Source organism: Arthrospiribacter ruber (assembly GCF_019343195.1).
Taxonomy (GTDB): domain Bacteria; phylum Bacteroidota; class Bacteroidia; order Cytophagales; family Cyclobacteriaceae; genus Arthrospiribacter; species Arthrospiribacter ruber.
In genome coordinates this window covers 288,358-346,028 of record NZ_RPHB01000005.1, presented here as the reverse complement: position 1 = coordinate 346,028, position 57,671 = coordinate 288,358, and the positions used below count along the sequence as shown (strand labels likewise).

Annotated in this window: 46 protein-coding genes and 1 tRNA gene (2 of these 47 only partly in view); 16 read left to right on the top strand and 31 right to left on the bottom strand. The window is 39.8% G+C overall.

Features of this window, described 5'->3' with window-relative positions:
- From EGN73_RS12225 to EGN73_RS12205, 5 genes are all read right to left on the bottom strand, one after another.
- A protein-coding gene (locus EGN73_RS12225; RefSeq protein WP_219290086.1) for an ATP-binding protein crosses the window boundary here: on the bottom strand, window positions 1–1,676 show its 5' portion. The gene continues 325 nt to the left of window position 1, outside the view; the window shows 1,676 of its 2,001 coding nt (coding positions 1–1,676); its start codon is at window positions 1,674–1,676; the stop codon falls past the left edge of the window.
- 9 nt (window positions 1,677–1,685) lie between these two features.
- Complete coding sequence (locus EGN73_RS12220) at window positions 1,686–5,363, bottom strand: PAS domain-containing protein (protein ID WP_219290084.1); 3,678 nt, start codon at window positions 5,361–5,363, stop codon at window positions 1,686–1,688.
- A gap of 110 nt (window positions 5,364–5,473) precedes the next feature.
- Window positions 5,474–6,556: a Gfo/Idh/MocA family protein gene (locus EGN73_RS12215; RefSeq protein WP_219290082.1), complete on the bottom strand. Its 1,083-nt coding sequence runs from the start codon at window positions 6,554–6,556 to the stop codon at window positions 5,474–5,476.
- Window positions 6,553–10,899, bottom strand: coding sequence for a PAS domain-containing protein (locus tag EGN73_RS12210; RefSeq protein WP_219290080.1), 4,347 nt, complete (start codon window positions 10,897–10,899; stop codon window positions 6,553–6,555). The genes EGN73_RS12215 and EGN73_RS12210 overlap by 4 nt, the downstream gene beginning before the upstream one ends.
- A 58-nt stretch (window positions 10,900–10,957) precedes the next feature.
- Window positions 10,958–11,536 (bottom strand): peptidylprolyl isomerase, encoded by a 579-nt coding sequence (locus EGN73_RS12205; RefSeq protein ID WP_219290078.1) that lies wholly within the window; start codon window positions 11,534–11,536, stop codon window positions 10,958–10,960.
- A 365-nt stretch (window positions 11,537–11,901) separates the two neighbouring features.
- On the opposite strand from EGN73_RS12205, the gene EGN73_RS12200 reads away from it, so the two are divergent.
- Window positions 11,902–13,107, top strand: a complete 1,206-nt coding sequence (locus EGN73_RS12200; RefSeq protein WP_219290076.1) for a GAF domain-containing sensor histidine kinase — start codon at window positions 11,902–11,904, stop codon at window positions 13,105–13,107.
- A 1-nt stretch (window position 13,108) separates the two neighbouring features.
- Here EGN73_RS12200 and EGN73_RS12195 read toward each other — a convergent pair whose 3' ends face one another.
- From EGN73_RS12195 to EGN73_RS12180, 4 genes are all read right to left on the bottom strand, one after another.
- The gene (locus tag EGN73_RS12195) at window positions 13,109–14,254 is read right to left on the bottom strand and encodes a 1-acyl-sn-glycerol-3-phosphate acyltransferase (RefSeq protein WP_219290074.1); all 1,146 of its coding nucleotides are present in this window, start codon (window positions 14,252–14,254) and stop codon (window positions 13,109–13,111) included.
- Between the two features lie 144 nt (window positions 14,255–14,398).
- Entirely contained in the window at window positions 14,399–19,138 is a 4,740-nt protein-coding gene (locus tag EGN73_RS12190; protein WP_246611563.1) for a chitobiase/beta-hexosaminidase C-terminal domain-containing protein, read from the bottom strand.
- Between the two features lie 417 nt (window positions 19,139–19,555).
- Entirely contained in the window at window positions 19,556–20,071 is a 516-nt protein-coding gene (locus tag EGN73_RS12185) for a YdeI/OmpD-associated family protein (protein ID WP_219290070.1), read from the bottom strand.
- Window positions 20,072–20,143: 72 nt separating this feature from the next.
- Entirely contained in the window at window positions 20,144–20,323 is a 180-nt protein-coding gene (locus EGN73_RS12180; protein WP_219290066.1) for a histone H1, read from the bottom strand.
- 239 nt (window positions 20,324–20,562) lie between these two features.
- Here EGN73_RS12180 and EGN73_RS12175 point away from each other — a divergent pair, with 239 nt between their 5' ends.
- Window positions 20,563–22,125 carry a calcineurin-like phosphoesterase C-terminal domain-containing protein gene (locus EGN73_RS12175; protein ID WP_219290064.1) on the top strand — a complete coding sequence of 521 codons (1,563 nt, stop codon included), beginning with the start codon at window positions 20,563–20,565 and terminating at the stop codon, window positions 22,123–22,125.
- 477 nt (window positions 22,126–22,602) lie between these two features.
- On the opposite strand, the gene EGN73_RS12170 is transcribed toward EGN73_RS12175, so the two are convergent.
- Both EGN73_RS12170 and trhA read right to left on the bottom strand, forming a co-directional pair.
- Window positions 22,603–22,675: transfer RNA gene (locus tag EGN73_RS12170), tRNA-Gln, on the bottom strand.
- Window positions 22,676–22,805: 130 nt separating this feature from the next.
- Window positions 22,806–23,444, bottom strand: a complete 639-nt coding sequence (gene trhA / locus EGN73_RS12165; protein ID WP_219290063.1) for a PAQR family membrane homeostasis protein TrhA — start codon at window positions 23,442–23,444, stop codon at window positions 22,806–22,808.
- 225 nt (window positions 23,445–23,669) lie between these two features.
- Here trhA and EGN73_RS12160 point away from each other — a divergent pair, with 225 nt between their 5' ends.
- On the top strand, window positions 23,670–23,918 hold the full coding sequence (locus EGN73_RS12160; RefSeq protein WP_219290062.1) for a hypothetical protein: 249 nt from the start codon (window positions 23,670–23,672) through the stop codon (window positions 23,916–23,918).
- Between the two features lie 63 nt (window positions 23,919–23,981).
- Here the strand turns inward: EGN73_RS12160 and rplI are convergent, their stop codons facing one another.
- The 4 genes from rplI to EGN73_RS12140 form a co-directional block, all read right to left on the bottom strand.
- Entirely contained in the window at window positions 23,982–24,425 is a 444-nt protein-coding gene (gene rplI, locus EGN73_RS12155; protein ID WP_219290060.1) for a 50S ribosomal protein L9, read from the bottom strand.
- 42 nt (window positions 24,426–24,467) lie between these two features.
- On the bottom strand, window positions 24,468–24,719 hold the full coding sequence (rpsR, locus tag EGN73_RS12150) for a 30S ribosomal protein S18 (RefSeq protein WP_009035688.1): 252 nt from the start codon (window positions 24,717–24,719) through the stop codon (window positions 24,468–24,470).
- Window positions 24,719–25,087: a 30S ribosomal protein S6 gene (gene rpsF / locus EGN73_RS12145; RefSeq protein WP_219290058.1), complete on the bottom strand. Its 369-nt coding sequence runs from the start codon at window positions 25,085–25,087 to the stop codon at window positions 24,719–24,721. The genes rpsR and rpsF overlap by 1 nt, the downstream gene beginning before the upstream one ends.
- A gap of 137 nt (window positions 25,088–25,224) precedes the next feature.
- A complete protein-coding gene (locus EGN73_RS12140) occupies window positions 25,225–26,142 on the bottom strand; it encodes a hypothetical protein (protein WP_219290056.1) in 918 nt (305 codons plus the stop codon).
- A gap of 33 nt (window positions 26,143–26,175) precedes the next feature.
- On the opposite strand from EGN73_RS12140, the gene EGN73_RS12135 reads away from it, so the two are divergent.
- The gene (locus tag EGN73_RS12135) at window positions 26,176–26,763 is read left to right on the top strand and encodes a methyltransferase domain-containing protein (protein ID WP_219290054.1); all 588 of its coding nucleotides are present in this window, start codon (window positions 26,176–26,178) and stop codon (window positions 26,761–26,763) included.
- 6 nt (window positions 26,764–26,769) lie between these two features.
- Here EGN73_RS12135 and EGN73_RS12130 read toward each other — a convergent pair whose 3' ends face one another.
- On the bottom strand, window positions 26,770–27,543 hold the full coding sequence (locus EGN73_RS12130) for an O-methyltransferase (protein WP_246611562.1): 774 nt from the start codon (window positions 27,541–27,543) through the stop codon (window positions 26,770–26,772).
- 1 nt (window position 27,544) lies between these two features.
- On the bottom strand, window positions 27,545–27,931 hold the full coding sequence (gene apaG, locus EGN73_RS12125) for a Co2+/Mg2+ efflux protein ApaG (protein ID WP_219290047.1): 387 nt from the start codon (window positions 27,929–27,931) through the stop codon (window positions 27,545–27,547).
- 77 nt (window positions 27,932–28,008) lie between these two features.
- On the opposite strand from apaG, the gene ung reads away from it, so the two are divergent.
- Entirely contained in the window at window positions 28,009–28,671 is a 663-nt protein-coding gene (gene ung / locus EGN73_RS12120; protein WP_219290043.1) for a uracil-DNA glycosylase, read from the top strand.
- A gap of 298 nt (window positions 28,672–28,969) precedes the next feature.
- On the opposite strand, the gene lepB is transcribed toward ung, so the two are convergent.
- From lepB to pyrG, 8 genes are all read right to left on the bottom strand, one after another.
- Window positions 28,970–30,046: a signal peptidase I gene (gene lepB / locus EGN73_RS12115; protein ID WP_219290040.1), complete on the bottom strand. Its 1,077-nt coding sequence runs from the start codon at window positions 30,044–30,046 to the stop codon at window positions 28,970–28,972.
- 14 nt (window positions 30,047–30,060) lie between these two features.
- Window positions 30,061–30,783, bottom strand: a complete 723-nt coding sequence (gene dapB / locus EGN73_RS12110; protein ID WP_219290037.1) for a 4-hydroxy-tetrahydrodipicolinate reductase — start codon at window positions 30,781–30,783, stop codon at window positions 30,061–30,063.
- Window position 30,784: 1 nt separating this feature from the next.
- The gene (locus EGN73_RS12105; protein WP_343207106.1) at window positions 30,785–31,405 is read right to left on the bottom strand and encodes a DUF5683 domain-containing protein; all 621 of its coding nucleotides are present in this window, start codon (window positions 31,403–31,405) and stop codon (window positions 30,785–30,787) included.
- A gap of 3 nt (window positions 31,406–31,408) precedes the next feature.
- Window positions 31,409–32,326, bottom strand: coding sequence for a ParB/RepB/Spo0J family partition protein (locus EGN73_RS12100; RefSeq protein WP_219290035.1), 918 nt, complete (start codon window positions 32,324–32,326; stop codon window positions 31,409–31,411).
- A gap of 6 nt (window positions 32,327–32,332) precedes the next feature.
- Window positions 32,333–33,118 (bottom strand): ParA family protein, encoded by a 786-nt coding sequence (locus tag EGN73_RS12095; protein ID WP_219290032.1) that lies wholly within the window; start codon window positions 33,116–33,118, stop codon window positions 32,333–32,335.
- 9 nt (window positions 33,119–33,127) lie between these two features.
- Window positions 33,128–33,811: a metal-dependent hydrolase gene (locus EGN73_RS12090; RefSeq protein WP_219290029.1), complete on the bottom strand. Its 684-nt coding sequence runs from the start codon at window positions 33,809–33,811 to the stop codon at window positions 33,128–33,130.
- 151 nt (window positions 33,812–33,962) lie between these two features.
- Window positions 33,963–35,765, bottom strand: a complete 1,803-nt coding sequence (gene yidC / locus EGN73_RS12085; protein ID WP_219290026.1) for a membrane protein insertase YidC — start codon at window positions 35,763–35,765, stop codon at window positions 33,963–33,965.
- 111 nt (window positions 35,766–35,876) lie between these two features.
- A complete protein-coding gene (gene pyrG, locus EGN73_RS12080; protein ID WP_219290023.1) occupies window positions 35,877–37,496 on the bottom strand; it encodes a CTP synthase in 1,620 nt (539 codons plus the stop codon).
- A gap of 244 nt (window positions 37,497–37,740) precedes the next feature.
- On the opposite strand from pyrG, the gene EGN73_RS12075 reads away from it, so the two are divergent.
- The 3 genes from EGN73_RS12075 to EGN73_RS12065 are packed head-to-tail and all read left to right on the top strand — an operon-like array spanning window position 37,741 to window position 40,375.
- On the top strand, window positions 37,741–38,232 hold the full coding sequence (locus EGN73_RS12075) for a hypothetical protein (RefSeq protein WP_246611561.1): 492 nt from the start codon (window positions 37,741–37,743) through the stop codon (window positions 38,230–38,232).
- A complete protein-coding gene (locus EGN73_RS12070) occupies window positions 38,229–39,644 on the top strand; it encodes a CCA tRNA nucleotidyltransferase (protein WP_219290020.1) in 1,416 nt (471 codons plus the stop codon). Before EGN73_RS12075 ends, EGN73_RS12070 begins: the two co-directional genes overlap by 4 nt.
- Window positions 39,645–39,652: 8 nt before the next feature.
- Window positions 39,653–40,375 carry a tetratricopeptide repeat protein gene (locus tag EGN73_RS12065; RefSeq protein WP_219290017.1) on the top strand — a complete coding sequence of 241 codons (723 nt, stop codon included), beginning with the start codon at window positions 39,653–39,655 and terminating at the stop codon, window positions 40,373–40,375.
- Window positions 40,376–40,502: 127 nt separating this feature from the next.
- Here the strand turns inward: EGN73_RS12065 and EGN73_RS12060 are convergent, their stop codons facing one another.
- Complete coding sequence (locus tag EGN73_RS12060) at window positions 40,503–40,952, bottom strand: GNAT family N-acetyltransferase (protein WP_219290014.1); 450 nt, start codon at window positions 40,950–40,952, stop codon at window positions 40,503–40,505.
- 68 nt (window positions 40,953–41,020) lie between these two features.
- Window positions 41,021–41,260, bottom strand: a complete 240-nt coding sequence (locus EGN73_RS12055; protein WP_219290011.1) for a hypothetical protein — start codon at window positions 41,258–41,260, stop codon at window positions 41,021–41,023.
- 371 nt (window positions 41,261–41,631) lie between these two features.
- Here EGN73_RS12055 and EGN73_RS12050 point away from each other — a divergent pair, with 371 nt between their 5' ends.
- Together EGN73_RS12050 and tamL are read left to right on the top strand one after the other, a co-directional pair.
- On the top strand, window positions 41,632–46,677 hold the full coding sequence (locus EGN73_RS12050) for a translocation/assembly module TamB domain-containing protein (RefSeq protein WP_219290008.1): 5,046 nt from the start codon (window positions 41,632–41,634) through the stop codon (window positions 46,675–46,677).
- Window positions 46,674–48,962 (top strand): translocation and assembly module lipoprotein TamL, encoded by a 2,289-nt coding sequence (gene tamL, locus EGN73_RS12045; RefSeq protein WP_219290006.1) that lies wholly within the window; start codon window positions 46,674–46,676, stop codon window positions 48,960–48,962. Before EGN73_RS12050 ends, tamL begins: the two co-directional genes overlap by 4 nt.
- Before the next feature lie 212 nt (window positions 48,963–49,174).
- On the opposite strand, the gene EGN73_RS12040 is transcribed toward tamL, so the two are convergent.
- Window positions 49,175–49,366 carry a CsbD family protein gene (locus EGN73_RS12040; RefSeq protein ID WP_219290004.1) on the bottom strand — a complete coding sequence of 64 codons (192 nt, stop codon included), beginning with the start codon at window positions 49,364–49,366 and terminating at the stop codon, window positions 49,175–49,177.
- Between the two features lie 451 nt (window positions 49,367–49,817).
- Between EGN73_RS12040 and EGN73_RS12035 the strand changes: the two genes are divergently transcribed.
- The 3 genes from EGN73_RS12035 to EGN73_RS12025 all read left to right on the top strand — a co-directional run bounded on the left by EGN73_RS12035 (window position 49,818) and on the right by EGN73_RS12025 (window position 52,709).
- Entirely contained in the window at window positions 49,818–50,774 is a 957-nt protein-coding gene (locus EGN73_RS12035; RefSeq protein ID WP_219290002.1) for a YihY/virulence factor BrkB family protein, read from the top strand.
- 75 nt (window positions 50,775–50,849) lie between these two features.
- The gene (locus EGN73_RS12030) at window positions 50,850–51,782 is read left to right on the top strand and encodes a mechanosensitive ion channel family protein (RefSeq protein WP_219290000.1); all 933 of its coding nucleotides are present in this window, start codon (window positions 50,850–50,852) and stop codon (window positions 51,780–51,782) included.
- Between the two features lie 405 nt (window positions 51,783–52,187).
- Window positions 52,188–52,709 carry a hypothetical protein gene (locus EGN73_RS12025; RefSeq protein WP_219289999.1) on the top strand — a complete coding sequence of 174 codons (522 nt, stop codon included), beginning with the start codon at window positions 52,188–52,190 and terminating at the stop codon, window positions 52,707–52,709.
- A gap of 98 nt (window positions 52,710–52,807) precedes the next feature.
- On the opposite strand, the gene EGN73_RS12020 is transcribed toward EGN73_RS12025, so the two are convergent.
- The 3 genes from EGN73_RS12020 to EGN73_RS12010 form a co-directional block, all read right to left on the bottom strand.
- Entirely contained in the window at window positions 52,808–54,250 is a 1,443-nt protein-coding gene (locus EGN73_RS12020) for a hybrid sensor histidine kinase/response regulator (protein ID WP_219289997.1), read from the bottom strand.
- Window positions 54,251–54,274: 24 nt separating this feature from the next.
- Entirely contained in the window at window positions 54,275–54,718 is a 444-nt protein-coding gene (locus EGN73_RS12015; RefSeq protein WP_219289995.1) for a response regulator, read from the bottom strand.
- Between the two features lie 216 nt (window positions 54,719–54,934).
- A complete protein-coding gene (locus EGN73_RS12010; RefSeq protein ID WP_219289993.1) occupies window positions 54,935–56,350 on the bottom strand; it encodes a sensor histidine kinase in 1,416 nt (471 codons plus the stop codon).
- A 186-nt stretch (window positions 56,351–56,536) separates the two neighbouring features.
- Between EGN73_RS12010 and EGN73_RS12005 the strand changes: the two genes are divergently transcribed.
- The 3 genes from EGN73_RS12005 to EGN73_RS11995 form a co-directional block, all read left to right on the top strand.
- On the top strand, window positions 56,537–56,689 hold the full coding sequence (locus EGN73_RS12005) for a lmo0937 family membrane protein (protein ID WP_219289990.1): 153 nt from the start codon (window positions 56,537–56,539) through the stop codon (window positions 56,687–56,689).
- 174 nt (window positions 56,690–56,863) lie between these two features.
- Window positions 56,864–57,214 carry a response regulator gene (locus EGN73_RS12000; protein ID WP_219289988.1) on the top strand — a complete coding sequence of 117 codons (351 nt, stop codon included), beginning with the start codon at window positions 56,864–56,866 and terminating at the stop codon, window positions 57,212–57,214.
- Window positions 57,215–57,230: 16 nt separating this feature from the next.
- A protein-coding gene (locus EGN73_RS11995) for a sigma-54-dependent transcriptional regulator (RefSeq protein ID WP_219289985.1) crosses the window boundary here: on the top strand, window positions 57,231–57,671 show its 5' portion. 996 nt of this gene lie beyond the right edge of the window; only the first 441 of its 1,437 coding nucleotides appear in the window; the start codon lies at window positions 57,231–57,233; its stop codon lies off the right edge, out of view.

Genomic DNA, 57,671 nt, shown 5'->3' with positions numbered 1-57,671 from the left:
AATAATTGTCTCATGGGTGCCTTTGAAGCAATGATTTCGGGAAGTTGGCCATAGATCAATTTTGCATTTTTTTCCAATATCACATTGCGGTGGAGCATTTTGATGTCAGCCAACACTTCCATTAGACACACTTTTTCCTTCTGGCCTACATTTCCTGCCATGCTGTATTCCAAGAGGTCCAGAATGATCTGTCTCATCCGTACCGCGCCTTCACTGGCAAAGTGAATGTATTGCTGCCCTTTTTCATCCAGGAGATTTCCGTATTTTTTTTCCAATAATTTCAAAAAGCTGCTGATCATTCTCAGAGGCTCCTGAAGGTCGTGCGAGACCGTATAGGCAAATTTCTCCAGCTCTTCGTTGGATAATTCCAGTTCCCTGGCTCGGGATTGTAGTTCCTCACTGAGTTTGATCAGTTCACTTTCAGAAGCTTTGATTTTTGTAAGATCCTGTGTGGCTCCTATTACCCTAACAGGTTGGTCATCTTTGTCCCTGATGATGATGCCTTTGTCTATGACATATGCGTATGTTCCATCACTTTTAAGAAATCTGAATTCCTGCTCCCAATAGTCGGATTCAGATTCAAAAATCCTCTTCAGATTAGCATTGACAGCTTTTAAATCCTCTGGATGTATATGTGCATCCCAGAAATTATTGTTACTGTTCAGTTCTGACCTTTTATATCCAAATAGTTTTTCAAAATTCTTGGACCTATAGACTTTGTCTTCTTTGAGGTTCCAATCCCAAATGGCATCTGAAGTAGCTCTTGTGGCATACTTAAAACGCTCATTGCTTAAACTTAGCTTTCTGGACTGTTTGTTGACTTTTTTCTCCAATATTGCGGGGATATTGGCTAAGTACCAGGCCACAATTCCCAAACCCATCGATAGGAGAACGCGCAAAACAATGGCGAGTGATTTTGTGCTCCAAGCAGAAGATTTTCTGAGCTGCACGGTCAGTTTCCAGTCTCCCCAGTCTATAAACTCAGTCTCTATAATCCTGCTTAAATTTGCACGGTCCTCTTCTGGAAGAAAATTCTCCTCTTCGCCGGTTTCAGGATTTAATTTTGACAACTGCACATAAAATTTCTCTTTGATTTCATCCTCAAGGCCTATGAGTAATTGGAAAGTCTCCAGATATATGATCACCGCTGAAAACCCCCAAAAATCTTCATTCTTGAATATGGGTAACCGACCGACTATACCTACACCACCTTGCCTAAGTTCAAAAGGTCCTGCAAAAAATACCTCTTTCTGGTCTCTTGCCCGAATTGCCTCACGGCTTCTTGAAGGGTCGTTTAAAATATCATATCCCAATACAATCTCGTTGCCTTCCAAGGGGTAGACTTTGATTATTTCACCACCACGGAGTAGCTGAATCACATCCAGATTGGGGTTGTTTTCAAGAATTTCCTTTGCTACTTCATCAAAATCTTCGGTTCCATAGCGGCTTTCAATGTAAGACAAAGTCTGAGCAGCAGAAATGGCTGAGGTGAGGCTATTGACGATTCTTTTTGAGATAAGATTGGTCTGTTCGGAAGTAACTTGCTCTTCACTGTACCGGATCAGTTGGACTTCTTTAAAAGTTAAAAACTGAGTAATGAACAAAGAAGTCAAAAAAGCTAAAACTCCGGTGATTTTGGGGTTTTGGTAAAAAATCCTGAAGTAAGACTTATCCATATAAGGTCTTTAATTCTTTTTAGGGAGAGAGAAATGAAAGGAACTTCCTTTACCAACCTGTGATTTAACCCAAATTTCACCTCCCAGATTGTCCACTATTTTTTTGCAAATGGCTAGGCCTATACCTGTACCTGAATATTTTTCTTTGCCATGTAACCTCTGAAAGATAATGAAAATTTTATTGTGATATTCTTCCGGGATTCCCAATCCATTGTCTTTTATGATAAAATGCCAATACTTTAATTCCTCCATGACGCTTACCTCTATTTCGGGGTCTACGTCTTCTCTTCTGTATTTGAGGGCATTGGAAATGATATTTTGCAAAATTTGCCTTAAATATGCTTTTTGGATTTTTATTTTGGGTAAATTATTCCAGGTCAACCTGGCGTTGTTTTCTTCTATATTGGTCTGTAAAAGCGATTGTAATTCTTCAAGTATTAAATTGACATCAACTTCTTCGCTCGGAATCTGTATCCTTCCCACCCTTGAATACTCCAGTAAGTCAAGGATGATGGTTTTGAGCCTCAATGCACCGTCCACAGCAAAATGGATATACTGTCTTCCCTTTTCGTCTAGCTGTGGGGTGTATTTTTTTTCAATCAATGTTAGGAAGCTGGTGATCATCCTCAATGGCTCTTGAAGGTCATGAGAAGCAACATAAGCAAACTGCTCCAGTTCTTTATTGGACATGGCCAGTTCCTGATTGCTTCTTTTTAGCTCATAGTTGAGGGATTGTAGAGAATCCAGGTTTTCTTTTCTTTCTATGGCCACTTCAAAATTGGAAACCAGAGTTTTTAAAAAAGAAACCTCTTCTTCAGTCCAGACCCTTTCCTTCTTGCATTCATCCAAACCGATATAACCATAAAATTCATTTTTGATATAAATCGGAAGTTGGATGATGGATTTGATTCTTTGTTCGGACAATATTTTTTTGAGTGCTCCCTGACATTTTGAAGTGATGGCAGTAAAAGCTTCTTTTTTGTAGGCTCTTTCCAAAAATTCCGGATACTCGTCCAAGGGGATTTTTTGATACTCTGGATTGGAGATTTCAGAACTTACAGTTGGGTCGTTCCACTCCATTACTTGCCTTGTCAATAAGCGGTCAGTGTCCAGTTCTTTATAATTTTTAAAGAAATATACCCGATCTACATTTACCGAGTGCCCTATCAACTCCAGGCAATCTTCTAGTGCTTTTTCCCAATCAGGATTGAAGAGCAACAATTTAACCACGGCGGCAATGGTTTCCAACAGCTTAGTTTTGTAAATCAGGGATTTTTCGTAGTCCTTATTTTCGGTAATATCCCTGGAAATGCCTACCAGTCCCAGTACCTTTCCTTCTGAATCCATTAAGGGAAGCTTTGAGGTATTTAAGACTTTAGGCTGTCCCAGATAATCGAGAATAGGCTCTTCCCGATTGAGTACCGGTACAAGGTGTTCCATTACTTTCTTATCATCTTCATGATAAAGTTCAGCCAATTCTTTAGGAAATAAGTCAAAGCCTGACTTGCCAATAGTTTCTTCTTCGGAATCTTTGCCCAATAGTCTCACATTGGCCTTATTGTTGATAATGTGTCTATAGTTAGTGTCTTTTACATAAATGTAATCAGGAATATTGTCAATCAAGGTCCTTAGCAGGTTTCTTTCCTGGGCGATTCTCTCTTCATTTTTTTTCTGTTCGGTGATGTCCTGCAGGGCTCCTACCATTCTTGTAGGGTTGCCCTTTTCATCTCTGAGTATTATGGTTTTTTCTTTGACAAAGGCATATTGTCCACAGTACTTTTTAAACCTATATTCTGCTTCCCACTTTCCTGTGTTTTTATCTTCGCGGGCTTTGAGAATACTGTTGACTATTTCTTCTCTGTCATCAGGATGGATGGCCATTTCCCAAGTGTCTTGGGTCACATAATTTGTTTCTAAGGGATAGCCAAAAAGGGTTCGGTAGCCATCTCCCCAAAAGATCGTTTCGGACTCCATGTTCCAATCCCAAATAGCATCGGATACAGCTTCTGTGGCATACAAAAAACGTTCGTTGCTTTTTTCAAGTGCCTTTTCGGCCAAAAAACGCTCCGTCTCATCAATTACTGTGGATATCATAAGCCCTTGGTCATATACAGGAATATTTTTTGCAGATATAATTCTGATTTTTCCATCCTTGGTGGTTACCTGTATTCCTTTCCAATTCATTTTTTCAGGTATACCACTGGCAATATCTCCTGTAATCATTTTCTGTACTTCTCTTCTATATTCAGGATCAGGGTAGACTTTTTCAAAAAATGATGGGATATCGGTGAGTTCTTCTTTTGGCCAACCATAGATCTCCGCAAATTTCCTGTTCATTAAAGTGACCTTACCTGTTACAATGTCATTGACTGCAATTCCAATTGGCAGGTTTTCTACCGTGGTCTGGATAAAATGGTTTCTGCTCCGAAATTTTTCGTTTGCTGCCTTGATATGGGTTACATTTTGCAATGCTCCCACCATTCGGAGGATTTTACCTTTTTCATTTCTAATACCAAAGCCTTTATCTATGACATGGGCATAGGTGCCATCGGCTTTCAGAAACCTGTATTCTCCCTCCCAAAACTCATTTTTGCTTTTGAAAAATTCTGCTAAGCTTGATTCAATCCTTGGGCTATCCTCCGGATGGATAAATCCTCCAAAATCTCCTAACCCTGCAGAATTGCTGGAATAGGAATACCCAAACTGTGTTTTAAGCCCTTCTCCCCAAAAAATGGAGTTTTGCTCCAGGTCCCAATCGTAAATAATTTCCGAAGTGGCTTTACTGACCAGGTGGTAACGCTTCAGTAATTCTTTCATCCCTTGTTTGAGAATTTCTTCTTCGGTGATGTCCTGTATTGTCCCTTGATATTTATTCTGTTTGCATTCCGGATCAAATTGTAATGATGCCCTTTCATGGATCCATTTGATTTCATCATTGCCGCTGATGATGCGGTATTTAAAGTCTGCCTGAATTTTACCTTCTATCGCTTTACCTATTATTTTATTGAAGTATTCTTTGTCTTCAGGAAAAATAGTATGCTGCAGATTTTCAGGAGTCATTTCAAATTGTTCCCGGTCAATATCCCAAATCCTGTAGACTTCATCCGACCAGAAAATCTCTTTGGTCTCAGGAAAAAACTCAAAATAACCCACTCTGGCAATCCGTTGTGCCTCTGTCAATTTACTTTCTATTTCCAATTGTCTTTGGAAATAGTTTTTTGTGTTGGTGATGTCTTCTGTCGTTACAAGAACTTCCTTTAGACTTTCCTCAAAACCTGGCACTACCTTCCATCTCAAAGAGATATGCCTTTCTTTCCCATCCACTGTTTTCATCTTGGATTCCGTTTCCAAAAGTGTGATGCCCTGGGCAACACATAGGATTTCTTTGATCAGTGCGGACTTGGTCTCAGGCAAAAAGAGGTCTAGGAATTTAGACTTCAGTTCTTCTTTGCTGTTTGCAGCATGTAGTTTCAGGCAGGCTTCATTAAAATCAATAATCTTGATCCTTTTGCTACATTCATCAATAATTTCCGGATGGGTATTGAGCTTGTTGAGAATGGTTTTTTCGGACTTTCCATAAAGCTTGATTTCCTTAAGGTATTGCTTTACCTCTGAAAAATCCTCTTCCCAAATAGGGATTGGAGTGACTTCAAAAATGGCCTTATATTTCGAATCTTCAGAAAGCATACCTAAGACAATTGGGCTATTGAATTAATATTATCAGCAAACAGATGCTTCAAAGTAACTATAAAGCGTAAATAATACTAATTCTGAACTGTCCGAAAATAAGAGGATTTTCAAAGTGGGACAATTTTCCCGCTTTTTACGGACTCATCACAGGCAAAAGCTATTTTCAGGCTGTTGACAGCGTCGGAAAGATGGTCTGTAAGGTCAATGTTTTCTTGTATCGCTTTCAGGAAATAGCCCTGCTCTCTGTTGCACAGCTCTTGGTGATCTGGCTCATCCTTCATGTCTATCCATTCGTCTTCTTTGATAAACATATTGCCGCTGTCAATGGCAGCATGATGGATTTTGATGCTTTCTGTTTTGGTATGAGAATCTACATCATCAGACTTCCCGGTTCCTCCGGCATTTTTGGCTACAATAGATACAGCTCCTTTTGGCCCAAATACATCTTTTATAAAGAATGCATTGTCGCTGATCATTGGTCCCCAACCCGCTTCATACCATCCTACTGATCCATCTTCAAATCGGATCTGAAGTTGCCCATAGTTGTAGTTGTTTTCTGAAATTTCGTCACTCAACCTGGCGCCAATGGCCGACACAGTGAGGGGCTTAGATCTGGTCATCTGGCACATGACATCGATGTAGTGCACGCCGCAGTCTACAATGGGGCTGAGGCTTTGCATCATGTTTTTATGGACATCCCACATATATCCCTTGCTTTGCTGATTGAGGTTCATGCGCATGACCAGTGGTTTGCCGAGTTTTTGGGCTTCTTCTATAAAGCGCTCCCAAGATGGATGATGCCGAAGTATATAACCTACGACTACTTTCTTATCGGCCTTTTTGGCTGCTTCCACAATTTTCTCTGAACCTGATACGGTATCTGCCAAAGGTTTTTCTATAAAAACATGACAGCCTGCCTCCAATGCCATCAATGCATATTTTTCATGGGTATCAGGATAGGTGGAAATACAGACTGCATCTGGTTTGGATACCTGAAGTGCCTGCTCATAATCATCAAAAAGAGTATAGGAGTCCGAAAGCTTTCTGTTGAGCTTTGTCTTGCTGTCTCCCCGTGATACCAAACCCACAATTTCAAATTCAGACATTTGGTGATAAGCTTGGGCATGGGATGCTCCCATATTGCCACAACCTACTACCAGTATTCTGATGGGAAAATTTTTCTTACTCATACCTGTTCAGATAAATTATCAATTTCTTTATCAATAATCAGAACCAACTCAGTCCATTCCTTATCAAGGTTTTCCCAGAGCTTTGTTAGCTCTTGGATTTCTGCTTTCGAGGAGGTCAATTCAATGGTTTCTGTGATAGCAGCCAAAAGGTCAAAACCCATGGATTGGGACGCTCCTCTAATATAGTGGGCATTGGCTTTGATGCCTTCCCTGTCTTCCTGATCCAGCATGCTTTTTATCTCCTGTATTTTTTCAGAAAGGTCCCTGGATGTGATCAGCAATTCCTTCAATAGAGGAAGATGATTGTCAATCAACTGCATCAGTTTGGGTTTATTGAAACTTACTAGTACGGAGCTTTCCGATGATATAAGAGTGGAAGTTTGCTTTTGCAATAGGTGTTTTTCCAAAGTATTTTTCAAGGATTCCGGCTGGATGGGCTTTGTGAGAAAATCATCCATTCCTGCTTCGTAGCATTTCATTTGCTCTTCCTTAAGTGCTCCTGCGGTCAATGCCACGATGGGTACTTTTTTGACAGATTGGGATTCCAATACCCGAATGGCTTTAGTGGCTGTAAGTCCATCCATTTCGGGCATCTGAACATCCATAAATATGAGATCCACTTCATGAAGCCGGTAATTCTCTACTGCTATTTTTCCGTTGGCACATTCTAAGACCTTCACATTTTTGAGAAGGTTGTTGAGAAGTGTCTTAAGCAAAAGCATGTTCATACTGATGTCTTCAGCCACCAATATGGTGAATTGCCCCTCCAGCTTACCGGATGCATCCGCCTCAATTTCAGACTTGATTACTTCCCTGATGTTTGATTTGGATAAAAGGTTTATCAAGTTCTTATAGTGGATGGGCTTCTGGATGAACTTGTTGATTTGCAGCCTGTCTATGGACTTTCTGAGATGTTCACTATCTGAAAAATATCCCATGATCATTATTGGGAGTGTATCAGGTGTAAGGCTGAGTTCCTGTCTTATTTTCTCTATAACTTGTACGCCATCGACATATGGCATATGGTAATCGACCAGTGCAAGATCATAATCTTTGTTTTGGGATAAAAAGTGATATGCTTCCAGTCCATTTGCTGCGGTATCACAAGTGAAGCCAAAATGTCCAAAATATTTTTTGGCAATGGTTCTGACAGATTCATGGTCATCTACCAAAAGTATTTTTATGTCTTTATCCCTTAGTTCGGTAAATGCCGTAAAAGGCTTTTTTACCTCTGCATCTATAGTAAAATAAAAGGCTGAACCATGACCTGGTTTACTATCTACACCTATGTTTCCGCCCATCTTTTCAGCCAAAAGATTAGAGATGGTGAGGCCCAGTCCGGTGCCTCCAAATTTTCTGGTAGTCGAGCTGTCAGCCTGTGAGAAAGCCTGAAAAAGCTTTTTCTGCACTTCCTCTGGAATTCCAATTCCAGTATCGATTACAGTAAATTCAAGTTTATAGGGTCCGTCTACTTCAACCACTTCCCTTACCTGAAGTATGACATGGCCTTTTTCGGTGAATTTGATGGCATTGTTGAGTAAGTTGATCAGGATCTGCTTGAGTCTGTGGGGGTCGATTAAGACCGACTCAGGAAGAGTAGGGGGCAGGTCCAGTATGATCTCCAGATTTTTTTGTCCTGCCGGAAATTTGATGATATCCAAAGTTTCATAGAGTATTTCCTCCAAGTTGGTTTCAATAGGGTCAAGGTCCAATTTCCCTGCTTCTATCTTGGAAAAATCGAGGATGTCGTTGATAAGGTTGAGCAATGACTTTCCGGCTGTATGGGCATTGTCGGCATATTGCTGCTGCACACCTGATAGGTCTGTTTTGAGCAACAGGTCCGTAAAACCTATTACTCCATTGAGAGGAGTTCTGATTTCATGACTCATATTGGCCAAAAATTCTGATTTGGATTTACTGGCTGCATTTGCGCGGTTGGTTTCTGCGATCAGCTGTTTTTCAAAATCTTTGTCTTTGGTGATGTCCATCATTTTGACGTCCAGTCGGATGGGTGTGGCTTGTGCATCATAGATGATTTTGCCTGTATGATACACCCATCTGGTAGTTCCTTTTGAAGTGATGATTCTATGTTCTTTTTCATAAAAATCCCCATCTTCCAATTCTTCTGTAATTTCTTCAATGATATGTGCGTCTTCAGGATGTACGAAAGATTTCCAGAAATCCGGATCCTGCATGCTGGCTTTGAGTTTAATTTCAAAAAAATGTTCTACAGAAGGGGTGATAAAAAGCATTTTGTGCAGGGGAAGCTTGATTGCCCATACCACGTCTTCCATCTCTGAAAGAATACTTTCCAATTGTTGCTTGGTTCTGACCAATTCGGCTGTTTTTTTTCTGATGTCATTGACATCCTGAAGGGTTCCGTACAGTCTGATGCAGCTGCCCATTTTGAATTGTGCTTTGCCGATAAGTCTCACCCATTTCTCTTTACCTTTTGCATCTGTGATAAGCAAGTCCAGGTCAAGAGGTTTATCTTTTTTGATCAGTAAATCAAAACCTTCGGAAGCTTTGTTTCTGTTGAAGCCTTTTTTGAAAAAACTCAGGCTGTTTTCTACCTTAAGTTCAAAGTTTTCATCCACCTCGTGAATCTCTTTCATTACCTTGGACCAATGGATCTTTTTTTCTATGAGATCTACTTCCCAAGCACCTACCCGTGCAGTTTTGCTTGCTTGTTCGAGAATTTCCTTGGTATTTTCCAGCTCCAGCTGAATATTTTTTCTTTGTGTGACATCTGTGACTCTTCCCGCTACCCTGATTTCGGAGTTTAAGCCTGACGTTACTGGAAATGCCTTTTCGTTTAGCCATCTGGTTTTTCCATTGATTACAGTGCGGAACTCAATGTTATAGGCTTCTCCTTCATGCAGTTTTTTTGCAGCTTCTTGGCATTTTGCTCTATCTTCCTCGTGTACGTATGTTTCGTTGAAATTGAGCCCCTCAAAAAAGAAGTCCAGATTGACGCCTATTACTTTTTCGGAATTAGGGCTAAAGTATTCGTAATTCTCTTTGGAGACGTTGTAGACATAATAGGCATCGTCTATGCTTTGAGCAATAAGCTGAAGCCTTTCTTCTGTGGCACTCAATGCCTTTTCCATTCGGATTTTGTCCGAAATGTCCACCGAATTGGTGACGACAATGTCCTTGGTACCGCCAAAGTCTGCTACCGAGTTGTCATAAGCCCAATACTTATTGATTCCATTCTTGGATCTGAGCCGCAGGATACCTTTATGCCTTCCGCGTTTTTTGATTTCCTCCATGTACTGTTCGATCATGGGATAATCATACTCATTCAGAAATTCCCTTATATTTTTTCCTATGACTTCATCCAATCCATACCCCAAAGATTCCGAGGCAGCACCATTGATTTTGATGATTTTTCCGCTGAAATCATGTATACAGATCAGTCCTTGGCTGTTGTCAAAAATATTTTTGAACAGTACTTCTTCATTCTTTCGGAAGCTGATATCCAGCAAAATTCCGTCGATGTAAGATTCTCTGGTCAGCTCACTTTTATAAGCTTTCCCTCTTTCATCAATCCATTTTACAAAACCGGAACTGTGTAAGATCCTATACTGGATTTCCCATTGTCCATTTTCCTGTATGGCTTTTTCTTTTGCTTCCCGGACTTTTTTCTGATCATCAGGGTGTATGATGTCTTTGAAGGACTTTTCCGGATTATGGAGGAAATCCCCGATTTCGTATCCGGTTATTTTTTCAAAGCCTTTTGTCAGAAATACCAAAGTTTGGTTGCCATCATTTTTGGCCCTGTAGGGGCTTCCATGGGTGTTTTCTATCAAAGATTGGTAATATGTCTGGTTTTGCCTTAGTTCGAAATTTCTTTTTCTCAATTCAATCAGTCTCATTACTTGGTTACTGAGGGATTTGAGGGCCTTTTTTTGTTCTGAGCGGAGTGTTTTTTCCTCATCATCGGCCACACAAAGGGTCCCTAGAATCCTCCCGGTGTCCGACACTAGGGGGTATGAGGCGTAAAATGTGATGTTTGGGTCACCTTGGACATTGGGATAGTCGCAGAATCTTGCATCAAGATGGGAATTGGGAACCTCAAAAAAGTCATTTCCGGAATGAATCGCTACAGCGCAAAAGGATTCTTCCAAAGGAGTTTCCCGTACTTCAAAGCCAACTTTGGACTTGAACCATTGTCTGTTTTTATCAACCAAAGTGATGGTGGCATATTTGGTTTCACAGATTTTGGCCGCCATTTCCGTAATGAAATCAAAATCTTCTTCCTCTTCCGTATCCAAAATACGGTAGGCGTAAAGTTCTGACAGCCTTAATTCTTCCTCTTGTGGTATAATGGGTTTATTCATTTGTGGTACTGAGAATTTGAATTTAACCAATTCTGACCAATTACTTAAGACCTAAATCCTATTCTTTGTTCTTCAACTGGATAATTTCCTTTTGATTGAGGTAAATGATGCTGATAAGGAGTGTTATGTCCTGATTGGGTTGATCGTTTTGATCACGGCCTACATTTACTATCTTATCGACTACTTCCATTCCACTTATTACCTGTCCAAATACCGTATAATCCCCATCTAGCCGATGAAGACCTTCTTTGTTTTGGACAATATAAAACTGACATCTTGCAGAATTCTTATCAGGGTTGCCATCTCTTCCCGCACCGACGGCACCGTATATATGCCTAAGTCTTGGATGAAATTCAGGTTCGAGGAGGTATTCCGGGTCATTGAATCCTTCAGGAGTGTCAGGGCATCCTCCTTGTGCGACGAAGTTTGGGATGACCCTATTAAAGGTGAGAGAGTCCCAATATCCGCTTTCGGCGAGTTGTATAAAACTGGCTTTGTGTTTTGGGGTTTCTTCATGAAAGGAGATGTAAATATCGCCAAGATTAGTGCTGATAAGGGCGACGGGTATTTTTTCTCTTGCTTGCGAGACCGGATAAAAAATCTGCAATAAAGTGAGTATGATCAAAAGTTTTTTCATGAGGAAAGAATTTGGCTGAATTTATAAAAAAATTCTGACAGCAGTGATTATAATTAGAAGATATCAATTGATTCTCGAGGCCCAATGATTTCAAATGGTTTCGTTCACCTCCCTTTAAACCAACTTTAGGAAATAATTTGTCCGTCCTATATCAGGTTCTTTTTGATTGGTACTCCATCTGAATCTAAATTTCTTTATACTTGGAGCAAAAGTTAAAACAATTATGCCGTGCAAATCTAAACTTTTGAAAAGTGAATCTAAGTAAGGATGGATTCTAAACAGTATTTCATTTTCTATTAAGGCTAAATTTGTTTTCCCCTCCACTAAATCTTATTTTTGACTATAACCCCGACATATATATATATATGAGTATTCCTATTCCCTCCAATGAATTTGACAGGGTCATACGCCTGAGTGAGTATGACCTGGACTATACTGACTTGGAATCCCAATTTAAGGATTTGGCTAAATTAGCCGCCAAAGTAGCCGGAACGGAAATTTCGCTGGTCAACCTGATTGACAGTTTTTCTCAATGGTCAGTTTCCACCCACGGGTTGCCCACCATGCAAATGCCACGGGAAGATGCTGTTTGCAGCTACACCATCATGGGGGAGGAGGCTTTTGAAGTCAAAGACCTGACAAAAGACGAAAGGTTCAACAATAAATTTTATGTCAAGGATGATCCAAACCTTACCTATTATTGGGGCATCCCCTTAAAGGATGAAAGAGGATTTAACCTCGGTGCACTTTGTGTGATGGACAAAAATTTCAAAGAATTGAGTCCGGAAAAAACTGATCTGCTCAAGATAATAGCTGATGAGATTGTCAATAGGCTGAAGATTCTTTTGTCAATCCAACAACTAAAATCCAAGATGTCCGACATGAAACAAAACAACAAGCGGGTGGCCCATGATATTCGTGGACCACTGGGTGGGATTATAGGTCTGGCGCAGGTGATTAAAGAGCAAGGAAAGGACAATAGCCTGGATGAAGTATTGGAATTTATACAATTGATTCAAAAAAGCGGTAAGTCATTACTTGAACTGGCAGATGATATTCTTTCGGAAAATTTTCAGGAAACACAAAAGCCCCAAATAAATCCGCATACCGAGTTGAACCTGGAATTGCTCAAAGAGAAGCTTTTGGATATGTATGGAGTACAAGCAAAACAAAAAGGGGTAGGACTTACCATAGACATAGAAGGCAAAGATTTGGAATTGCCATTTAACAAAAACAAGTTGGTTCAGGTCATAGGAAATCTTATTTCAAATGCTATCAAATTCACCTCATCATCCGGAAAAGTTGAACTTAAAATGCAATTGCTAAATAAAGAGAATGAGCAAAACACCTTAGAAGTACAGGTCAAAGACAATGGAGTAGGACTTAGTCCTGAAAAGATTGATGAAATCCTCCAAGGTGGTGCCAAATCCCTCAAAGGTACAGGTGGAGAAACCGGTTATGGGTTTGGCTTGGCTCTCGTCAGGCATCTGGTAATCGGTATGTCCGGTACAATGGAAATCAAGTCTGTACCAGGAGAGTATAGTCTTTTTACGATCAAGTTACCTGTATGATCTAGCTTTGTATTTCTTCCAGAAGCCTTTTCTGGTTGCTTACAGGGTTTGCATACATGGCAAGGAAGCTTTTGACAGCAAGGGGGTTGTTTTGGTCTACCCCTCTTCTAAACCTTGCTTCAAACAGCTTTCTTTCTTCTTCTGTATATTCTGAAGCATATTGTTCCGTCCCGGTAAGCATGTCATGGGCAATGTATTTGGTAGGCCAAAGCTTATAGCCCAAGATGATCTGATCATCTATCAGGTCAGTCAAAGCCTGCAACTGTTTTACCTGTCCCTGGGTATTCTCTTTTATGCCGTCAATTTTATCATTGAGACAGTCACCTACGTGGATGTGGATCCTTTTTTTCTGACCCATGATCCCGCTCAGTAGGGTTCTGAAATCTTCATTTTCACCTTTGACATATACTTCTTGGTTGGCCTTGGCCAGAAGCTCTGGCATTTTGAGCACGTCGGTAGGGTCGTATTCGTATGAAATGCTGATTGGCACTACGTTCAGTCTTTTAAAATAATCCAAAAAATGTTCTCCCTGATCTGAAGCCATACTGATCATTTTGAGGACTCCTTTGTGGGTCATATCATTGCCATCTTTGGTCCTGCCTTCTCTTTGGGCTATCCAAACCGACCGGTTTTCTCGCAGCAGCGAATGCCGGATAAAAGCAGAAACAGTCCTGGAGCTTTCCAATAGTTCTCTGGCGGGAAGTCCACGTTTGATGGTGAAGTTTCTTGTTAGTCTTGAAAGGTGTTTCAGAAAAGGTTTTTTGACCAAATTGTCACCAATGGCAGAAGTAGTCATAAAGTAGCCATGCTCATACAGACAAGCATTGAGCAAAGAAGTATCCAGAATAATGTCCCTGTGGTTGGAGATAAAGAGGTAGGAAGTGCTTTTATCGAGTTTTTCAAAACCGGAGGTAGACAGACCTGCCGAGCTTTTTTCCAGTACTTTTCTTACCCCGGGATATATGAAATTGATCTGAAAATCTCTTATGGAATGACAACGCAACATGAGGTCTTTCCAATGGCTGTCTTCCTGCTCAGGAAAGGTAAAGTTCATCATTGCCTTCAACATAGGATGATCTATGATTTCCCTGATGGCTTGATTTACTTCAATGTCGTAATATGGTCTGATTTCTTCGAATGGAGACATTCCCATGTGATTGATGAAATACAAAGAAAGTAAATTTTAAGTAAAGCACCTGTCAATATATGGCAATAATAAACTTTAGATGTTTTGGGAAAAACAAAAAAAGCTGCCCCTAAGGAGCAGCTTTTAAGATTTATTATAACTGTATTATCTGATTATCAGTCTTTCCACCTGTCTTTGTCCCAATTGATTGGTAATTACGATCAGGTAAGTTCCCTTGGATAGGTTGGATACATCAAATTCAGCAAAACCATTTGAAGTCAGATCTGATGCGATCAAGGCACCAGCTGAAGTTCTAAGCTCTACGTTGTGCAAGCCTTCTGCATTTCTCAAGCTGATGGTCACCTGTCTGTCAGCAGGGTTAGGGAATACCCTCACGTTGACATTTGTAGGTCTGATCGGGAACCTGATGGTTTCAGATGACCTTTCACATCCTGATTCATCTTGGATGACTACCCTGTAATTGCCAGATCCGGCTGTTCTGACGGCATTTGAAGAGCCCGTTTGGATAATGTTCTCATCTTTGAACCAAGTGAACGTATATGGACCTTCAATCGTAGTCAGCATTCCCCTTTCAAATAGGATAAATGGCTCAGGAAGCTCTCTATTGGTTACTGTAAAGACATCTGTCAAGTTGAAGCAAATATCACTTTCAGCCAAAGCCCTGAACTGTGTAGTTGCAGTTAACCCGCTCACCTCAAGTACGGACAATCCTTCGCTGCCCTCTACCATTTCCCAAGTCTGACCATCCAAAGATGATTCCCAGAACACCACTTGGGTAAAGTTGCCACCAAGCAGCTGAAGTTCAGTGCTGCCAGAACCTAAGCAAAGCTCATTTTCCCCAATAATCATAGGTATGTCAATGTCACACCTTAAAGTAAACCTGGTTTTGACAGGGATGTGGTCGGATGTGGTGTTGAGGTAGTTTTGTACTAAGTCAAAAGGAGCTACCAGTCTTTCAGAATTGACTATCCAATTGTCCCTAAGTTCATCAGAAATGATGACATGGTCGATTACATTTTCAAATGAAGGGAAGGACCTTAGACCAGCATTGCTCAGAGACAAGGTCACAGGAATGTAGTTTTCAGGATCATTGATGTAAGAGATAAATGATGTCTCAGAGGTATTTACTGTAGGAGCGGTTTGGTCGGCTACAGTTTCATCCAGATCGTCATTGTAATCCCCAAGAATGATCAACGGCACATTTGGATAATACATGTCCAAAGAGTCTTTCAATACATCCACGTCATACCTTCGCATAGCATATCTAGGATTTCCGGCACTTTCGCCCCCACCATTGGATCTTGCATGCACATTGATCAGATTGAATTTCTGCTTTTTGCCATCTATATTGGCGTTCACTTCCAAAAGGAAAGGAAGTCTTCCGCTTGCCCAGAACCTGTCAGGAGGTGATGGATAACCTACCAGATCAGATGGCTGAACCCCTTCCAATAACACTCTAGTGTTAATAGGTTCTACAGTAGATTTTTTGTAAAGGAAGACAAGTTTTTGAGCTGTTTCAAAATTGTCCGGGCCAAGTGATACAGCAGGAGAGACGATACCTTCGTAATCTTCCAAGGCTTCGATCAACTCATCAAGTTTTTCAATACCTGTAATCTCCTGGAATGCATAAACATCTGCATCTAGGTCTTCAATGATGGTTTTTACATTCTGAAGCTGAAGATCCAGATTGCTTGGCCCATTGCTTGGAGAGCCAAACCACTCTATATTCCAGTTGACCACATCAAAAGTTTTATCTTTGGAAACAGTCGCTCCGGTCAGATAACCTCTTTTTACATTTATATCTCCGGATTCAAATGTGATAGGACCGCTAAATGCACCTTCAGAAGTAGGGGCAAAGCGAACTGTAACCGTTTTGGTTCCTGTCAATTCTTCGACAGAGTAATTGAGGCTTGGGCTGAAATCTACCCCGTTTTTAGAAAACTCAAAACCGCCAACCGGACCATTGTTAATTGTCAAGGGTGCAATTGGATTGCTTAGGTTGAAATTGAATGACCTTGTTTCAGAAGAAACGGTTCCTGCAGGGATGATTCCAAAGTGGAAGTAGTCCACATTACCGATGTTGTTGGAGAAGAATGGAGCTGCCGGTACATCTGAACTTCTTAATTCAAAATCATCCAATGTCCACCTGGCCGCACCTTCTTCGGGTGAAGAATTATAGACAAATGCCAATCTTATTTTTTGATCCAGGTATTCAGTCAAATCCAACTCACCGGAGAAGGTCCATACATCGCCGTTGGCAAACCTGTCTTCCAATTCTGTCCAGTTGGCCAAATTAGGATCACCTTCTACATAATCCGTGGAGATCATCAACTTCAACCTTGGGCCGGTAAATGCCACCCTGCTGTAGAAAGAAAGTAAAGGAATGTTGAAGCCTGTAAGATCAAATTCAGGTGTGATCAACCAATCTTCATTCAGCCTGGCACTTCCTGCGGCAAAGCCATTGATCTGCATTCCAAAAGGCGCAGAGGCAGTAGGAGTGGTGCCTGCTCTTCCGAAGTTGGTACACAACCAATCCTGATCGCCTAATACACTGACAGTGGACCAAGAACCTCCAATGGGGCCAAGGTTGGCCTGACAAATATTGTTGAAGTCTTCAAAGATATTGAAAGGATCGAATACTGATCCGCTTACGCTTACCGATACCGGGAGCGTTCCGGAAGTTGTATTTGTGATACTAGCATTGAAAGTTCCTACATTGGAGTTATTCAATTGAACAAATACTGTCTGAGCAACACTAAGTTCCTCTTCTGTGAATACAATAGACTCCGAGAAGATATTCCCGTCCTTAGAGACCTGATAAGGAGCTGGTGCAGATACCGTGACATCTCCTTCAAGGTTTTCAGCAGAAATTTCATAGGAAATAACAGAAGTAGTACCTGCCAAACTGACCGCACCAAAGTTCAATTCGCTTGGGCTAACTTCAATTCTTGGGATAATTACACCATCGGCATCTTTGACGATTCCTGTGAACGTCACAGGAATTGCTCCAGGGAAGAAATTCGTAACTCTAGATGTTCCTCCTGAAGAAATTGTCCCGCCATTGGCAGACACATCACTTGTAGCAATGATCCTGAATTCAACATCTCCTGAAAGGTTTTGTAATGTTGATAGATCGATGATTTGATTCACAAAAGAACCTGTATGTTGCCATTCTGCCAATCTAGTAGTAAAACCATCACCCGAATATACCAAAGCTAAATCTCTAGGACCAGTATTTGATGAGGTGCTTCCTATCTGTAATGCTGTCATATCAACCAGCTTATCAGCTGACACATTGAAGCCAAAAGTAAAATAGCGGTCATCTCCTGCATTCCATCCATTTGAGTTGATAGAGTTGTTGCCCCCTGTAGCATTTATTCCAGCTCCTCTAGTAAAATCTCTTGCAACTACGCCTTGCACTAAGGCATTTCCAGTTGTTGATACTTGATCCCCAGGAGCGCCTGTGAAGTCCCAATTAACAAATTCAATAGGCTCTAATACCTCAGGAATAGTAATGTTCAAATTAGCGATACCGATTTGTCTACTTCCACCCCCAGCATTGAATCCCCTATCAGAAGACCATTCAATAGTGACCAATTCTCCTGGGAGGATATTCAGTCCAGAAAGTAGTGCAGATTTATTTTCATCTTCTCCTGAAGAAGTGCTGTAGCTCAGTTCTGAAACAGTAGTTCCGTTTACCGTTACCGTCCATTCTGGGAATCTTGTTTGATCAACCCTACTGACTCTTCCTAAGTAAGAAATCTCCAAATCAGAAATAGGGAATCCAGTTGTGTTTTCTAATGTCAAAGTAGCGGTAAGCAGCCCGGAAGTTCCAGTATGTTGGTATCCTAGCACATCTCCTCCTCTAAAACCTCCAGCAGTACCGGAACCAAAAAGTCCATTGTAATTCAGTGCGCCAGCTGAGAAAGTCCATTCACCCTCTGAACCAAATGTAGTTACAGGACTGCTTAAGCTTACAAAGTTTTCAAAGTTTTGTACATAAGGAATGCCGGTAGCAGGAGTTGCAGGAACATTAATGATAAAGTCAGCAGTAGCCACAGCACTGATTCCCAAACCATCCGCCAAAGCGATGGCCGAAAGTGTAGCACTTTCTTCTATGACTATTGGACCTGTATAAGTTAAGCTTCCTAAATTAGGCTCGGAACTATCAAGTGTATAATAAATAGAGGCATTATCTGAAGAAGAGGAAAGTGTTACTGTGACAGCTTCATCGAAAGTACCACCATTAGGATCGATAATCGGAGTTGCGGTCGGATCAAGAATTTCCCCTATAGGCTCACCTTCGATAAAAATTTCATCAATTCTATTAGTTCCACCACTACCTATGGCCGCATCATTTACAGATATATCTGAAGTATTCAGCCATCGGATTAAAAGTAAAGGTTTGTTGCTCGCCTCAGATGGAAGGGCTATTTTATTCAAAACCCCAGTAGTTAAGTTGTTAGCAACGGTGATTGAAGCACCAGGTATATCTGTCCAAACTAAACCATCCAAGCTATACTGTGCTTTAAAGTCTCTAGGACCTGTACCAGAACTTTGTTGTTTGGAAGAAAGGGTCAAGTTTGAAAAACCAGTCGAATTCACAGGTACAACCCAGAATCTTTCTCCTTCGTTAATCCAGCCACTAGATGTAATCGCCCTACCTGGAGATCCAGCGACATAACCTGTGATGTTGGCATTGGTCAAGGTGATTTCCTGAATCCCAACATTAAGGAAATTACCTTGGTCTGCGAAAGGAGATTCTGCTCCTGTCACTGTACCGAATGTCCAGCCTGCAACTACTTCTGTTTGAGCATGTATAGAGATACTGCTCAAAATCATGAATAGTGCAAGCAAAATTGATTTGCGTAAATTGTGTTTCATGTAAGTTTAAAATGAATGGTGTGAACAACTATTTTTAATTTTCATAAAATGCTTCTAAAAATAGTATATACGACACAATAAATTCAGAATATTCTTGTTACTGAATTGTTAAAAAATCTCCCATTTGAAATTTTGTTGGGAATTTTATCAAAAAAATGAACTAAAATTGTGATTTTCATTTACCTTTAATACACAAAAATTACTGGTTTTTAGTACGTTTATACCTTTTTCATGTTTTTGTATAGGTACAAGAGTTTGGAGAAATTAAAAGAAAAGTGGTTTGTATTCGTAGAAAAATTTTGGATTCCTTTAGTAAAGACGACAAGTAGATTTTTTTACAGTTGGATTAATTGTGAAAACAAAACCATTAAAAACCTGAATTTTGGTAATTTATCTTAAACCAAACGAAATTGATATCTACTTGCCGAGGTTATTGAAATACTTTATTTTTTCGTTGAGCTTTTTGAAATCCAGATTTCCGCGGCTTTCTTTTAAGTGGGCCAGGATGGCCAAAGATTTATTGATTCTCGAATCAGGGTTTTTTACTTTGCCTACTAGGTAAATCAGGCTTCTTTGTTTACCTTTTGTAAGGGAATTAAAGTATTCTGCGCCTTCCTGATCCTGATCCAACATTGTTTGAAACTCCTCCGGTACTTCATGCCCAAATTCAGACCTGTCTTTTTCCAGGGTGACTCTAATTTTGTCCCTTTCGGAGATGCTTAATTTTTCACATTGCTTTTTGTTCAAAAGAAAAAACCAATATTCTTTTGTTTTCATCAATGCAGCATGTTGGTACTCAGACCCAGCAATGCTGAAGAGTATCCTTCTATTGGTACCTTCTATCAATTGTGAGGCAATGTCATCAGGGACTGGTACATGGTAATGCCAGAGTGCGGAATTGAAGTTTTCTAAAGTTGTTTCAAACTGATGCATACATGGAATAATAAAAAAGACCACGCATTCAAAAATAGCATGGTCTTTTTCTCGATACCTGTTGTGAAAAGTTTACTTTTTTGAATTTTTGATTTCCGTTACCTCATTTCTTATGTCCTGAGCCATTTTTTTGAGGTTGTTCATGCCGTTTCTTACTCTTGTTCCGGCGGCTTTATTTCCCTGATCATAGAATTTTTTAAAATCTGCCTCAAGTGCATTGACCTGTGCCATCACTTCATCGAATTTGCTCATAAATAATAAGTTTTGGGTTAAAATTTAAAATAACTAATTCAAGATATACATAAATACCAATTTGAAGAATGGGTAAGGTGATATTTTTAAAAAATCTTACTAAATCTTGCCTGAAATAGGTTAAACTCTTGAATAATAATTAATATATGGCTGTAAAGGAGATTCTTAATGCAAGTTTAACTTTGTCGTAACCTGTTTGAAAAATGGGTCATCTATTTTTAAAGAAAAAACTTTCAGACATGAGAAAATTATCAGCTTTTATGCTTTCGTTTTTCCTTTTGTTCACTTTACAGGCACAAACCGTCACTGGTGTGGTGTATGAAGACAGTAACAAAAACGGAAAAAGGGAAAGAAGAGAAAAGGGTATTGCGGATGTTGCAGTGTCCAACGGAAATGAGGTAGTGCTGACTGATGCAAATGGACGCTATGAATTGCCTGTTTCAGATGATCAGGTGATTTTTGTAATTAAGCCAGCCGATTATGGGCTTCCAGTAGATGAGAATAACCTACCTCAGTTTTTCTACATTCACAAACCGAAAGGCTCACCTACCACATATAAGTTTAAAGGAGTGGAGCCCACCGGAGAATTGCCCAAATCTGTTGACTTTGGTCTTTTGCCTGGTGAGAAAAAAGAAAAATTTACGGCATTGGTGTTTGGGGATCCCCAGCCTTACTCCTTAGAGCAGCTAGATTTTTTTGACAGGGGAGTGGTAAAAGAGGTCGAAGGAATAGACGGGATAGATTTCGGTATTTCGCTTGGTGATATAGTAGGTGACAATCCAGACCTTTTTACACCGTATTCTAAGGTAATAAGTAAGGTGGGCGTTCCATGGTTTTCTGTCATGGGCAATCATGACATGAATTTTGACGCCCAAAGTGATGCGCTTTCGGATGAAAGTTTTACAGCACATTTTGGCCCAGCTACTTATGCTTTCAACCATGGTAATGTTCATTTTATCGTTTTGGAAAACATCCTTTATCCTGACCCAAGAAAGCAGACACAGTATTGGGGAGGATTCAGGGAAGATCAGCTCAGTTTTATTGAAAATAACCTTAAGACAGTTCCCAAGAACAAACTGATCGTATTGTTTATGCATATTCCGCTTTTTGAAGAAGGGGACAGTTTCAGAGATGCTGATAGGGAAAAGTTATTTGAACTGCTATCGGATTTTCCCAACACATTTTCCTTATCAGCACATACGCATTATATGAAACAGACTTTCTTTGGTAAAGAGGATGGATACAATCAAGAAAAAGCACACCATCACTTTAATATAGGAACACCTTCGGGGGACTGGTATTCCGGTGAGCCTGATGAAGATGGAATACCTATGGCCACTATGAGAGATGGGTCTCCGAATGGTTATGTATTTCTTGATTTTGACGGGGTGGATTATGTGGCCAGGTACAAGCCAGCCAGAAGGAGCGGGGATTATCAGATAGAAGTGTTTGCTCCCAAGGTGTTGAAAAAGGGTGTGAGGACCTCTTCGGGGATTTTTGCCAACTTTTTTACAGGGACCAAAGATGACAAAGTCATGTACCGGATCAATGGTACTGAATGGAGACAAATGAGTAACATGGAAGATTATGATCCTGCTTACCTGGTCAATATGTTCAGATGGGATACTGCCGATGAGCCTATTGGTCACAGGAGGCCATCCAATCCAGTTCGTACAGATCATCTTTGGAGGGCAGGTATTCCTGCGAATTTAGAAGCAGGAGAGCATACCGTAGAGATACAGGCAGAGGATATGTATGGAAACGTACATCATGCCAGTAGGACTTTTAAAGTGGTGGAGTGATACATAATCTGTAGCCTTGTCTTATTTCATTTGTTTCGCAGTAATTCTATATTGAGAAGATATTAGGTGGATATTAAGTTGATATCAGGATATATATATATCCGCAATAATACCACTAACCAATTTAAATAAGGGCCTGGATCACTCCGATACTAATAGATACCTGCCTGCCGCAGGCAAGTTGGATCCGCCTCAGCGGACAAGTTATTCATTGATAACTTGTCCTGATTTATCGGGATTGGCTAGAAATCATAGGTTTGTTCCATTATTTAGATTCTACTTGTAAGTAAGCGGATAAGCATATCATGATATTTGTTCACATAACTTTACGAATTAAAATGGTTTCTGCTTGCTATGCGAAAGACTGCGGATAAATTACCAACAGTTTACAGTCATAGGGATTTGTGGTATTGCTTGTAAGAAAGCTTGTAAATGTAAAAAAATGAAAAAGCCGCTTATTTCTAAGCGGCTTTTTTGTTGACCGACTAGGGCTCGAACCTAGACTCTTCTGAACCAAAATCAGACGTGTTGCCAGTTACACCATCGGTCAATTTTTAATTTTTAAATTCCCCTCCCTCGAAAGGTGTCACAAATGTAGGAGGACTTTCTTTTTTATGCAAATTTGCCTTAAAAGAATTTATAGCAAGGCATCTAAAGTTCTAAATTTCAACCTGAAAAAATCAAGTTGGTTTCAAAATTGATAATATTGCAGCGAAATGTAGCACGGTACCCAGGAGCACAAAAAGGTGCCAGATGGTATGGGCGAAGCGCATTGCAGGCTTGGTGTAGAAGATAGTGCCTAAAGTATAGCTAAGTCCTCCTGCCGCTATCAATATCAATGTGGAAACATCAAGTGTGGTATAAAGAGGCTTTACCAGAAAGATGGCCATCCATCCCATTCCCAGATATAGGATTAAAGAGGCTTTTTTGAACCTGTGGGTATAAAATATTTTGAATATCAGGCCAAAAGCTGCCAATCCCCAGATTATCCCAAAAAATATCCAGCCCAAAGTCCCTCCAATGGTCAGTAAGAGGAATGGAGTGTAGGTGCCTGCTATCAAAAGGTAAATGCCAATATGGTCAAATGTCCTTAACCAGGACTTTATTTCCTCCTGCTGCATGGCATGGTAAAGGGTAGAAAATGTGTACAAAAACAATATGGAAGCCCCGAATACACTGGAGCTGACAATTTCTTTTGTGCCGCCATTAAGCATAGAAAAAGTAACCAAAAGGGAAATGGCCACGATACTGAACAATATTCCAAAACCATGGGTGATGCTGTTGGCGAATTCTTCTTTCAGGCTTTGTTTTCTTTCCATGTCTTGAATTTCTTTGTAAATCTACTTTTTCCTATGGTATTGCAAAAATAATAGCAGTGGAGGTAAAGAAAATACCTTGTAATAATATCAATGAAATCGATTGTTCGTTGATTCAGTTTCAGTAATCCATTGATTATTTTGTATTTATGGAAAGTTTTGCATTGTTTTGTTTCAGAATTCAAAAAATAAAGGTGTAAAAAGAATTCAAACCAAACTTATCATATCATGTCAGTAAAAATTTCTGAAAAAACGATTGTTTCAACTCTGGAGAAACTTGAAAAATTAAAGCTTGACGAAAAACTTCATGCGGAGTTGTCTTGGTGCTGGAACAGCTATCAGTATGACAGCAACCCAGTTGGGGTGATCGAAAAGAGTAAAGTGGCTTTGGAGCTTTTCAAGGCCAAAAGACAGGAAAACAGCAGAGCTGTTGCCAAGAAATTGGTAGATGATCTGGAGAAAATCACTCAAAACTAAGAGTAAAAACAAAAAGGCTTTCGATTTCGAAAGCCTTTTTTGATTCTGATATATAATAATTGCTTATTCAGCTACTACTACAAATTTTACAGAACTGGTTACTTCTCTGTGTAGGTCAACTTCAGCTTCGAATTCGCCTTCGCCAGATACAGGCATATTGATGGCGATTTTCTTTCTGTCGATTTCGATACCTTTTTCAGAAAGTGCATCAGAAATCTGAAGCGTAGTGACTTTACCGAAGATTTTTCCGGACTCACCGATTTTAGCTTTGATCTCAAGTGTGATGCTTTCTAGCTTGGCAGCCAAATCTTCAGCTTCAGTTTTGATTTTTTCTGCTTTGTGTGCGGCTTGCTTGATGTTTTCTTCAAGGATCCTCTTGTTGGAAGGTGTTGCCAACATGGCAAAACCCTGTGGAATCAGGTAGTTTCTTCCATAACCTGGCTTTACCTCCACCAGGTCATTTTTATACCCTAGTCCTTTTATATCTGTTTTAAGAATAACTTGCATTGTTGTACAATTTAAAATTTGAATGATCCGAAAGATGATGGTTTATTTCAAACCGTCAGTTACGAAAGGAAGGAGTGCCAAGTGTCTTGCTTTTTTGATGGCATTGGCTACTTTTCTCTGGTATTTCGCAGAGTTTCCAGTCAGTCTTCTTGGAAGGATTTTACCTTGCTCATTGACAAACTTCAAAAGGAAGTTAGGATCTTTATAATCGATATACTTGATACCGTGCTTTTTGAATCTACAGTATTTCTTTCTGTTTTCGACTCTGTTGATGGGTTCGTTTCTTAGTGTCATTAGGCTTGCTCCTCCTTAGCTTCAGCTTTTTTGTTAAATTCACCTTTTCTTCTTCTTTCGGCATAAACGATTGCATGCTTATCAAGAACTGTTGTCAGGAATCGCATTACTTTTTCGTCTCTTCTAAGTTCTACTTCAAGCTTTTTGATCAAAGTAGGCTCAGCTTTGAATTCTACCAAAACATAGAAACCAGTGCTTTTTTTCTGAATCGGGTAAGCCATTTTCTTAAGACCCCAATTTTCAACATTGATGACATCTGCTCCCTCTTTTTTTAACAAGTCTACAAACTTGTCTACGGTATCCTTCATCTGAACCTCAGACAAAACGGGAGTAAGTATGAATACCGTTTCATAATTTTTCTGGAACATAATTTAATTGTTTATCTGTATTTGATTTAAACAGACCGCAAAAGTAGAAGAATATTCCGTGTATTGCAAACCGAGTTAGGAAAATATACCTCAAAAGACTTTGTCAAAAGCAAAAAAAACGGGGTTTGTCCCCCCGTTTACTTTACTTCGAATGTTTTTGACCCTATCTGGTATCCATCTGCATAGATGCGTACCTCGTAGATACCCGAATTATATTTGCTACCTTTTTCGTAATAGTAGGTAAGTTGATGTTTGCTATTATTGAACATCAGGTCCTGATGAGCGGTATAAAACTCCTCTCTTCCATCCAGTGAAAAAGTACCTGATCCCTTAGCCACATCAAAAATAGGTTGGTTATTAGGCGCCATGACCTGAATGTAAATGTCCCTATGTCCCTCAGGTGCTACTTTATTGTCTGCGATGTTGAACGATACTTTGAGCTTTTCTATTTGTCGGTTTCTAAAGCCATCTTCCCTTTCCCTTCCTCTTGAATTGACGGCAGCCACGACAATATTTTCTGCCTTGAGCATAGCAGCGATATCTACCTTTTCCTGTAGCTCCTGCTGTTTTATGTTCAGTTCGGCTACTTCTTTTTCAATAGTGGCCTGTGAGGTTTTCAGGTCTTGGTTTTCGGCAAAAAGTTGCTGGTTTACCTCCCTTAACCTTAGGATTTCCTGATCTTTTTCCTGAAGGGTCGCGGAGAAGCTATTGATCCTTCTGTTAAGGGCTGCGATTTCCTCAGAAGATCGTTTCCTATCTGAATTTCTTTCAGCGATAAGCTGGGCACGCATTTCTTCCAATGCTTCAATGTCCCCACCAAGTTTTTCTATTTCCTGGATCCGAAGGTCCAGTTGATAGGTCATAGAATCCAGCCTTTTGTTGAGTTCGTTGTTTTCTTCAGATAAGATTAGGATTTCTTCTGATTTGCGGGTACGATCCAGGTAATCGGTATATAACTTGATGCCGCTGATGATTACCAAAATAACCAAAACAATAATGAGGATATTTTTACCATTATCACTCTTCTTTGGTTGTGGATTGTAGTTGTATTCCATAAGTTTAACCGATAATAATTTCTATTTCATTCTATGAAGACACAATTGGATGCCCAATACTGGAGCGCTCGCTATGAACAGAACCAAACCGGATGGGATGTTGGTTATGTAACGACCCCAATTAAGCAATATTTAGACCAATTTTACCAAAAAGAAGTAAAGATACTTATTCCAGGCGCTGGCAATGCTTATGAAGCAAAATATGCCTTTGAAAACGGTTTTCAAAATGTTTTTGTGTTGGATTTGTCTCCTGTTCCTTTACAGCGGTTCAAAAAGAACAATCCGGGATTTCCGGACGGGCAACTGATACTCGGAGATTTTTTTGAACATCAGGGGGAATATGACCTGATTTTGGAACAAACCTTCTTCTGTGCTTTGGATCCTGCGCTCCGGGAAAAGTATGTGTCTAAAATGAAAAGTCTGCTCAAGCCGGGCGGAAAGTTGGTAGGTGTGCTGTTTGGTATAGAATTTTCTCATGAAGGACCGCCATTTGGAGGACTGAAAGAAGTATACCTGAACTTGTTCAGAAAACACTTTCCAAAGGTGAGTATAGAGCCTTGTCACAATTCAATAGTTCCCAGACAGGGCTCAGAACTGTTTATCATGGCCCCTAACGATTAGTTGAGTTTAAACCGAAAGTACATGATGTGATTTGGTAATACCTTTTCTAAAAAACAATACTCCGCATTCATAAAAATCCAGACTTAAACTCACTTCTGTTGTCCGGAGGATTTCCTTCCATGCGGTGGTCATTTCTCTGGACCAGTAGATGTCTGCAATAGCCACTATGCTTTTTTCATGCAAGTAAGGTAAGATGATCTGAAAATAGCGTAAAGTGGCCTCTTTGGTATGGGTAGCATCGATCAGCACAAAATCCACTTTGCCTTTTGCCTGAAGGTGGAATGGGAGGGTGTCACTTATTTCTCCCTCCATATATTCTATTTGAGGGCTTTGGTGCAATGACCTGGCTTTCTCCACCAAAGAAGGACTTCCTTCGAAGGAGTAAAGTTTGCCTTTGGTTTCCTGACTTAAGTAAAGGGTGTTTATTCCCAAACAAGTACCCAGTTCGATGACGTGCTCAGCAGGCGTTTGAGCTATCAAAAAGGAGTAAATGGTTGAAAACTTTCTTTTAGTAGTACTGTACTTGTAAATTTGGGCAGTGATTCGTTTTTTTTCTTTCAGTTTTTTGGATCCTGCACCATAATCCACAACCTGAATCTGTCCCCTTTCTGTAGATAGTATTGCCCTTTCTCTGACAAAGGGGTCTTGTTGCTGCAATTCCTTCTTTAGATAACTCTTTAGTTCAGTGTAAAATCCGGAAATAAACGGACCTTGAAGGGAATACTTGTCTTCCTTATTGAGCCAATAGTTGAGGAATGCTAAATAGGGGTATACTTCCAAATCAATTGTCAAAAATATCTGCGATCAATTGGAATTCGGGGATCTGTACTTCTATTACTTTTCCGTCAAATAGTTTTTCCATCTTATAAGAACCTCTCATCTTCCCCAAACCGGACTTTAGGTTACAGCCGGAAACATATTCATGTCTTCCGCCTGGCTCCAAAATAGGTTGCTGTCCTACCACGCCGTCACCTTCTACTGTTTTAGTAGCATCACCAGCATCATGGATTTCCCATTTTCTTCTCAACAATTGTATGGTGTGGGGACCGTTGTTTTCTATCTTTACCTTGTAGGTAAATACATAGTGATGTTGGTGGGGACTTGAAAATTCAGCTTGGTAGGTGGTTTCTACGGTGACCTTAATACCTTCAGTGATGGCTGTTACCATGATTTTGCTTTGGATGATGCCTTTACAAACTTTAAAAATATAATTAAAATCCTTAACTACAACGCAATAGTATCAAAATGGATGTGAAAATTGAAGAAAGTTGGAAAAAAAGACTGAATAGAGAGTTTTCCAAGCCTTATTTCGTGCAATTGACTGATTTTGTACGTGATGAATACCGCAATCAGGTGATTTTCCCCAAGGGTCCGGAAATTTTCAATGCTTTTACACATTGTACTTTCGAAAATCTGAAGGTAGTAATCCTCGGTCAGGATCCTTATCATGGACCTAATCAAGCCCATGGTCTTTCATTTTCTGTTAGAGAGGGAGTGCCTTTCCCTCCAAGTCTTCTAAATATTTTCAAAGAAATCAACAGGGATTTGGATCAGTCCATCCCCTCAAATGGAAACTTAGAGCGGTGGGCAAAGCAAGGGGTATTACTTTTGAACGCTACCTTGACTGTAAGGGCCCATCAGGCCGGATCCCATCAAAAAAAAGGCTGGGAGGAGTTTACGGATGCTGTGATCAAATGCATCGCAGAGGAAAAGGAAAATGTGGTATTTATGCTTTGGGGTGCCTATGCTCAGAAGAAAGCGGCTTTTATTTCTGATCAGAAACACCTGAAACTTCATGCCCCACACCCTAGCCCTTTATCGGCTCACAGAGGTTTTCTTGGCTGCTCTCATTTTTCCCTTACCAATGAATATCTAAGGAAAATGGGATTGGAAGAGATCGTTTGGTGAATTAACTGTGACTTATAGATAAATAGTACTACCCACTGAAGAGATCTGGAGGTTAAAAATAATCCACAAAAAGGAACAAAAGTCACAAAAGTAAGGTGAGAGGATGTTTTTGTTTATTTGTGACTTTTGCCGAATTTGGGTTAGCTAGTGGTTATAAGTAAATCTGATGGAAGATTATTCACTCTTAAAACAAAAAAACTCCCTGAAGCTTTTTTCAATTGGCTTCAGGGAGTTTTGATACTGTTTATTTTACTAGAAAGGACTTGATACAATGTCCTTTGTATATGCTTGCTCAGTATCAGTTGATACCTTTAAAGAACCTGTTCCATCTGATCTTGTTGAACATGGATTTGTGTTTGTCGAGGGATAGCCACAAGAACCAAGCTTTTCCTACAATGTGATCTTCAGGGACAAAGCCCCAGTACCTAGAGTCCAAAGAATCATGACGGTTGTCTCCCATCATAAAGTAGTAATTTTGCTTAAAGGTATAAGTGTCTACTTTTTGTCCATCTATAAACAGCTGATTGTCCCTGACTTCTACATTGTCCAATCCTTCAAACTTTTCGATAGTAAAGGCATATTTGGCAATATTTTCCTCATCCAAGGTGATTGTCCAATCTTTTCCGGGTACTTCAAGTGGTCCCATATTGTCTTTGTTCCATCCAAAATAAGCACCATCAGGGAAGACTCTTGGGTCACCAAGTCCATCTTTGTCTGTTCTTCGGTTGATACTTCCCACTGCTGGGGACTTCTGCAGTTGGTCTATGGTCTCTTCGGTTGCCATTACCAAATAACCTGAACCATTAGAGAATGGCATGTAGCTCTCCGGATTGATCCCATAATCTGCAAAAAAGTCAGCACTGAGATTTCTATTGGTCATGACATCATAAGAAAACTGCATTTCTGCTGGATTCTCTCCCAATTCTCCATTTACAAAAAGTTGGGTGCCACGTATTTCCAATTCATCGCCTGGAATAGCCACGGCCCTTTTGATGTAGTTGGTTTTGAGATCAGCGGGATGCTCAAACTCAGCAGGATAATTGAATACCACTACGTCATTTCTTTTTACCGAAGAAAAACCAGGTAATCTCATGTAGGGTAGCTGTATCCAATCTACATAAGAATTGGCATCTGTCCCCCATATTTTCTGGTGGGTAAGAGGAATCTGTAGGGGTGTTTTAGGGACCCTGGTACCATAATGCATTTTACTCACAAATAGGAAGTCACCTACCAAAAGGGATTTTTCCATTGATGCTGTAGGAATGGTAAACGGTTCCAGCAAAAGCCATCTGATCAATGATGCTGCAATTACTGCAAATACTAGTGCGTCTACCCATTCACGGGTAGCTGACTTTTTCTTTTTTTCTCCTGTCATTGTAGTTGAAAATTTTAGAAAGATAGGAAATCATCCATAGATAAAACACCTTTTTTTTCTTTTATCCATTCTGATACCAATACAGCTCCAAGGGCAAATCCTTTTCTGCTATGAGCGGTATGGGTGATCTCAATATCGTCAATCTCAGATTGATAACGGATAATATGTGTGCCCGGTGCAGGGTCAATTCTTTTGGCAGTAATCGGTAAGCTACCGGAAGGAACTTCTCCATTATCGGACAGTTTCCAGTCCTGCACGCGGTCAATCTGTCCGATGATGCCTTCTGCTAGGGTGATGGCTGTTCCGCTTGGAGCGTCTTTCTTTTCAGTATGGTGCACTTCCTCCAAGCTGATTTTATAATCTTCCTGGTCCTTCATCAATCCGGCCAGAAATTTATTCACTTTGAAGAAAATATTTACGCCAACACTGAAATTGGAAGCATAGAAAAATGCAGTAGCATTTTTTACAGTCAAGTCATCGATGTCCTGCTTTTTGTCCAGCCAACCTGTGGTACCGCTTACTACAGGAATGCCTTTTGAGATTGCCCAGCTGATATTTTCAAATGCAGCGTCAGGCTGACTGAATTCTATGGCAACGTCTATTTTTGAAGAGTCGAGGGTATCTAGATCTCCTCTGTTGTCGATATTGATTTTTCCGGAAATATGGTGGCCACGACTTTCGGCTATTTCACCGATTATTTTGCCCATTTTACCATATCCTAGTAAGAGTATATTCATGTTAGAAATTGATTTTTAATGATAAGCCAAACATATTGTTGCCTGCCCAAAGATTTTCGTAAACCGGCTCAAGCCTGAAAGTTAAGTCATCACTGACATCAAAGGAAGACAAATGCGCATCTACATGAGCATCGACGATATTTAAGGCATAGATTCCAATAAAGATGAAATAATTCAGATCCCTGTTTCTACGCCAGAAATTCACCTGTCTTACCAGTCCATCCCTGTTGAGATTAGGCAAAGGATTTTCCCTGTCGGGATCATCAAATGCTCTCAAGGCATCCAGCAGGAATTGATACCTCCTGTTGTTGAAGTCAATGAAGAAGATATTGGTGGCAAATCCTCCATAAATCAAGGGTACTTTCCAGGCTTTTTCATTGTACACCTGTCCGGCTCCTGGAATGACTGCTGAGAGAATTGTCGCTTTCTTCGGATCTTTGACATTTTTGTCCCTTAGATCAATCACAGGGATTTCATCGCGGATGTTGTTTAATGTGTCTATCCTTTGTGCATGCGTTCTTTCAAGCGTCACAAAGGATATAACAAAAACAGCAATGATCCTGATAAGAATCATTGCCTGTGAATTTGAGTATTCAGTACTTTTGGGAATGGCCGTTTTCAAGGCTTAGATGATCTCCAATATTTCCAATATCCTGTTCAGGTCTTCTGTAGACCGGAAAGGGATTTTAATTTCTCCTTTGTCCTTGCCATCAGATTTCAGCTGTACTTTACTGCCAAAGTGTGATGCCAAACGTTGCTGGATCTTGCCCATTTCATATTTTTTGACCGGGTCGAGCCCCTGCATTTTATCAGTTGATTTTTCGGTAGGACCTTCGTTGAGGGCTTTTACTAAAGCTTCCACTTTTCTTACGCTGAGTTCTTCTTCAATGGTTCTTTTGTAGATAGCCAGCTGCTTGTCTACATCTTCTACGTTGATGATGGCTCGGGCATGTCCCATGGAAATTTTACTGTCCCTGAGTCCGGCCTGAATATCAGGCGGTAGCTTCAGCAGTCTCAGGTAATTATTGACAGTGGTTCTGTTTTTTCCAACTCTTTCACCCAGTTGCTCCTGCTTGAGGTCGCACTCGGCCAATAATCTCTGATAGGAATGTGCGATTTCAAGGGCATTGAGGTTTTCCCTTTGAATGTTTTCGATAAGGGCCATCTCCAACATCTGCTGGTCATTGGCTGTACGCACATAGGCGGGAATTCTTTCCAGTCCGGCAATTTTGGATGCCTGAAACCTTCTTTCTCCTGAAATCAACTGGTATTCTCCATCAGATAATCTTCTTACCGTAATCGGCTGAATGATGCCCTGTACCCTAATAGAGTCTGCCAATTCCTGTAAGGCTTCTTTATCAAAGTGGGTCCTTGGCTGAAAAGGGTTGACCTGTATTTCTTCCAGTGAGATTTCGAATATTCCGGCAGATGGGTGGGAGGGAACCAGTTCCTGGTTTTTGGCTTTTTGCGGGGAATCCTCCAGCAAAGCTCCAAGACCTCTGCCCATGGCAGGTTTTTTCTTTATGGGTTTCTTATCGGACATGTTTCTTTATGCGTCAGTTGTATTCTTCATTCCGTTTTTGATGGCAATTTCATGCGCCAGATTGAGGTAGGCTACTGCCCCTTTTCCGTCTGCATCAAAGGCAATAACAGGTAGTCCGTAACTTGGAGACTCACTAAGTCTTACATTTCTAGGAATGATGGTTTCAAAAACCAGGTTTTTAAAATGCATCCTTACTTCATCCACTACCTGATTGCTTAAACGCAACCTGACGTCATACATTGTAAGTAGGATGCCTTCAATTTCGAGGTCAGGGTTGAGCCTGGTCTGAATGATTTTAATTGTATTGAGCAATTTGCCCAAACCTTCCAAGGCAAAATACTCGCATTGAACGGGGATGATTACCGAATTGGCTGCTGTCAGGGCATTGATGGTAATGAGGCCTAGAGATGGTGAGCAGTCAATGATAATGAAATCATAATTGTCCTTTACTTTGGCAATCACATTTTTCATTTTTTCCTCCCTGTTGTCCAGGTTGATCATTTCTACCTCGGCACCTACGAGGTCAATATGTGAAGGTACCAATTGAAGGTGTTCGATTTCAGTATTCAGGATAATGCTGCTGATGTCAACGCCATCTACCATGCATTCATAAATACTGTTTTCTATGCCTTTAGGGTCATGCCCAAGCCCTGAAGTCGTATTGGCTTGCGGGTCTGCATCAATGACCAATGTTTTGAACTCCAGTACAGCCAAGCTGGCTGCCAGGTTCATAGCTGTAGTGGTCTTGCCGACGCCTCCCTTTTGATTTGCTATGGCAATTACTTTTCCCATCAGGTTTGTTTATATCTTTATAGAATCTCCAATATTAAGTAAAATCAATTCTTTTCCTGCTTTTGCAGCTGCTTTTTTTGCATGTTCAAGATCGATTTCAATGTACGGGAAAGTATCGTAATGCATTCCGATTATTTTGTCAGTGCCTACAAAATCTGCTGCTTTGATGGCATCTTCTATCCCCATGGTGAAATTGTCGCCTATGGGCATAAATGCAAAATCCACTTTAAATTCTTCCCCGATAAGCTTCATGTCATAGGTGAGGGCGGTATCCCCTGCATAGTAAAAACAGCCTTTTTCATGCTTAATGACAAATCCACCAGGATTGCCACCTGATGCTCCGTCAGGGAGGGTACTGCTATGAATGGCATTGACGTATTTTACTTTTCCAAAATCAAATTTTTTGCTGCCTCCATGGTTCATAGGGTGATATTTTTCAATACCTTTTTCCGCAAACCAGACCGCCACCTCATAATTGGAGACCAGCATGGCGTCAGATGCCTTAGTGATGGCCTCCGCATCTGCCACATGATCTTCGTGACCATGGCTGATCAATACATAATCTGCACGAAGGGAAGAAACATCAATTTTAGAGGCTTTTTCATTTGGGCTGATAAAGGGGTCAAAAATGATGGTTTTGTCTCCCACTTTTACCAAAAAGGTTGAATGCCCATAGTAAGTTATTTCAATCATGGTATGTCAGTTTATTGGTTAGTAAGGCTTACAAATATATCATTATTATTGAACCTGCACATGAATTGTTTTCCACATGCCATTGTGGAAAGCTCTAATCCTTTGAGAATGAGCAAGGCAAACAAAAAAGACCCTTGCGGGTCTTTTTAAATTATTTCTTTTTGTTGGCTTCAGCAGCTTTCATCGCCTCTTCCAGCTTTTGCTGGAATTTCGACTTCTTCTTGTTGGCGTTTTTCCTTTTACTTTCTTCTACTTTTTCGCGGATTTTGGCATCATCCACAAAAAGCTTGATCAAAGCCTGCTGACCAAATGTTACCATGTTGGAGACAAAGTAGTAGAAGCTCAAAGCAGCCGGGAAGGAATTCAATACAAACATGAAGATGACCGGCATGATATAGCCTATATTTTTCATCGGGCCTGTTTGTGCTGTCAGCTGATTGTTGAAGTGTGTATAAGCAATCTGCGAAACGGTCATCAGCAAGGTAAAGAGACTGACGTGTGCACCATAGAAAGGTATGGTAAAGGGCAGATAAAATATAGCATCATAAGTAGATAGGTCATGAGCCCACAGGAAAGATTCCTGTCTCAGTTCGATGGAATTCGGGAAAAAGAAAAACATCGCAAACAAGAATGGCATCTGGAGTAACATGGGAAGGCACCCTGAAATCGGACTGACGCCCAATTTGCCGAACAGCTTCATCTGTTCCTGCTGCATTTTTGTAGGATCGTCAGGATATTTGGCTTTTAGCTCATCGATTTCAGGTTTGATCACCCTCATTTTGGCCATTCCAATGTAAGACTTATAAGTCAGTGGGAATAAGGCGGCCTTGATGATCAATACAATCAGAATAATAATGATACCATAATTGGTGAAATACCTCTCCAAAAACTGGAAAAGGTTGACGATGATGTATTTATTGACCCAGCTGACAAAGAAATAGCCCATGTAGACATTTTCTTCAAAACCGGGGGTTACTTTCTTTAATACATTATAATTGTTCGGGCCAAAATAGTAGCTCAGATCTGCTCTTCCATTTTCAAGTGGAAGTACGACCTCAGCCCTTACATTTTTTACTGATAGTGTATCACCTGGTGTTTGCTGCTCAAATTTTCCTGAATTGAACTGTCTTTCTGCAATAATACCTGAAGTGAAAAACCTCTGACTGAAACTAAACCATTTCAATGGATCATTGATCTGATCATCATCAGCATCTGAGGTCAGGCTAAGGTCATTGTGTTTTCCTGAGGTTTTATACCAATTGATGTTGGTTTTTCTTCTGGATTCTTCCAGGTCCTGCTCCTGTCTCAGCAACCTGTCGTCCCATACAATCTGTACTTCGTTGCTGCTGAGGTTATTGTTGAGTCCGGAAAATTCCAGGGATTTTCCCAAAATATAACTTCCTTCAGGCAGCGAGTAAGTCCTTACGATCTGTCCGCTTCCACTTTGGGCGATAAAAGTAATTACATTGGCTTTGACCCCGTCCACGTCCATTGTAGATACGGTTGGATTGAAATAAAACTGATTCAGGCTAAATTCACCTTTATCTGTCTGTATCATGAAATCCAGGTCGGAGCTTTCCTGGTCCAAAAGTACCAATGGTCTTTGGTCCCAAGTTTTGAACTCTTTTAATTCCACTTGTTTGATTTCAGCCCCTTTCGAAGAGAACGTGACAATCATTTTGTCGTTTTCCAGAACGACGTCTTCCTGCTGACCTTTAGTCATTGCGGCGAAAACGCCAAATTGCCTTAAGGCCATAGCATCCTGCAGGCTGTCAGGTTCGGAAGTTTCCGTACCCAGCTCTTCAATGTCTTCCCTGTCCTGATTGGCAATGGCTGTTTGGGCAGCTTCGGTAGTCTCTTCAGGTTGGGGTTGTGGAGCACTCGCAAAGAAAAGCGAATATATCAGCAGGACTGCTGCAAATAATATCAGCCCTGTCGCTTGATTTCTATCCATAAAATTTACTTTATACTCATTTTGGAAATGCAAAAGTAACCCAAATTTGACAGCTTCCATGAATCTGTCCAAATTTGGGTTACTTTATCTGTCACTCTGAGTCTTTTATAGTTATTTAATTTTCTTATTATCAATGGTTGCCGTAATGAATTTCACGAATAAAGGGTGAGGATTCAGTACGGTACTTTTGTATTCGGGATGGAATTGGGTACCTACAAACCATGGATGGTTTTTGATTTCCACAATTTCAACCAATTTGGTTTCAGGATTGACCCCTGCGGCTACCATTCCGGCATCCTGCATTTCTTTCAGGTATTTATTATTGAACTCATACCTGTGTCTGTGTCTTTCCTGTATTTTCAATTTCCCATAAGCTTGGGCTGATTTACTACCTTTTTTGAGATCGCAAGGATATGAACCCAACCTCATAGTACCCCCCATTTGTTCCAGATTTTTCTGTTCTTCCATCAATGCAATGATAGGAAAAGGAGTATCTGGATCCATTTCTGTGCTGTTTGCTCTTGGATGGCCAAGTACATTTCTGGCAAACTCAATCACCGCAACCTGCATACCCAAGCATATTCCAAAGAAGGGAATGTTGTTTTCGCGTGCAAATTTAACGGTTTCTATTTTTCCTTCAAGCCCTCTTTCACCAAAACCTGGTGCTACTACAATTCCATCTAAGCCTTCAAGCTTTTTGGTGACAGAATCTGGCAATAGTTCTTCAGAAGATATCAGTCTAAGGTTAACTTTGCATTCACAGGCTGCACCAGCATGGACAAAAGCTTCAATGATTGATTTGTATGAATCAGGCAGGGACACATATTTCCCGATCAAGCCGATCATTACTTCTTGTGTTGGGTTTTTGAACCTTCCCAGGAAGTCCTTCCATTGTTCCAGATCTGTATTTGTTTTGGAAGAAAGCTTCAATTTGCTCATGACCCTCTCGTCCAGTTTTTCTTTTTTCATCAACAAAGGCACATCATAGATGGTCTCTGCATCCATGGCTTCTATTACACAGTTGAGCTGTACGTTGCAGAAAAGTGCCAATTTCTTTTTAACCTCTGTCGGAAGATGGCGTTCGGTCCGGCATACCAAAATATCAGGCTGAATACCTGCTTCAAGCAATTGCTTGACAGAGTGCTGTGTAGGCTTCGTTTTCAGTTCCTTAGCAGCAGCTAAGTAAGGTATCAGCGTAAGGTGAATGACGAGGAAGTTATTGGAACCAATGTCCCATTTGGCTTGTCTTACGGCTTCTATAAAGGGTAGGGACTCTATGTCTCCTACGCAACCGCCGATTTCGGTAATGACTACGTCAAATTTCCCATCTTCACCCAATTTGAAAAAATTTCTTTTGATCTCATCTGTAATGTGCGGAATCACCTGAACGGTTTTCCCAAGATACTCTCCCTTTCTTTCTTTGGTAATGACATTGTTGTATATCCTTCCCGTAGTGACATTATTGTTTTGGGAAGTAGGAGTATTGAGAAATCTTTCATAATGTCCCAGATCAAGGTCGGTTTCTGCTCCGTCTTCAGTGACATAGCATTCCCCGTGCTCGTAAGGATTGAGAGTTCCTGGATCTATATTGAGATAAGGGTCAAACTTTTGGATGGTGACACTAAATCCCCTGGATTGAAGCAGTTTTGCCAGTGAGGCAGCAATGATTCCTTTTCCAAGTGAGGAGGTCACGCCTCCGGTAATAAAGATGTATTTGGTGGATGAGGCCATAAGAATGGTGCGGGCTTTTTATAGTTTATTTGGATTCTTATGGGATCCAAAGGTAGGTGAAATATTTGACTTGAGGGCCCAAAACTGTATTGAAATTTTGAAACTGTGAGTTAATGTGGTCAGCAATAGAGTTTAAAATCAGTTAGATTTGCCTTTCTGGCAAGTTGGATTATGTAGTTCAAAAGAAATTATCAGGCAGATTTTTTGATAAAAATTACCTCCCTGTCAATAATACCAAGTATTTTTGACGAAAAATTATATCGTGGAAATCAAAGAAATCACCCGAATCATCAAGCAAAAAGGGAGCGTAAAAGTCAAAGAAGGGCACGGTAAAGTATTGGAGCTGAGTAGTATGGAAGCATGGTCATCTTCCCGATATGGATCAGAAGGCATCTTTTTGATTTTTGATGTATTCCAATTGAGGAGTATTTCCGAACAGTTTTCCGAGGTTTCATTAGATGTTGTTGAGTTTGCCACTAAGCCAACCATTTATCATTCTATCAAAGGCCGCTTTTTGCAGAAGGGCCCCAGTCAAGATGGTAAGATCAGGTTTTCTTTGATCAAAAAGGATTTCTGGAACAAGTTGTTGTTTGCTTATGGACAAGTGCTTATCCTGAATGAATGTGAGGATGGGGAATTTGATTTCGAGACCAAGGACTTTTTCCCTCTATTGAGTGCGGGAACCAAGGAAATGTTTCTAAGTCCTGAGGGTGAAATCAAAATATTGAAAGGATGAATTTTAAAGAAGAACTGGACAAGCTTGATATTTTCGAAAGGGTTGGAAAGGTTGCCGATGAACTGGGGTTGGAAACCTATGTTGTAGGAGGGTATGTCCGGGATCTTATCCTGAAGCGTCCGTCAAAGGATATTGATTTTGTCTGTGTTGGAAGTGGTATTGTGCTTGCAAAAAAAGTTGCTGAGAGTTTTGATCATCATGTCCCACTTAATGTTTTCAAAAATTTTGGAACAGCAAATATCCGACTGGATGATTGGGAAATCGAATTTGTAGGCGCCCGAAAAGAATCTTACCGACATGATTCAAGAAAGCCCATTGTAGAAGATGGGACATTGCAGGAAGATCAGGAAAGGAGGGATTTTACCATCAATGCCATGGCCATTTCTGTGAATTCTTCCAATTACGGCGAACTGATAGATCCTTTTGATGGGCTTAAGGATATCAAGAGAAAGCTCATAAAAACACCAACAGATCCTGTTCTGACCTTTTCGGATGATCCTTTAAGGATGATGCGCGCCATCAGGTTTGCCAGTCAGCTCAATTTTGACATTGACCCGGATACTTTTGATGCGATCATACATGATGCTCATAGGCTGCAGATCGTATCCGGGGAACGTATCATCGATGAATTAAACAAAATCATTGCAGTAGAAAAGCCGTCCTATGGATTTAAGCTCCTGTTTGTGAGCAAGCTGCTTCACCAGTTTTTTCCTGAAATGGTTGAATTGCAGGGAGTAGATTCTGTTGGAGATAAGTCACACAAGGATAATTTCTATCATACCTTGCAAGTATTGGACAATATCTGCCAGCATACAGATGATCTATGGCTCAGGTGGTCAGCTATCATGCACGACATAGCCAAGCCAGCCACCAAGCGTTTTCACCCTAAAGTAGGGTGGACCTTTCATGGACATGAAGACAAAGGCGCCAGGATGGTACCCGGTATTTTCAGAAGGCTGAAGCTTCCTATGGATGAAAGGATGAAATATGTTCAAAAGCTCGTGCGATTGCACCTGCGTCCTATAGCTTTGGTGTCCGATAAAGTGACGGATTCTGCTGTGAGGCGCTTGCTATTCGATGCGGGAGATGATATTGATGACCTGATGACTTTGTGTAGGGCCGACATTACCTCCAAAAACAACAACAAAGTACAGCGGTACCTGGCCAATTTTGACAAAGTCGAACAGAAGATCGTAGAAGTAGAAGAAAAAGATCAGGTGCGGAATTTCCAACCACCTGTATCAGGTGAGGAGATCATGTCAATATTTGAGCTCCAACCCTCTAAAATTGTGGGAGAACTCAAAGAAGAAATAAAAGAAGCCATCTTGGAAGGACAAATTAAGAACAATAAAGATGAAGCTTTGGACTTATTGTATAAATTAGCCGCCCGAAAAGGATTACAAAAGAAATAACCTTAACCATGAAAAATAAGATTACCTTGATTCTAGGCCTGACCATGTTGATGGCTTTTACCGCAATTGCCCAGGAAAATCCTGCACCGGCCAATACCCAGGAAAGTGAAACATTGAGAAAAAGAAATGAAGTAGACCAGAGAATTTACCAAGCTGCCCTTAGATACAATGATTTCGCCGTAGCAAGGGTCAAGCTTTTTGAATTGATGGAAAGAAACCCTACCAATACCCGATATCCGGAATTGTTGGCTACTCTTTACTTTGATGCAGGTCAGTATACCTCTGCGGCTGTATCTGCACTTGATCTTTTAGAAGTTAATGACAAAAGTGTTGCAGGAGTGGAAATAGCAGCCTACTCATTGGAACAATTGGGAGCAATGGACAGGGCTTTGCCCCAGTTTGAAAGACATTATCTATTGACAGGAAATCTCTTTAGTCTGTACAAAACCGCATATATGCAATATTCACTTGAAAAGCATGAAGAAGCACTAAATTCCGTCAACATGCTGATCAAAAACAATAAGTCAACTGAAGAGAAAGTGGGATTTCCTAAAGCGGACAATGAAACACAAGAGGTCAACCTCAAAGCTGCCGGTCTGAACTTGAAGGCGATGGTTCACTTGGCTCTAAAAAACAAGACAGAAGCGCTTGAAGCTATCAATCAGGCATTGGAACTACAGCCTGATTTTGAATTGGCCAATGAAACAAAGGCTGAAGTGAACAAGCTTTGAAATCAGTAAAATCTGAAATCAAGTTATAAGATTGGCTAGTTGCCACAGTTTAGATAAAGTAAAGTAAAAGCCCGACTGTGTATCTCAGTCGGGCTTTTTGATTCTAGAGTCGTTTTAAAATAGATGGTCAGGGATTAAGAAAAAACCGCATCTTTTGTTTTCCGGTGCTACCTAGGCCAACATAGAACTTTATGGCCCGTGCATTGAATTCAGGAGTTTGCCACTGTATGTTTTTACAATTGTTTTCACGGGCTACCTCTCTGATTTTGTCCATAATGGCCGCGCCAATTCCCAATCCCCTGCAGGATTCGTCAAGGTACAGGCAATCCATGTACAGAAAAGGAGCTGCATCCCAGGTAGAAAAGTCAAAGGTAAAGGTGGTAAATCCTTGGGCTTTTCCATCAATGTCCACAATCCAGCAATTTAGTCTTTTGATATCCCCGAAAATGGCTTCCCTTAACCTCTCCATTTTTCCTTCAGGATCATAATCACTTTTTTCATAGGCTGCATGTGCTGCACAAAGTTCAATCAATTCCGGTAGGTCTTTTTCCTCACAAGGTCTAATGGTATAATTCATGGTTTTTGTTAAAGTGTTTTGTTTGTTAATGGCAATGAACCGATAGTTCAGTACGCTAAATTTAAGGCTTATATATTTTCTACAAACCTATAATTAGGGAAAATAAAAAAATAAACCATAATACTTGTGACCACCAAAGCAAATAAAAAGCTGATCAACATGACTCTTTTGATACTTAGAATTTCCTTACTAGCCCCATTTCTTTCTGCAATTTCTTTCTTCGCTCCTGGAATAAAACCTTGTACCAATCCGAGTACAGCCAGGAAATAAATCGTCAAAAGAATAAGGAGGCTTGTAAAAATCTGCATGTTTTATTCGTTACTCTACAAAAGTAGCCTTATGCTTCAATTAAAAAAGCCAAACAGAAAATTTAACTCCGGCATAATACTGGGTTTGGTTTATCTTAACATTCAAGGCCTTAGGTTTTTGGAATTAAACCATGTTCTATTAAACCTTTGCCGATCATCAAAACAATCTCAAAAAACCCCACAGATTCTTCAACCAAATCAAGGTAATAATAGTTGTTACTTAGATGAATGTAGGATCTGCGCGTATTATAGCTGAATTTCCGTGTGTTTGTGAAATATCATGAACTTGTTATGTCTACTTCGTCAAGACATTTTATTGGCCTAGAGAAGTTATAGTTTATATTTGAGGTTTATTTCGGGTTTTAAACATCTTGATTATTAAAAAATACATCATCAAATTTTTCAAAATACTGGGCATCACTTTGGCAGTTATTCTGTTTTTGGTGGTTGCTTTGATACTTTTTATAAGAAGCCCATGGGGTCAGGATATAATCGTTCAAAAAGCGACCACTTATGTAAGCGATCAGACCAAAACTAGGGTAGATATCGAAAGGCTTTTTATTACTTTCAGCGGTAATCTATATCTGGAGGGATTGTTTCTTGAAGACCAAAAGGGTGACACACTATTGTATTCCAAAAACCTAGAAACTGGTGTTTCAATTTTGCCTTTGATAAGAACAGGTGAAATAAAGGTTTCAAAACTTTACTGGGAAGGTTTGAGGGCTAATGTCAACAGGGATTCAGTTTCAGGACAATACAATTTTGATTTCTTTATAGAAGCTTTTGTTGAGGAATCCGAAGAAAGTATGGGAGATGCAGCTTCTGTGTCGTCAGAGGAGCCCTCAGATTTTCCGAAATTGACCGTCGGTCCTGTGGACCTTAAGGATTTTAGGATCAGTTATTTTGATGGAGAGCTCGGTATAGACCTGAATGCTTACTGGGAGGAAATCAAAATCAGACTGGATGAGGTGGATCTGAATAAAATGAACTTTGGTATTTCTGAGGCTGCTATATTGAATTCCAGGATAAATTACCTTCAGTTCAGATCCTTTCCTCCCTCGGAGCCCAGCGAATCATCTGAGCTTCCGCCTCCATTGTTGTCATTAGGTAAGTTTAGTATTAAAAATGCTGATTGGAAGTATGAGTCAGTTCCTGATGGAATAGATGCGGAGTTGATTTTGGGAGACTTTTGGATAGAACTCCCAGAAGCAGATCTGGAAAGTCAAAAAATCATGGTAAAGTCCTTAGGATTACATGAATCCGACATCAGGTTGAAAATGACCGAGATAGAAAGGAGTGAAGCTGAGGCGATAGAAGATTTGGAAGGCAATGAGGGGTTTGAATGGCCTGAGTGGATTGTGGAAGTAGGCAACATTGATATAGAGAATAACTCACTCGGATATCAACTCGGTGACGCTGAACCTACTGTAGGGCTTTTCAATCCGGACAATATTCTTCTAAACAATTTCAATTTTCAGGCCCATAGCCTTCATTTAAGGGATGAAAAGGCTGGATTGGTCTTGGATGAGTTTACTTTCGAAGAGCAAAGTGGCTTTGGTCTAGAGACCTTTGCTTTTGATTTCAAAATCAATGATAAACAATTAAATATTGAAGATTTTAAAGTAAAAAGCAATTCATCTTCAATAGAAGCTTCACTCGCTCTGGAGTACAGTTCATTGGAACGTTTGATAGAGCATCCGGACCGAAGTAAATTCCGATTTGAGCTCATCACCTTAAATACCGACGCATCTGAGGCATTGTTTTTTGCACCTGAACTGGAAAAGGAAGGATACTTTAGGGAGTTGATGAAAAATGGCATAGTCGCCAATGGAAGTCTATCGGGAGACTTAAGTAGTCTGGATATTCCACGATTAAGAATGGCATATGGACCCACCACATCACTTCAGATCGATGGATTGAGCTTACGTAATTATTTGGACACAGAGAAATTAAGATTTGATTTGGGTCAACTGGTTTTTGAGTCTGATGAAAAGTCCTTGAATCCATTTTTGGAGGATCTCGAGTTGGATTATGATATACCGAAAACTCTAGTGCTCAGAGGGAATGCTCGTGGTAGTCTAGAAGAACTTGAGACTGATATCGAATTAAAAACCTCAGACGGAAATGTAATGCTTCAGGCTGAGTTTTTGGATCAGCAACCTTATAAGCTTCATTCAAGCCTTGAGCTAGATGAATTGGATTTGGGTAAAATTCTAAAAATGCCAGACCTTAAACCCATCTCGCTCAAAATGACAGCAGAGGGAGAAGGTAATGGATTATATGACCTTAGAGGGAAGTTAAAAACAGACGTTGATCAGTTGCAATGGGGGGATTATGACCTGTCTTCCTTGATCTTTACTGTTGAAGCCAAAGATACCATGGCAGATCTTGTATTTGCCATAGAAAAGGATATCCTGGATATCAAGCTAGAGGCTTTGGCCAGATTGGATACTGTCAATCCGGAGCTGATTTTTTCTTTAGATTTGAAGCATTTGGAAACCCAAGCCATGAGACTGACTGCTCAGGACATCACTACCAGAATGAAACTGGAAGGTGAAGTATCAGGAAGCTTGGATGACATCAAAGCAAAATTGCGTCTCGAGGAAGCATTTATGTATTATGAGAGGCAAGCCTATCCAATTGGGGAGATTGCTTTAGAAGCCAGGCTTTCTGACGCTATTACTACTATGAGCATAAAGTCTGATTTTTTGAAGGGCCAGGCAGAAGTGAATGGTTCGGCTGAGGCATTGACCGAATCTATGCAGACCTATTTATCTGAACTGGTATCCGGGGAAGTGGATACATTGGCAGACCGAAGCATAAAAGCAAAGGGTGAATTTCAATTTAGCCCTACACCTTTTATAGATCAATTGTTGGTGTCAGGTATTGAGGAGTTGGATACAGTAAGTATTACCTTCGATTTTGATGCGGAAAGGGCAATATTAAATGCTCAGGTTTACCTTCCCCTTTTGGAATATACAGATGTCAAAGTCAGGTCTTTTGAACTGGACTTGGATGGAGATGCCAACAGTCTTTCCTTATCTGCAGGATTTAGGGAATTAATTTTTGGTCCTATTGATATGGGGGAAACAAGTCTCACGGGAACTTTTCAGGAAAATGACGTAAGGTTGGACTTTTTATCGCTTTACAATGAAGAGCCGATCATTGACCTCAAGTCAGTATTGAAGTTTGAAGGGGATACTCTTATTTATCACATCAATCCGGAAGGCTTGATTTTCAATTCCCGGTCTTGGCAAATGCCTGAAAACAACGCTGTCTACTACGCTGAAAATTACCTGAGTTTTGAGGATTTTGCTTTTACAAGAAATAATCAGGAACTCCGTCTGAGCAATGAAGTATTGGATACCGAGGATGAGCAAATTGGTGTTCTTTTTAAGGATTTTAACCTCAGTACTTTTACCAGCTTCCTCAATCCCGATGATCCATTGGTAAAAGGAATTGCTAATGGTGAGTTTGTGGCAGTAAATCCTTGGGATGCGATTGGTGTACTGGCGGATTTCAGGGTAAATGACCTGGAAGTTATGGAAATTCCTTTGGGTACTTTGACTATTGATGCCGAAGCCAGGACGCTTCAGGAATATGATTTTAGTCTTGCTCTGAAAGAAGGAATGATAGACTTGGATCTGGACGGTGTGATTGAAGCCAATCAAGAAAGTTCACTTTTGGATTTGGAGCTCAAGCTCAATGAGCTAAAAATGGCCATGATAGATAAGTTTGCCGGAGATGAAATCCGTAATACAGAAGGTTACATCAGTGGTAATGTACGGGTGACAGGTAGTTTTCAGGAACCTGTTTACGAAGGAACACTTGATTTCAATGAGGTATCATTGGTAGTGAGTCAGCTGAATAATAAATTTTCAGTCAGTGAGGATCAGTTACGCGTTGACAATAGTGGTCTATACTTTGAGGATTTTGATATCAGGGATGAGTCAGGTCAGGAGTTCAACATCGACGGAAAGATTGATACTGAAGATTTTTCGCAGATTGGCTTAGATCTTAAGATCCGGTCTGAGAACTTTCAGGTGCTTAACTCTACCCGTGAAGACAATGACCTCTTTTTTGGTAGGGCAAATATCAATCTGGATATGGATGTAAAGGGAACCACAGAGCTACCTGAATTAGATGTCAGATTGAGGATCAATAGGGGTACCAATTTCACTTTTATCGTTCCTGAGAGCCAACTCGAATTGGTAGAAAGAACCGGTGTAGTCATTTTTGTCAACCATGCAGACCCTTATGATGTAATGAACCAAAGGGAAAATGAGATAAGTACCCAGGGAATTCAGGGCTTTGATGTGAAGGCTAATCTTCAGATAGATCCTGAAGCAGTTTTCAATGTGGTAGTAGATGAAAGAACCGGTGACAATCTCCGTCTTCAAGGGGAAGCAGACCTGAATATGTTGATGAATCCCAATGGGAATATTTCTTTATCAGGAAGGTATGAGGTACGAAGCGGGCATTATGAACTTAACCTTTACAATCTGGTAAGTAGAAGGTTTGAGCTTGCCGAAGGCAGTTCAATTCTCTGGAATGGAGATCCATTGGATGCCAGTCTCAATCTTAGGGCGATTTACAATGTCAGGACATCAGCGGCAGAACTTATGCAGGCCCAGCTGAGTGGCTCCGGGCCGGATACCAGAAGCCAATTTAGGCAGGTACTCCGTTTTCAGGTTTTTCTTAAGGTAGACGGTGATTTGATGCAGCCTCAGATCAGTTTTGAATTGGACATGCAGGAGCAGGATAGAGGGGCCTTTGGAGGGGCTGTATATTCTACTGTACAGCAGCTTAATGAAAACGAAGATGAAGTGACCAAGCAAGTGTTTGCATTATTGGTGCTCAACCAGTTTTTCCCGACTATGGGCAATGATGGCTCTACTGGAGGTTCAGTAAACCTTGCCCGTTCCAGTGTCTCTCAAGTGTTGTCATCGCAGCTCAATGCCTTGTCTGATCGTTTATTTGGTGAATCCGGATTCAGCCTGGATATGGATCTGGATTCATTTACAGATTATCAGAATGGAGGACCGGAAGATAGGACACAATTGAATGTCGCAGCCAGACAGAGGTTGTTTGATGATAGATTGGTAATTTCTGTAGGAGGTCAAATGGATGTAGAGGGCGGTTCCAGAGAAAGTGTCAATCAAGGTGATGCACTCTTCGGTGATGTCAGTTTGGAATATCTGCTTGATACCAGGGGACAATGGAGGGCCAAAGCGTACAGAAGAAACCAATTTGAGTCGGTTATTGATGGACAGCTCATAGTTACCGGATTGTCCTTTATTTTCAATAGGGAATTTAATGCATTTAAAGAGCTATGGCGAAAAAGGGAGATCGATGAAGCCATAGAAGAAAATGAGCTGGAATTGATAGATGATTTTGAAGAAACAGAAAATCCATGAGCTGTAAAATTTTTATACTGATTTCTATCGTTTTCCTGACAGCCTCATGTGGGGTAAAAAGATTTATTCCTGAAGGAGAGAAATTGTATACGGGAGCAGACTTGGATCTATCGGCAGATTTACCGAGAAGAGAAGTCAATGAGCTGGAAAATGAGCTGGAGCGCTTGCTGAGACCTCGGCCTAACAGCAGGGTGCTTGGTGTAAGGTTTGGACTGTGGGCTTATTACAAGGGGAGCAAGGAAAACCCAGGTTTTATCAACAGGTTTTTAAAGAACAGGTTTGGTGAAAGTCCTGTTTACCTATCTGATGTGCAACCCGAAAGGACATTGGATATTTTGGGGAATAGGATGGAGAATAAAGGTTATTTTTTCTATGATACTGATTATGAAATAAAGGAAAAAGAAAAGTTCGCTTCTCTTAAATACGATATTGAGTTTACAGAAGCCTATAAACTTGAGAGTTATACTCTATTGGGTGATACTTTGGGAGTGATCAAAGACATTCAAAATGATATTGAAGAAACGGAATTGAAAAAGGGTACCCGTTTTGACTTAGATAAGCTGAAGGAAGAAAGAGAACGGATTGACAGGGCACTAAAAGCGAAGGGCTATTATAATTTCAATGCTGATCTGGTCATTTTTGAATCTGATACCAATCAGTATGATGACAGGAGATTTGACCTTTATTTGAGGATTAAGAATGAAGCTCCTGAAAAATCCCTTCATCCATACACCATTCAACAAATCCGCGTATACCCTAACTATTCCGTGACAGCTGATAGGGACAATATGGACACAGTCAGGGTGGGTGGAATAAAAGTATTGCAAGATGAGATGGTTTTTAGGCCTGATTTGCTGGAAAACTATATTCTATTTGCACCAGGACAGAAATTTAACCCACAGACTTCCAGGCTTACCTCCAACAGGTTGTCAAGTATAGGGAATTTCAGGTATGTGAATATTTCTTTTCAGGAGGGAGATGAAAGAGAGGAGGATGGTACATATCCTTTGGATGCTAGAATTCTCTTGTCTCCATTGGATAAAAGAGGAGTGAGGGCCGAAATTCAGGGAGTAACTAAATCAAATGCTTTTGTAGGCCCGGCTTTGATTTTAAATTACCAAAACCGAAACCTTTTCAAAGGAGGTGAGACCTTTAACCTGACCGGTAAAATAGGATATGAACAGCAGATTGCAGCTGGACAGAGGGAGGCTTTGAGATCAATTGAATTGGGTTTAACAGGTTCTTTGGTTTTTCCACGTGTAATTTTTCCTGTACCTATTATGAACAGGTTCAATTATTCAATACCCAAAACCAGAATTTCACTTGGCTATGAATACCAAAACAGAACAGATCTTTATCAGCTTAATTCCTATAAAGCTTCATTTGGGTACTTTTGGAATGTCAACCGCTATCAATACCACGAATTCAATCCTATCAGCTTAAGCATAGTTGACCTTGCCAACACCACTCCAGCTTTTGAAGAAATCTTGAATTCCAATCCCTTTTTAAGAAGGAGTTTTGAGCAGCAGTTTATCGCAGGGATGAATTACACTTGGAACTACAATCAGCTGGTAGATTCAGAAAGGAAAAATGCCATTTTAGTGTCATCCACGATTGATCTTGCAGGTAACTTATTAAAAGGACTGAATCAGCTTGTTGGTTCTGAAAATCCGGATTTTATATTTGGGCTTGACTATGCACAATTTTTAAAGGGGGAAGTTGATCTGGTGTATTATCATAGATTTACCAAAGAGCATAACTTGGTTGGAAGGGTGTTTGGAGGACTAGGAGTTCCTTTGGGTAATTCGGTCTCTTTGCCTTTCGTAAAGCAGTTTTTCTCAGGTGGGCCCAGGAGTGTTCGTTCCTTTAGAATTAGGGCCTTGGGACCGGGTACTTTTGTACCACAAAGCATAGGCGCTGGAGGTTTCTTTGATCAAGCAGGAGACATACGTCTTGAGGGTAATTTGGAATACAGGTTTCCATTTAATAGGTTCTTGAAAGGTGCCTTTTTCGTGGATGCTGGCAACGTGTGGTTATTCAATGAAAATGACGCACTTCCAGGGGGGAAATTCAGCAGTGCTTGGGTAGAAGAACTTGGGGTCGGTGCTGGATTTGGTCTCAGGGTGGATGTTCAGTTTTTTGTATTAAGGTTTGACCTTGCCGTTCCTGTGAGAAGGCCTTGGCTGGATGCTGATGAAAGGTGGCAACAACGATTTGATTTTGGTAGCGGAGACTGGAGACGGGAAAATATGGTTTTGAATTTTGCTATAGGATATCCATTCTAATTTTCAATACTGAGGATATCCGCAATTAGACCAGTAAGCAATTTTATAAGGGGTCTAGGTCAATCTGATTTAAATAGAATTAGGTTGGTAAACAAAGGTTAATTTTTTTCCCGATTATTCTACTGGTAAGAAAGCGGATACTCGTAATACTAATTTTGATGGCATAAAAAAACCCGGTTCAAAAAAACCGGGTGGAATCTGAAAAAAATTGGTTACAGACTGTCTATAAAGTTTTTAACTTCCTCTTTAGACTTGCCGGTTTTCTTCTGGATCTTGCCTAGAAGTTCGTCTTCCTGACCTTCCGCATAAGTAAGCTCATCCTCGGTCAATTCACCGTATTTTTGCTTCAACTTACCTTTTATCTCATTCCAGTTTCCTTTCATTTTATCTTCAAAAGCTCCCATAATAATAATTTGGTTTAGATTAATAATTCATTATTTGATTTACTTATATCCATAAACTATGCCTTCTGAGTTTTATTTTGTCAAAAACCCTGAAAGGCCTCTAATACTGCTTTTTAACCTCATTTCTATTTTCAATACCAAAAAGACTATTATTGAAATTTGGGGATGCATGACCATAAAGTGGGGAAATTTTGATGTCAAATAGGTCGGATAAAGAGATTTTTTCTCCATTCAGTATTAAGAATTCCATTGTTTGGATAAGAATAGTATAATAAATAATTGAAAATATTAATTTATTGCTTCTTCGTGAAAGATTTAGGTCTTTTGGCTTAATTACTGTTTGATTCCAAGTATACCAGCACAAAACCCTAATTGTTAAAAACTAATTTCAGATAGGCTTATCAGCTAGGTTTTAATAATTGAATTTCAAAATCATAAGCGTTATGAGACCATGCAAAATCATCCAAGAAGAAGGGTTTGGCCAAAGCTGGCTGATATTCCCCAGATTTTTATCCAAGCTTTTAAAATTTGGAATGCAAATAACCCTTGGCGCCTAGGTGCAGTAGTAGCATACTATGCAGTGCTTTCACTTCCAGGTCTTCTGGTAGTAGTCATCAATAGTGTTGGTGCGATTTGGGGCAATGAATTGGTGCAGGGCGAGATCCATGAACAGATTGAGGAAGCTTTGGGGAGCAGTGCTGCTCAGGGAATAGCTGCAATTGTTGAGAATTCCCAAGCCGATGATAGAACTATTTTTGCCAGTATAATTGGAGTGGGAGTTCTGATTTTCGGTGCTACGGGTGTGTTTTATCAGTTACAGATCAGCATCAATGAAATCTGGAATGTGAAGGTAGATCCGGATGCAGGTTTTTGGAAAATTCTTAAGGATAGGGCAGTCAGTCTCGCTTTTGTGATGGTCATAGTGTTTTTGTTGATCATAAGTTTTGTAGCATCTACTGCAATATCTATGATGAGCAGCTACTTGTCCAATATTTGGGAACCTGGTTGGGTTATTATTGCCCAAATAATAGAATTTACATTCAGTACAGCTTTGCTGGGCGGATTGTTTGTCCTGATATTTAAATATATGCCGGATATCAAGCTTCCATTTGCTACTGTGTGGTTAGGAGGTATTTTTACTGGGCTTTTATTCAATGTAGGTAAATTTTTGCTCAGTATTTATTTCAGTGCTTCCGACCCAGCATCCACATATGGGGCAGCTGGATCGGTAGTGCTGGTTCTGCTTTGGGTATCCTATTCCTGTCTGATATTATTTTTTGGTACAGCGATTACCAGAGCCTTTGCAGATCATTATCATTATGAATTGGTCCCAGCCAAACATGCCATTATTGTTGAGGAAAAGGAATTGATATTAAAAAAAGGATCTGAGTTCGATAGAGAAGTGTAGTCCTATCCAGTCAGATCATAGGGTGTTTTAAGACACTTGTTATTTATTAAATGTTCAACTAAATACAAAATAGATATGAGTACAGGAGAATTATTAAACGCATTGATTGATAAGTTGGAAGGCTGGGCAATAGCCATTGTCCGTTTACTTCCAAATCTCGCACTTGCTATTTTGGTGATCTTCTTGGGCTTATTGGCAGCCAAAATTGTCAGAAAGTTTTCCAAAAGGCAACTGACCAAGTTCCATGTGGATAAGACCATAACAGGTTTTCTAAGTAGGATACTCTTTATAGCTGTTATTGTAGTGGGCTTGGTGGTAGCACTGTCCATATTGAATTTGTCCGGTACTGTAGCATCAATCTTGGCTGGACTTGGAATTTTAGGTTTGGCTTTAGGTTTTGCCTTTCAGGATACCGCAGCCAATTTTATGTCAGGTATATATATCACCTTTAAGCAGCCATTTGCTATAGGAGATGTAATTGAGACCAAAAACGGAACCATGGGAAATGTCATGGACATCAACCTAAGAGTAACAAAAGTGAAGACTTTTGACGGACCCATTGTATATGTTCCGAATAGATTTTTGTTTGAGGATGATTTTACGAATTTTACCGAAAGTGGTCAAAGAAGATTGAGAGTGGCATGTGGAGTAAGCTATGGAGATGACTTGGAAAAGGTCGAAAAAATTGTTTTGGAAGCATTGGAAAATACTCCGGGTAGAATTCAAAACGAAGATATCACTATTCACTGGACAGAGTTTGGAGACAGTTCTATTGATTTTACTGCCAATATATGGTTAGATTATACAAGAGAGAATAAGGCTTTTGTAGGAGCAAAAAACTATGCATTCAAAGCTTTGAAAAAAGCTTTTGATGATAATGATATCATGATTCCATTCCCAATCAGAACTTTGGACTTTGGCATCAAAGGGGGTGTTACGTTCAAAGAAGAAATCAAAGAGTCAGGTGCCTGGGAGCATAACGGTGAAGAAAAGAAGGTTAAAGAATAGAGTCTGAATTATTGAAACGGTTTAGGGGCTGTCCAATTTGTATGGACAGCCTTTTTCTATGTGGAACTCTTCTCTCAAAATTCTTTGGTTAAAGCACTAGCCTATAAATGCTCTCATGACATTGATCCCCTTTATCTACATCATGGTTAATGTTATTGTCAAATAACTATTGTTTATCTATTTTTTCCCCTGAATTGGGAATGAAATTCCTATGATTGTGGAATTGTTTCGCACTGATTTTTTCGGGCCTCTTCAATTGTAAATGTTTCCATTATGAATATAAATATCTGAAAATCAAACTATTAATAATTTTTTTAAACTTTAAAACCCTTTAATTTTTGGGTTGGAACCTCCTTTGCAAAAGTACAAGTAAATCAACTTTTGTTAAACCAAACTTTAATGACCATGCAACGAACAAACGGAATTATATTAGGAATAGGGATGGGCTTATGTATCATCTCTTGTGAGCAAAAAGGAAAAACTGAACAACAAGAGAAGAGTGTAGACAGGCTTGAAAACTTCGTGGACAGTGTGGAAACAGCAGTTAACAGAGAAGCAAATCACAACTGGACAGTGTTGGACAATAGGTACAATAAGCTGGTTTCCAATGTTGAGGCTTCCTACGATGATTCAAAAGAAAAAGCAAGAGAAAAATACGAAGACTTGGAGGAAAGGTATGAAGAGGCTAAAGTAGAAGCCAGAAACAAAACCGCCAAAATGCAGGAGGATGCTGAGAGACATATGTCCAATGTAGAATCTTGGTGGGAAAGAAATACGGCTAGAGCTCAGCAAGGTACCAGAAATACAATGGATGATATCGAAGAAGGTGCTAAAGATAGTTGGGAATGGCTAGAGAAAAATACCGATAAACTTGGTGATGATATCCGTGCCAGATACGAAAAAATAAAATCTGATCTCGAAGGATAAGATTTTGAAGAATAGGATTGGGTGATTTTTTAAAGAGTGATTAAGATTTTTTCAGCTGAAAAAAAGGGGTTATTCAAAAGTGAATAACCTCCTTTTTTTTATATACAGTCCAATGCGATATAAAAAGTAGTACCCATACCTTCTTTGCTTTGAACGCGAACAGTTCCACCATGGCTAAATATTATGTTTTGCGTATTGGTAAGTCCGAGTCCTGAACCTGTTGGCTTACTAGTGTAAAATGGCTCAAAAAGCCTATCTAATTTTTCCTGAGAGATTCCTGATCCATTGTCGGAAATTTCTACCTGACACTTATTGTTTTTTACAGTGGACTTGACTCTGAGCATACCAAAGTCATGGTCTATTGCCTCAACGGCATTTACAAGAATATTGACAAAAGCTATTTTGACCTTCTCAACATCTACGCTTACATCACCTACTTCATCCGAAAGCTGTGTGACTAACTTGATTTTTTTCAGTTCAATCCTTTCCTTAACCAATTGCACGGCTTCATCAAGGATCTTATTAAGTGGGTAAATTTCTGATTGTAATTCTGTAAACCTTGTTGATTCCAATAATTCTGTAATAAGCTGATTGATCCTTGTACAATTTTTTTTAATGGATTCAATCAGGTCTCCACTTTCATCTTTTATTTCCGAAGGCAATTCATAACATAATTGTTCTGCAGATAAGAGGATGGTAGTCAGAGGGTTTTTGACTTCATGGGCAAGGATTCTGGCTATCCTTCCTGTAGAGCTAAATCTTCTTAGGTTGTATAATTCTTCATCTTTGATTTTCAGTTCTGTCAGGTCTTTGACCATGATCTGAAAAAGGTCATCATTGGTCTCGTTCATTACTACGCTGATCAGGGCTACAATATTCTGCTCAGGATTGATTTTGATTTTAGCTTCAAAATCCAATACATCAGCATTGCTGCTAAGTATGTTTTTCAAAAACAGTTTGTCTTCCTTTTCAACCAAGAGGTCTATGAAATACAGAGATTGACCATTGGATTTTTTGGGATTATATTCGAATTTTTGCAGAAAGGAGGGGTTGAAATCAATGATCAATGAATCCTGGTCTACCAAAATTATAGGGTCAGCTGCCCTTTCAAATATGCTTTTGAATTTTTTTCCTGCCAGATCCAAGCTTTCGTGGAGTTCTGCATCCCTGATCGCATAGCGTATTGTCCTGCCAAGCATCTGGGCATCAAAAGCACCCTTTACTAAATAATCTGAAGCACCGGATTCCATGGCCTGATTGTCCACAGTACCATTTTCCATCCCAGTGAGTATGATTACAGGGGCATGCTTCTGCCTCGACTTGATCATTTCAAGGACTTCAAGACCAGATTGTGAACCTAACCTGTAATCTACAAGGTAGGCATCATACATTTTATCCAATTTGGATTTGGCGTCCTCAAAACTTCTTGCATGAGTCAATTCTAACTGCATAGCCGTATAACCACGCAACATAGTCTTCACTAACAGAAAGTCATCTGCATCGTCATCTACGTATAAAACCCGTTTATTATTTTCCGCCATAAGCTTCAATATCAGGTTTCAATCTCAATCTGGCAACAAAACAGTTTTACCCCAATAGGTCTCAAGTTCCTTTCCTACCGAAAGTAAACCGTCAAATGTACCTGGCTTGGTAATATAACTGTTGCTACCTGAGTAATAGGTAGCTTTGATATCGTCTTCCAATTGAGAAGTGGTGAAGATGATTACAGGTATTTTCTTCAAGGTATTATCAGACTTGATTTCGACCAAAGCTTCTCTGCCATCTTTTTTAGGCATGTTGAGGTCCAATAAAATAAGGTTTGGAAGAGGATATTTTTCTTCATCCTTAAACTTACCCTCTCTTTTCAGATACTGTAAAAGGATTTCTCCATTTTCTACACAGATAAGTTTGGCTTTGTCAAATGACTCTTTGAATGCTTTTGTTATCAAAAGTCTATCATCGATATCATCTTCGGCTACCAGGATGTTCATTACTTTTTCAGTTTTCATGTTGTGGATTGGGTTATGTTTAAAGATGAACGTTACGAAGTTAAACATTTTTTTTTGGTATAACCTTATTTACTTTTTAAATTTCAAGAAGTATTTATTTTACGTGTTATAATTTTTCAATAATATATGTGGATTTTTTTATAAAATTAAAGAGCAGTAAGTTTCTGTTGATCTTCAGATTTTTGAAAATTCACTGCTATTTTGGCTAATTCTCACCTACGACCTATAATCTGGGAAAATCATGTGAAATTTTGAACCTTTACCTTCTTCGGATTCAGCGAAAATAATTCCTTCCATTTTTTCGAATATTTTTTTACAAACAGCCAGTCCTATACCTGTTCCATCATACGCATCTTTTCCATAAAGTCTTTGGAATATGATAAAAATTTTGTCTGCATATTCCTGATTAAACCCAATACCATTATCCTCTACAGTTATATGGTAGTAGGTCACTTCTGCATCAAAATCTTCCAGGTGTAGTTTTATAAAGTCTTCCGAAGGGATATCTGATTTGATAATGATTTTGGGGTTCTGATCAGGTTTTGAAAACTTGATGGCATTACTAATCAGGTTTTGAAATACCGTTCTCCAATCTGTGTATGAACCCTTTATTTCAGGGAGATTCTCTATATTGATTACTGCATTTTTTTCATTGACTACAACAAAAAGATCATCTAAAACTTCATTGACTACATTTTCAAGTAGAAGGATTTCATCATCTTCCTTTTGTCTACCTGCACGGCTGTACTCCAAAAGATCTGTGATCAGTTTCCTCATTCTGTTGGCGGCAAAGGCAATCCTTTCCAAATAGAGTTTTCCATCGCCTTCCAGTTCATCCTTATATTGTTCCTGAAGGAGATCATTGAATGAAGTGATCTTCCTTAAAGGCTCTTGAAGGTCGTGTGAAGCTACGTAAGCAAACTGTTCCAGCTCTTTGTTGGAAATATTGAGCTGATAGACTTGCTCCTCAAGCTGCTCTTTATAAGAGGCCAATTGTTTATTGGCAGCTTCTTGTTCTTTTTTGTATTTGGAAAAAGAATTGAAACTGATGATAACAGCGCATATGGATATGGCAACCACAGCAAAAATTATTATTGCCAGAACATTTAAATTGTTGACCAGTTTTTGGCTTTTCTCGTCCAGAGATGTTCTCTGATGGTGAAGAATTAAATTGTTTTTATCTTTGATTTTTTGCCCAAACTTCAGAAAATTCTCTTTTCTATGCGCTTTTACATATTCAAAATATTCCTCAGGATCAGGGTTGCTTGATAGTGAATTTTTATAAGTTGCAATTCTCTCATCAATCAAATAGGTAAGTGCATCAATATCTTCCTGACTTTCATTTATGTTGACCGCTACTAGCTTTAAGCTATCGATTTTTTTATAAATGTTGGTCTGAATATTTTGTATACTATCTAAAAATACAGAATCATAAGTAGTGGCAAAGCTCAGGATAGCGATTTCGTTTTCGAGAACAAGGCTGTGAATATCATTGGTCAAGGTTATCATGGAATCTGTATCCTCATTGATTTTATTGAGGTAATTGATCCGATTAAGGGTATAGATAGAAATGATGCCGGTCAGCACAATCAATATCAGGGTGAGAATAGAAAATGCTTTGATTTTGTCCATAGTCGATGTCAATATAATAAAACTTCCTGTACGCAAAATGGGGCTGACATTCCCCAGAGATATGATTCTAAAAAGAGGTTGAAATCCAAAAAAGGCCTCATTTAGCCTTAATTGGCATTTTTCCTTTCAGGCACAAATATTGGAATTTTCATTGTAAAAATTATTTAAACTTAAAATTTTAAAACGATGGGAAATTTATTGTATTTGATCGCAGTGATACTTGTTATCGGATGGATATTCGGAGCATTTGTGTATAGCGTAGGTGGATTGATCCACATATTATTGGTATTGGCAATCATTTCTATTTTATTCAGAGTGATTTCTGGAAGCCGGGTATAGCAATCTTAATTTAGATTTGCTATTTAGATCATCAGGAGCAGTTGATAAATAAACCAAAAGACATTTAGTTTGTCTTTTGGTTTATTTTTAAATAGGTGGAATCCTTTGTTTACCAACAAAAGGATTCTTTAATTGGAGGGCGATGACAAAAGAAGGCTTAAATTTAATAACCAAATGGGAAATAGAGTAGTAGTGATTATAGATGATGAGATAGGGATATTAAATTTGTTGGCAAGATTTCTTAAAAGAAAGGGATTTGAAGTCCATACAGCTATGAACCTATCTGAAGGAGATGACCATTTGCGCAATGTTAAACCAGATTATTTATTTTTAGATGTAAATTTACCCGATGGAAACGGGCTGGATATGTTGCCGAAAGTGAAAGGCGATTTTCCTTCTTTAAGCATCATCATGATGAGTGCTTTTGACCATGAGGATATGAGGATGCAGGCACGTTCTAAAGGAGCTTTGGCATTTCTTAGCAAACCATTTTCACTTAAAGAAGTTGACAGTATAGTCCATTGAATCAAACCCAGTACTTATGGCAAAAATATTAGTGATAGACGATAATCTTGATATCTGCAATCTGCTCAAAAGGTTTTTAAGTAAAAAAGGCCACGATGTCGAAACGACAATGAGTGGGGAAAGCGGATTGGATCTTGTCAGAAAAAATAAATTTGATCTCATTCTTTGTGATTTTAAACTGAGGGACATTGAAGGTCCTGATATCCTCCAAGAAGTAAAAAAAATCTCCCCCGAAACCAAATTGGCTATCATTACAGGTTATTCTGATGTAAGGGTAGCTGTGGAAGTGATGAAAAAGGGGGCATTCGATTACGTAGTAAAGCCGCTCATACCAGATGAAATCCTTAGTCTCATAGATAGGGCGATGGAAACTCCCAGCCAACCTGTGTATGATCAGGCAGAGAAAGTTTCAGATGAAAAGAATCAAAAAAAGGCAATAAGCCCAAATGTAAAAAGT

What these genes read in the sequence shown, in the direction of transcription:
- EGN73_RS12220 (WP_219290084.1), bottom strand. Translation starts at nt 5,363, where the DNA reads ATGCTTTCTGAAGATTCGAAATATAAGGCCATTTTTGAAGTCACTCCA.
- EGN73_RS12215 (WP_219290082.1), bottom strand. Translation starts at nt 6,556, where the DNA reads ATGAGTAAGAAAAATTTTCCCATCAGAATACTGGTAGTAGGTTGTGGC.
- EGN73_RS12210 (WP_219290080.1), bottom strand. Translation starts at nt 10,899, where the DNA reads ATGAATAAACCCATTATACCACAAGAGGAAGAATTAAGGCTGTCAGAA.
- EGN73_RS12205 (WP_219290078.1), bottom strand. Translation starts at nt 11,536, where the DNA reads ATGAAAAAACTTTTGATCATACTCACTTTATTGCAGATTTTTTATCCG.
- EGN73_RS12200 (WP_219290076.1), top strand. Translation starts at nt 11,902, where the DNA reads ATGAGTATTCCTATTCCCTCCAATGAATTTGACAGGGTCATACGCCTG.
- EGN73_RS12195 (WP_219290074.1), bottom strand. Translation starts at nt 14,254, where the DNA reads ATGTCTCCATTCGAAGAAATCAGACCATATTACGACATTGAAGTAAAT.
- EGN73_RS12190 (WP_246611563.1), bottom strand. Translation starts at nt 19,138, where the DNA reads ATGAAACACAATTTACGCAAATCAATTTTGCTTGCACTATTCATGATT.
- EGN73_RS12185 (WP_219290070.1), bottom strand. Translation starts at nt 20,071, where the DNA reads ATGCATCAGTTTGAAACAACTTTAGAAAACTTCAATTCCGCACTCTGG.
- EGN73_RS12180 (WP_219290066.1), bottom strand. Translation starts at nt 20,323, where the DNA reads ATGAGCAAATTCGATGAAGTGATGGCACAGGTCAATGCACTTGAGGCA.
- EGN73_RS12175 (WP_219290064.1), top strand. Translation starts at nt 20,563, where the DNA reads ATGAGAAAATTATCAGCTTTTATGCTTTCGTTTTTCCTTTTGTTCACT.
- trhA (WP_219290063.1), bottom strand. Translation starts at nt 23,444, where the DNA reads ATGGAAAGAAAACAAAGCCTGAAAGAAGAATTCGCCAACAGCATCACC.
- EGN73_RS12160 (WP_219290062.1), top strand. Translation starts at nt 23,670, where the DNA reads ATGTCAGTAAAAATTTCTGAAAAAACGATTGTTTCAACTCTGGAGAAA.
- rplI (WP_219290060.1), bottom strand. Translation starts at nt 24,425, where the DNA reads ATGCAAGTTATTCTTAAAACAGATATAAAAGGACTAGGGTATAAAAAT.
- rpsR (WP_009035688.1), bottom strand. Translation starts at nt 24,719, where the DNA reads ATGACACTAAGAAACGAACCCATCAACAGAGTCGAAAACAGAAAGAAA.
- rpsF (WP_219290058.1), bottom strand. Translation starts at nt 25,087, where the DNA reads ATGTTCCAGAAAAATTATGAAACGGTATTCATACTTACTCCCGTTTTG.
- EGN73_RS12140 (WP_219290056.1), bottom strand. Translation starts at nt 26,142, where the DNA reads ATGGAATACAACTACAATCCACAACCAAAGAAGAGTGATAATGGTAAA.
- EGN73_RS12135 (WP_219290054.1), top strand. Translation starts at nt 26,176, where the DNA reads ATGAAGACACAATTGGATGCCCAATACTGGAGCGCTCGCTATGAACAG.
- apaG (WP_219290047.1), bottom strand. Translation starts at nt 27,931, where the DNA reads ATGGTAACAGCCATCACTGAAGGTATTAAGGTCACCGTAGAAACCACC.
- ung (WP_219290043.1), top strand. Translation starts at nt 28,009, where the DNA reads ATGGATGTGAAAATTGAAGAAAGTTGGAAAAAAAGACTGAATAGAGAG.
- lepB (WP_219290040.1), bottom strand. Translation starts at nt 30,046, where the DNA reads ATGACAGGAGAAAAAAAGAAAAAGTCAGCTACCCGTGAATGGGTAGAC.
- dapB (WP_219290037.1), bottom strand. Translation starts at nt 30,783, where the DNA reads ATGAATATACTCTTACTAGGATATGGTAAAATGGGCAAAATAATCGGT.
- EGN73_RS12100 (WP_219290035.1), bottom strand. Translation starts at nt 32,326, where the DNA reads ATGTCCGATAAGAAACCCATAAAGAAAAAACCTGCCATGGGCAGAGGT.
- EGN73_RS12095 (WP_219290032.1), bottom strand. Translation starts at nt 33,118, where the DNA reads ATGGGAAAAGTAATTGCCATAGCAAATCAAAAGGGAGGCGTCGGCAAG.
- EGN73_RS12090 (WP_219290029.1), bottom strand. Translation starts at nt 33,811, where the DNA reads ATGATTGAAATAACTTACTATGGGCATTCAACCTTTTTGGTAAAAGTG.
- yidC (WP_219290026.1), bottom strand. Translation starts at nt 35,765, where the DNA reads ATGGATAGAAATCAAGCGACAGGGCTGATATTATTTGCAGCAGTCCTG.
- pyrG (WP_219290023.1), bottom strand. Translation starts at nt 37,496, where the DNA reads ATGGCCTCATCCACCAAATACATCTTTATTACCGGAGGCGTGACCTCC.
- EGN73_RS12070 (WP_219290020.1), top strand. Translation starts at nt 38,229, where the DNA reads ATGAATTTTAAAGAAGAACTGGACAAGCTTGATATTTTCGAAAGGGTT.
- EGN73_RS12065 (WP_219290017.1), top strand. Translation starts at nt 39,653, where the DNA reads ATGAAAAATAAGATTACCTTGATTCTAGGCCTGACCATGTTGATGGCT.
- EGN73_RS12060 (WP_219290014.1), bottom strand. Translation starts at nt 40,952, where the DNA reads ATGAATTATACCATTAGACCTTGTGAGGAAAAAGACCTACCGGAATTG.
- EGN73_RS12055 (WP_219290011.1), bottom strand. Translation starts at nt 41,260, where the DNA reads ATGCAGATTTTTACAAGCCTCCTTATTCTTTTGACGATTTATTTCCTG.
- tamL (WP_219290006.1), top strand. Translation starts at nt 46,674, where the DNA reads ATGAGCTGTAAAATTTTTATACTGATTTCTATCGTTTTCCTGACAGCC.
- EGN73_RS12040 (WP_219290004.1), bottom strand. Translation starts at nt 49,366, where the DNA reads ATGGGAGCTTTTGAAGATAAAATGAAAGGAAACTGGAATGAGATAAAA.
- EGN73_RS12035 (WP_219290002.1), top strand. Translation starts at nt 49,818, where the DNA reads ATGCAAAATCATCCAAGAAGAAGGGTTTGGCCAAAGCTGGCTGATATT.
- EGN73_RS12030 (WP_219290000.1), top strand. Translation starts at nt 50,850, where the DNA reads ATGAGTACAGGAGAATTATTAAACGCATTGATTGATAAGTTGGAAGGC.
- EGN73_RS12025 (WP_219289999.1), top strand. Translation starts at nt 52,188, where the DNA reads ATGCAACGAACAAACGGAATTATATTAGGAATAGGGATGGGCTTATGT.
- EGN73_RS12020 (WP_219289997.1), bottom strand. Translation starts at nt 54,250, where the DNA reads ATGGCGGAAAATAATAAACGGGTTTTATACGTAGATGACGATGCAGAT.
- EGN73_RS12015 (WP_219289995.1), bottom strand. Translation starts at nt 54,718, where the DNA reads ATGAAAACTGAAAAAGTAATGAACATCCTGGTAGCCGAAGATGATATC.
- EGN73_RS12010 (WP_219289993.1), bottom strand. Translation starts at nt 56,350, where the DNA reads ATGGACAAAATCAAAGCATTTTCTATTCTCACCCTGATATTGATTGTG.
- EGN73_RS12005 (WP_219289990.1), top strand. Translation starts at nt 56,537, where the DNA reads ATGGGAAATTTATTGTATTTGATCGCAGTGATACTTGTTATCGGATGG.
- EGN73_RS12000 (WP_219289988.1), top strand. Translation starts at nt 56,864, where the DNA reads ATGGGAAATAGAGTAGTAGTGATTATAGATGATGAGATAGGGATATTA.